Source organism: Azohydromonas australica DSM 1124 (genome assembly GCF_000430725.1).
In the GTDB taxonomy this organism is placed as follows: Bacteria; Pseudomonadota; Gammaproteobacteria; order Burkholderiales; family Burkholderiaceae_C; genus Azohydromonas; species Azohydromonas australica.
Genome location: NZ_KE387203.1, coordinates 496,840 through 546,250, shown reverse-complemented (window position 1 = coordinate 546,250; position 49,411 = coordinate 496,840). Strand labels below are relative to the sequence as shown.

General features: G+C 70.7%; 46 protein-coding genes and 1 pseudogene (1 of these 47 cut by a window edge). 30 read left to right on the top strand and 17 right to left on the bottom strand.

Annotation, left to right across the window (positions count from 1 at the left end):
* From H537_RS44625 to H537_RS0121610, 5 genes and pseudogenes are all read left to right on the top strand, one after another.
* A pseudogene (locus H537_RS44625) lies at positions 1 to 230 on the top strand (UxaA family hydrolase); the annotation flags it as partial.
* Positions 231 to 402: 172 nt separating this feature from the next.
* Complete coding sequence (locus H537_RS0121625) at positions 403 to 972, top strand: lipocalin family protein (RefSeq protein WP_028999514.1); 570 nt, start codon at positions 403 to 405, stop codon at positions 970 to 972.
* A gap of 218 nt (positions 973 to 1,190) precedes the next feature.
* Positions 1,191 to 2,102, top strand: a complete 912-nt coding sequence (gene kdgD / locus H537_RS0121620) for a 5-dehydro-4-deoxyglucarate dehydratase (RefSeq protein WP_028999513.1) — start codon at positions 1,191 to 1,193, stop codon at positions 2,100 to 2,102.
* Positions 2,103 to 2,204: 102 nt separating this feature from the next.
* Positions 2,205 to 3,644, top strand: coding sequence for an aldehyde dehydrogenase family protein (locus H537_RS0121615; protein ID WP_028999512.1), 1,440 nt, complete (start codon positions 2,205 to 2,207; stop codon positions 3,642 to 3,644).
* Between the two features lie 88 nt (positions 3,645 to 3,732).
* On the top strand, positions 3,733 to 4,833 hold the full coding sequence (locus H537_RS0121610) for an SMP-30/gluconolactonase/LRE family protein (RefSeq protein WP_028999511.1): 1,101 nt from the start codon (positions 3,733 to 3,735) through the stop codon (positions 4,831 to 4,833).
* A 336-nt stretch (positions 4,834 to 5,169) separates the two neighbouring features.
* Here the strand turns inward: H537_RS0121610 and H537_RS49570 are convergent, their stop codons facing one another.
* Positions 5,170 to 6,225, bottom strand: coding sequence for a porin (locus tag H537_RS49570; protein WP_028999510.1), 1,056 nt, complete (start codon positions 6,223 to 6,225; stop codon positions 5,170 to 5,172).
* A gap of 196 nt (positions 6,226 to 6,421) precedes the next feature.
* Positions 6,422 to 7,207 carry a FadR/GntR family transcriptional regulator gene (locus H537_RS0121600; protein ID WP_028999509.1) on the bottom strand — a complete coding sequence of 262 codons (786 nt, stop codon included), beginning with the start codon at positions 7,205 to 7,207 and terminating at the stop codon, positions 6,422 to 6,424.
* A 171-nt stretch (positions 7,208 to 7,378) separates the two neighbouring features.
* Here H537_RS0121600 and H537_RS0121595 point away from each other — a divergent pair, with 171 nt between their 5' ends.
* Genes H537_RS0121595 through H537_RS0121570 form a run of 6 tightly spaced genes read left to right on the top strand, consistent with a single transcriptional unit; the run spans position 7,379 to position 13,880 of the window.
* Complete coding sequence (locus tag H537_RS0121595) at positions 7,379 to 8,533, top strand: mandelate racemase family protein (protein WP_028999508.1); 1,155 nt, start codon at positions 7,379 to 7,381, stop codon at positions 8,531 to 8,533.
* Between the two features lie 35 nt (positions 8,534 to 8,568).
* Entirely contained in the window at positions 8,569 to 10,194 is a 1,626-nt protein-coding gene (locus H537_RS0121590; protein WP_028999507.1) for an ABC transporter substrate-binding protein, read from the top strand.
* Between the two features lie 56 nt (positions 10,195 to 10,250).
* Entirely contained in the window at positions 10,251 to 11,294 is a 1,044-nt protein-coding gene (locus H537_RS0121585) for an ABC transporter permease (RefSeq protein WP_043459581.1), read from the top strand.
* Between the two features lie 44 nt (positions 11,295 to 11,338).
* The gene (locus H537_RS0121580; protein ID WP_028999505.1) at positions 11,339 to 12,217 is read left to right on the top strand and encodes an ABC transporter permease; all 879 of its coding nucleotides are present in this window, start codon (positions 11,339 to 11,341) and stop codon (positions 12,215 to 12,217) included.
* Between the two features lie 11 nt (positions 12,218 to 12,228).
* A complete protein-coding gene (locus tag H537_RS0121575) occupies positions 12,229 to 13,080 on the top strand; it encodes an ABC transporter ATP-binding protein (RefSeq protein WP_043459407.1) in 852 nt (283 codons plus the stop codon).
* Between the two features lie 11 nt (positions 13,081 to 13,091).
* Positions 13,092 to 13,880: an ABC transporter ATP-binding protein gene (locus tag H537_RS0121570; protein ID WP_028999503.1), complete on the top strand. Its 789-nt coding sequence runs from the start codon at positions 13,092 to 13,094 to the stop codon at positions 13,878 to 13,880.
* Positions 13,881 to 13,895: 15 nt separating this feature from the next.
* Here the strand turns inward: H537_RS0121570 and H537_RS0121565 are convergent, their stop codons facing one another.
* Positions 13,896 to 14,816 (bottom strand): LysR family transcriptional regulator, encoded by a 921-nt coding sequence (locus tag H537_RS0121565; RefSeq protein WP_238446755.1) that lies wholly within the window; start codon positions 14,814 to 14,816, stop codon positions 13,896 to 13,898.
* Between the two features lie 109 nt (positions 14,817 to 14,925).
* Between H537_RS0121565 and H537_RS0121560 the strand changes: the two genes are divergently transcribed.
* The 6 genes from H537_RS0121560 to H537_RS0121535 are packed head-to-tail and all read left to right on the top strand — an operon-like array spanning position 14,926 to position 21,132.
* Complete coding sequence (locus tag H537_RS0121560) at positions 14,926 to 15,909, top strand: Bug family tripartite tricarboxylate transporter substrate binding protein (protein WP_028999501.1); 984 nt, start codon at positions 14,926 to 14,928, stop codon at positions 15,907 to 15,909.
* Between the two features lie 14 nt (positions 15,910 to 15,923).
* The gene (locus H537_RS0121555) at positions 15,924 to 16,877 is read left to right on the top strand and encodes an amidohydrolase family protein (protein WP_028999500.1); all 954 of its coding nucleotides are present in this window, start codon (positions 15,924 to 15,926) and stop codon (positions 16,875 to 16,877) included.
* Positions 16,878 to 16,902: 25 nt separating this feature from the next.
* Positions 16,903 to 17,901 (top strand): TRAP transporter substrate-binding protein, encoded by a 999-nt coding sequence (locus H537_RS0121550; RefSeq protein WP_043459404.1) that lies wholly within the window; start codon positions 16,903 to 16,905, stop codon positions 17,899 to 17,901.
* Between the two features lie 20 nt (positions 17,902 to 17,921).
* Positions 17,922 to 18,971, top strand: coding sequence for a 4-hydroxythreonine-4-phosphate dehydrogenase PdxA (locus H537_RS0121545; RefSeq protein WP_043459402.1), 1,050 nt, complete (start codon positions 17,922 to 17,924; stop codon positions 18,969 to 18,971).
* A gap of 41 nt (positions 18,972 to 19,012) precedes the next feature.
* Complete coding sequence (locus H537_RS0121540) at positions 19,013 to 20,203, top strand: L-rhamnonate dehydratase (RefSeq protein WP_028999497.1); 1,191 nt, start codon at positions 19,013 to 19,015, stop codon at positions 20,201 to 20,203.
* Between the two features lie 11 nt (positions 20,204 to 20,214).
* On the top strand, positions 20,215 to 21,132 hold the full coding sequence (locus H537_RS0121535) for a dihydrodipicolinate synthase family protein (RefSeq protein ID WP_028999496.1): 918 nt from the start codon (positions 20,215 to 20,217) through the stop codon (positions 21,130 to 21,132).
* Between the two features lie 19 nt (positions 21,133 to 21,151).
* Here H537_RS0121535 and H537_RS0121530 read toward each other — a convergent pair whose 3' ends face one another.
* Positions 21,152 to 21,979: an AraC family transcriptional regulator gene (locus H537_RS0121530; protein ID WP_238446754.1), complete on the bottom strand. Its 828-nt coding sequence runs from the start codon at positions 21,977 to 21,979 to the stop codon at positions 21,152 to 21,154.
* A 79-nt stretch (positions 21,980 to 22,058) separates the two neighbouring features.
* On the opposite strand from H537_RS0121530, the gene H537_RS0121525 reads away from it, so the two are divergent.
* The 4 genes from H537_RS0121525 to H537_RS0121510 all read left to right on the top strand — a co-directional run bounded on the left by H537_RS0121525 (position 22,059) and on the right by H537_RS0121510 (position 28,704).
* Complete coding sequence (locus H537_RS0121525) at positions 22,059 to 23,024, top strand: DMT family transporter (RefSeq protein WP_028999494.1); 966 nt, start codon at positions 22,059 to 22,061, stop codon at positions 23,022 to 23,024.
* Between the two features lie 162 nt (positions 23,025 to 23,186).
* Entirely contained in the window at positions 23,187 to 25,616 is a 2,430-nt protein-coding gene (locus H537_RS49565; RefSeq protein ID WP_051243053.1) for a putative bifunctional diguanylate cyclase/phosphodiesterase, read from the top strand.
* Positions 25,617 to 25,907: 291 nt separating this feature from the next.
* A complete protein-coding gene (locus H537_RS0121515; RefSeq protein WP_028999493.1) occupies positions 25,908 to 27,125 on the top strand; it encodes a urate hydroxylase PuuD in 1,218 nt (405 codons plus the stop codon).
* Between the two features lie 85 nt (positions 27,126 to 27,210).
* Positions 27,211 to 28,704, top strand: a complete 1,494-nt coding sequence (locus H537_RS0121510; protein WP_028999492.1) for a nucleobase:cation symporter-2 family protein — start codon at positions 27,211 to 27,213, stop codon at positions 28,702 to 28,704.
* A 169-nt stretch (positions 28,705 to 28,873) separates the two neighbouring features.
* Here H537_RS0121510 and H537_RS0121505 read toward each other — a convergent pair whose 3' ends face one another.
* Positions 28,874 to 30,652: a methyl-accepting chemotaxis protein gene (locus H537_RS0121505; RefSeq protein ID WP_028999491.1), complete on the bottom strand. Its 1,779-nt coding sequence runs from the start codon at positions 30,650 to 30,652 to the stop codon at positions 28,874 to 28,876.
* A gap of 195 nt (positions 30,653 to 30,847) precedes the next feature.
* Positions 30,848 to 31,543 (bottom strand): DUF4197 domain-containing protein, encoded by a 696-nt coding sequence (locus H537_RS0121500; protein WP_028999490.1) that lies wholly within the window; start codon positions 31,541 to 31,543, stop codon positions 30,848 to 30,850.
* Between the two features lie 325 nt (positions 31,544 to 31,868).
* Here H537_RS0121500 and H537_RS44605 point away from each other — a divergent pair, with 325 nt between their 5' ends.
* Positions 31,869 to 32,501 carry a glycoside hydrolase family 19 protein gene (locus H537_RS44605; protein WP_051243052.1) on the top strand — a complete coding sequence of 211 codons (633 nt, stop codon included), beginning with the start codon at positions 31,869 to 31,871 and terminating at the stop codon, positions 32,499 to 32,501.
* Between the two features lie 19 nt (positions 32,502 to 32,520).
* Here H537_RS44605 and H537_RS51425 read toward each other — a convergent pair whose 3' ends face one another.
* Complete coding sequence (locus tag H537_RS51425) at positions 32,521 to 33,699, bottom strand: patatin-like phospholipase family protein (protein ID WP_051243051.1); 1,179 nt, start codon at positions 33,697 to 33,699, stop codon at positions 32,521 to 32,523.
* Between the two features lie 208 nt (positions 33,700 to 33,907).
* On the opposite strand from H537_RS51425, the gene H537_RS0121485 reads away from it, so the two are divergent.
* On the top strand, positions 33,908 to 34,903 hold the full coding sequence (locus H537_RS0121485) for a diguanylate cyclase domain-containing protein (RefSeq protein ID WP_028999489.1): 996 nt from the start codon (positions 33,908 to 33,910) through the stop codon (positions 34,901 to 34,903).
* Between the two features lie 9 nt (positions 34,904 to 34,912).
* A complete protein-coding gene (locus tag H537_RS49560) occupies positions 34,913 to 37,930 on the top strand; it encodes a PAS domain-containing hybrid sensor histidine kinase/response regulator (RefSeq protein ID WP_051243049.1) in 3,018 nt (1,005 codons plus the stop codon).
* Positions 37,931 to 38,242: 312 nt separating this feature from the next.
* Here the strand turns inward: H537_RS49560 and H537_RS0121470 are convergent, their stop codons facing one another.
* The 3 genes from H537_RS0121470 to H537_RS0121460 form a co-directional block, all read right to left on the bottom strand.
* On the bottom strand, positions 38,243 to 38,599 hold the full coding sequence (locus H537_RS0121470) for a DUF3140 domain-containing protein (protein ID WP_028999488.1): 357 nt from the start codon (positions 38,597 to 38,599) through the stop codon (positions 38,243 to 38,245).
* Positions 38,600 to 38,602: 3 nt separating this feature from the next.
* Positions 38,603 to 38,809: a hypervirulence associated TUDOR domain-containing protein gene (locus H537_RS0121465; RefSeq protein WP_028999487.1), complete on the bottom strand. Its 207-nt coding sequence runs from the start codon at positions 38,807 to 38,809 to the stop codon at positions 38,603 to 38,605.
* A gap of 91 nt (positions 38,810 to 38,900) precedes the next feature.
* Positions 38,901 to 39,182 carry a YkvA family protein gene (locus tag H537_RS0121460; protein ID WP_028999486.1) on the bottom strand — a complete coding sequence of 94 codons (282 nt, stop codon included), beginning with the start codon at positions 39,180 to 39,182 and terminating at the stop codon, positions 38,901 to 38,903.
* 94 nt (positions 39,183 to 39,276) lie between these two features.
* Here H537_RS0121460 and H537_RS49555 point away from each other — a divergent pair, with 94 nt between their 5' ends.
* Both H537_RS49555 and H537_RS49550 read left to right on the top strand, forming a co-directional pair.
* Positions 39,277 to 39,876 carry a YidB family protein gene (locus tag H537_RS49555; RefSeq protein WP_502527947.1) on the top strand — a complete coding sequence of 200 codons (600 nt, stop codon included), beginning with the start codon at positions 39,277 to 39,279 and terminating at the stop codon, positions 39,874 to 39,876.
* Positions 39,877 to 39,992: 116 nt separating this feature from the next.
* Complete coding sequence (locus H537_RS49550) at positions 39,993 to 40,457, top strand: GNAT family N-acetyltransferase (protein WP_169517062.1); 465 nt, start codon at positions 39,993 to 39,995, stop codon at positions 40,455 to 40,457.
* A gap of 32 nt (positions 40,458 to 40,489) precedes the next feature.
* On the opposite strand, the gene H537_RS53275 is transcribed toward H537_RS49550, so the two are convergent.
* The 5 genes from H537_RS53275 to H537_RS0121420 form a co-directional block, all read right to left on the bottom strand.
* Positions 40,490 to 40,696 carry a hypothetical protein gene (locus H537_RS53275; RefSeq protein ID WP_028999485.1) on the bottom strand — a complete coding sequence of 69 codons (207 nt, stop codon included), beginning with the start codon at positions 40,694 to 40,696 and terminating at the stop codon, positions 40,490 to 40,492.
* A 529-nt stretch (positions 40,697 to 41,225) separates the two neighbouring features.
* Entirely contained in the window at positions 41,226 to 41,432 is a 207-nt protein-coding gene (locus tag H537_RS0121435) for a 4-oxalocrotonate tautomerase (RefSeq protein WP_028999484.1), read from the bottom strand.
* 75 nt (positions 41,433 to 41,507) lie between these two features.
* Entirely contained in the window at positions 41,508 to 42,266 is a 759-nt protein-coding gene (locus H537_RS0121430; RefSeq protein WP_043459398.1) for a class II aldolase/adducin family protein, read from the bottom strand.
* Positions 42,263 to 43,222, bottom strand: a complete 960-nt coding sequence (locus H537_RS0121425; protein ID WP_211235047.1) for a class I SAM-dependent methyltransferase — start codon at positions 43,220 to 43,222, stop codon at positions 42,263 to 42,265. Before H537_RS0121425 ends, H537_RS0121430 begins: the two co-directional genes overlap by 4 nt.
* 153 nt (positions 43,223 to 43,375) lie before the next feature.
* Positions 43,376 to 43,696 (bottom strand): hypothetical protein, encoded by a 321-nt coding sequence (locus tag H537_RS0121420; protein ID WP_028999481.1) that lies wholly within the window; start codon positions 43,694 to 43,696, stop codon positions 43,376 to 43,378.
* A 479-nt stretch (positions 43,697 to 44,175) separates the two neighbouring features.
* On the opposite strand from H537_RS0121420, the gene H537_RS0121415 reads away from it, so the two are divergent.
* On the top strand, positions 44,176 to 45,063 hold the full coding sequence (locus tag H537_RS0121415; protein ID WP_028999480.1) for a hypothetical protein: 888 nt from the start codon (positions 44,176 to 44,178) through the stop codon (positions 45,061 to 45,063).
* A gap of 305 nt (positions 45,064 to 45,368) precedes the next feature.
* Here H537_RS0121415 and H537_RS0121410 read toward each other — a convergent pair whose 3' ends face one another.
* On the bottom strand, positions 45,369 to 45,995 hold the full coding sequence (locus tag H537_RS0121410; protein ID WP_051243081.1) for a dioxygenase family protein: 627 nt from the start codon (positions 45,993 to 45,995) through the stop codon (positions 45,369 to 45,371).
* 192 nt (positions 45,996 to 46,187) lie between these two features.
* On the opposite strand from H537_RS0121410, the gene H537_RS0121405 reads away from it, so the two are divergent.
* Positions 46,188 to 47,258, top strand: coding sequence for a metallophosphoesterase (locus tag H537_RS0121405; protein ID WP_028999478.1), 1,071 nt, complete (start codon positions 46,188 to 46,190; stop codon positions 47,256 to 47,258).
* A gap of 1 nt (position 47,259) precedes the next feature.
* On the opposite strand, the gene H537_RS44580 is transcribed toward H537_RS0121405, so the two are convergent.
* Positions 47,260 to 47,865: a DUF2242 domain-containing protein gene (locus H537_RS44580; RefSeq protein WP_043459394.1), complete on the bottom strand. Its 606-nt coding sequence runs from the start codon at positions 47,863 to 47,865 to the stop codon at positions 47,260 to 47,262.
* Between the two features lie 192 nt (positions 47,866 to 48,057).
* Between H537_RS44580 and H537_RS44575 the strand changes: the two genes are divergently transcribed.
* Positions 48,058 to 49,365 (top strand): dicarboxylate/amino acid:cation symporter, encoded by a 1,308-nt coding sequence (locus tag H537_RS44575; RefSeq protein ID WP_051243044.1) that lies wholly within the window; start codon positions 48,058 to 48,060, stop codon positions 49,363 to 49,365.
* Positions 49,365 to 49,411, top strand: partial view of an amino acid ABC transporter substrate-binding protein gene (locus tag H537_RS0121390; RefSeq protein WP_051243043.1) — the 5' end (the start) only. Its footprint extends 862 nt past the window's final position; 47 of the gene's 909 nt are visible here — the first part of the coding sequence; the start codon lies at positions 49,365 to 49,367; its stop codon lies off the right edge, out of view. Before H537_RS44575 ends, H537_RS0121390 begins: the two co-directional genes overlap by 1 nt.

Sequence of the window (49,411 nt, the reverse complement as noted above, 5' to 3'; positions counted from 1 at the left end):
AGGTGCCGGTGATCAAGGTCGCCACGCGCAGCGACCTGGCGCGGCGCTGGCACGACCTGATGGACCTCAACGCCGGGCGCATCGCCGACGGCGAGGCCAGCATCGAGGACATGGGCTGGGAGCTGTTCCGCCTGATGCTGGACGTGGCCAGCGGGCGCAAGAAGACCTGGGCCGAGCAGCACCGGCTGCACAACGCGCTGGTGCTGTTCAACCCGGCGCCGGTGACCTGAGCGGCGCGACCGGGCGCTCCATCGCCACCAAGAGGGCTTCGACATGCCTGCCTGGAGTCTGTTAAGGGGTTCAGCCTGAACAGGTTCTTGTCGTTTGGGAACATGCGAGGTCTGTACGAGATCGGAGTGCGACACCGCACTTTCGTTTTCTGCTCAACCTTGGAGAGCCCCCATGCGATTCGTCCCCGCCCTGTTGCTGCCCCTGGCCCTGATGGCCGGCTGCACCGCGTTCAGTCCCTCGACCCCGGCACAGGGCCCGGTGGCCGGCGAGCTCAAGCCCATCGCGGCGCTGGACCTGGCGCGCTACGAGGGCACCTGGTACGAGATCGCCAAGTTTCCCAACCGCTTCCAGCAGAAGTGCGTCGCCGACACGCAGGCGCAGTACAGCCGCCAGGACGACGGGACCGTGCGCGTGCTCAACCGCTGCCGCGTGGCCGGCGGCGGCATGGACGAGGCCCTGGGCACGGCGCGCCAGCTCGGTGGCCCCGACTCGCCGCGGCTCAAGGTGCGCTTCGCGCCGGCGTGGCTGTCGTGGCTGCCCGCCGTCTGGGGCGACTACTGGGTGGTGGACCTCGACCCCGACTACCAGCTCTCCGCCGTGAGCGAGCCCCGGCGCGAATACCTGTGGATCCTGTCCCGCACGCCGCAACTGGAGCCCGGGCGCTACGAGGCGCTGCTGCAGCGCCTGAAGGCGCAGGGACTGGACGTGGACCGGCTGGAGCGCACGCCGCAAGGCCGCTGAGCCGGCTGCGCTCTCCGACACGTCAACGACCACGCGGCGCCATGCCGCGAGTTGTCGTACAACATGGCCGCTGACATCATGAGCCTGTGGCAGAGAGTACGTAATTTCCCTCTGCCGCGTCTCTTGAAGTCCATCAAATCTAGTTGTACGATGACATACAACACGACGCGATGAATCGCCGTGTGTCCACCACGACAACCGCATCCCACGGAGAACGCATGTCCCCCCAAGAGCTCAAGCACGCCCTGCAATCCGGCCTGCTGTCCTTCCCGCTGACCGACTTTGACAGCGAGCTGCGCTTTGACGCTCGCGGCTACGCCGAGCGCCTGGAATGGCTGATGCCCTATGGGGCGACGGTGCTGTTCGCCGCCGGCGGCACGGGCGAGTTCTTCTCGCTGGAGCCGGGCGAGTTCTACGACGTGGTGAAGGTCGCTTCCGAGACCTGCCGTGGCCGCGTGCCCATCATCGCGGGCGCCGGCGGCGGCACGTCGCTGGCCGTGAAGTACGCGCAGGAAGCCGAGCGCGCCGGCGCGCAGGGCATCCTGCTGCTGCCGCACTACCTGACCGAGGCGACGCAGGACGGCCTGGTCAAGCACGTCGAGGCCGTGTGCAAGAGCGTCAAGATCGGCGTGGTGGTCTACAACCGCGGCTCCTGCCGCTACAGCGCCGAGACGCTGCAGAAGCTGGCCGAGCGCTGCCCGAACCTGATCGGCTTCAAGGACGGCATCGGTGACATCGAGGCCTTCGTCAACGTGCGCCAGAAGCTGGGCGACCGCTTCGCGTACCTGGGCGGCCTGCCCACGGCGGAAGTCTTCGCCGGCGCCTACAAGGCCATGGGCTGCCCGGTGTACTCCTCGGCGGTGTTCAACTTCATCCCCCGCACTGCGATGGAGTTCTACAACGCGCACGCCGCGGGCGACACCGCGACCACCGGTCGCCTGATCAACGAGTTCTTCCTGCCCCTGGTGGAGCTGCGCAACCGCGGCCAGGGCTACGCCGTGAGCCTGGTCAAGGCCGGCGCCACCATCGTCGGCCACGGTGCCGGCCCGGTGCGCCCGCCGCTGTCGGAGCTCAAGCCCGCCGAGTTCGAGCACCTGCGCGAGCTGATCGGCCGCCTGGGCGCGCAGTAAGCGCGGCCATGCCGCGGTGCCCTGCGGGGCTGACGCGGCCATGACATCCGTTGGCTGGCCGGGGCGCACGCACCGGCCAGTAGTCATTTGCAAGGAAGCACCATGTTCAAGAACCTCATCGGCGGCGAGTGGGTCGAAGGCGCCAGCGTCAGCCGCAACATCAACCCCTCCGACACCCGCGACGTGGTGGGCGAGTATGCGCAGGCCGACGCCGCGCAGGCGCGCGCGGCCATTGCCGCGGCGCAGGCCGCCGCGCCCGCCTGGGGCCTGTCCACGCCGCAGCAGCGCTTCGACATCCTCGACGCCGCCGGCAGCGAGATCCTGGCGCGCAAGGCCGAGCTGGGCGACCTGCTCGCGCGCGAAGAGGGCAAGACGCTGCCCGAGGCCATCGGCGAGGTGGTGCGTGCCGGCAACATCTTCAAGTTCTTCGCGGGCGAGGCGCTGCGCGCGTCGGGCGACGTGGTCGCCTCGGTGCGGCCGGGCGTGGGCGTGGAAGTCACGCGCGAGCCCGTGGGCGTGGTGGGCCTGATCACGCCGTGGAACTTCCCCATCGCCATCCCGGCCTGGAAGCTCGCGCCGGCGCTGGCCTTCGGCAACAGCGTAGTGATGAAGCCGGCGGACCTGGTGCCGGGCTCGGCCTGGGCGCTGGCGGACATCCTGCACCGCGCGGGCCTGCCTGCGGGCGTGTTCAACCTGGTGATGGGCCGCGGCTCGGTCGTGGGCCAGGCGATGCTGGACGATCCGCGCGTCAACGCCATCAGCTTCACCGGCTCGGTGGGCACGGGCAAGCAGGTGGCGGCAGCGTGCGTGGCGCGCATGGCCAAGTTCCAGCTGGAGATGGGCGGCAAGAACCCGTTCATCGTGCTGGACGACGCCGACCTGGGCGTGGCGGTGAATTGCGCCGTCAACAGCGGCTTCTTCTCCACCGGCCAGCGCTGCACGGCGTCGAGCCGCGTCATCGTGACCGAGGGCATCCACGACAAGTTCGTGGCCGCCGTGGTGGAGAAGATGAAGTCCATCAAGGTGGACGACGCGCGCAAGGCCGGCACCGACATCGGCCCCGTGGTGGACGAGAAGCAGCTGGCGCAGGACCTGGAGTACGTGGCCATCGGCAAGGGCGAGGGCGCCACGTTGGCCGCCGGCGGCGAGGCCCTGGGCCGCAACAGCGAGGGCGCGCCGGGCTTCTACATGACGCCGGCACTGTTCACCGACACCACGCCGGAGATGCGCATCAACCAGGAAGAGATCTTCGGCCCGGTGGTGAGCGTGATCCGCGTGAAGAGCTACGACGAGGCGCTGGCCCTGGCCAATGACACGCCCTTCGGCCTGGCCTCGGGCATCGCCACCACCAGCCTGAAGCACGCCACGCACTTCAAGCGCCATGCGCAAGCCGGCATGACGATGGTGAACCTGCCCACTGCGGGCGTGGATTACCACGTGCCCTTCGGCGGCCGCAAGGGCTCCAGCTACGGCCCGCGCGAGCAGGGCCGCTACGCAGCGGAGTTCTTCACCACCGTGAAGACGTCCTACACCCAAGCCTGAGCCTGAACCCGGGCATGGGCAGCACGCGGCGCCGGCCTTCACAGCCGGCGCCGCTTTTCCATGAAGAAAGCCAAGAAGGAGACATGACATGCAAGACCGGTTCGTGACGCGGCGCCGCCTGCTCCAGACCTTTGTGGGCGGGGGACTGGCCTCGCTGGGCGGCAGCGCCTTGGCGCAGGCCTTTCCGTTCACGCCCAACCAGCGCTATCCCGATCCCGCGCTGCTGATCCTGGACCCGAGCTTCGCCAAGTACCGCATCTACAGCAGCACCGTCGAGCAGATCACCACGGGCTTTCGCTGGGCCGAGGGGCCGGCCTACTTCCCCGAAGGCGGCTACCTGCTGTTCAGCGACATCCCGAACAACCGGATCATGAAGTTCGACGAGAAGACGGGTGCCGTCACCGTCTTCCGTGCCAACGCCAACTACGCCAACGGCAATGCGCGCGACCGTCAGGGGCGCCTGGTGACCTGCGAGCACTCGGTGACGCGGCGCGTCACGCGCACGGAGAAGGACGGCAAGCTCACCGTGCTGGCCGACAGCTTCGAGGGCAAGCGGCTCAACGCGCCCAACGACATCGTCGTGAAGTCCGACGACAGCGTCTGGTTCACCGACCCGCTGTTCGGCATCAACGGCGAGTGGGAAGGCTTCAAGGCCAAGCCCGAGCAGGCCACGACCAACGTGTACCGCATCGGGCCGGACGGCAAGATTTCCGCCGTCATCACCGACCTCGTGAACCCCAACGGCCTGGCTTTCTCGCCCGACGAGAAGAAGCTCTACGTGGTGGAGTGGAAGGGCACGCCCAACCGCAGCCTCTGGAGCTACGACGTGGGCTCCGACGGCGTGAGCCTGTCCAACAAGACCAAGCTGATCGACGCTGCCGACCAGGGCGCGCTCGACGGCTTCCGGGTGGACCGCGACGGCAACCTGTGGTGCGGCTGGGGCAGCAACGGCGCACTGGCGTCCGAGCCCGTGGACGTGGGCGGGCGCAAGGTCTATGCGCTGAAGGCCCGGCCGGAGGACATGGACGGCGTGATGGTGTTCAGCCCGCAAGGCAAGCCGCTGGCCTTCATCCGGCTGCCCGAGCGCTGCGCCAACCTGTGCTTCGGCGGGCCGAAGAACAACCGGCTCTACATGACCAGCAGCCACTCCGTGTACGCGCTGTACGTGGAGGCGCACGGGGCGGTGTGAGGCCGGTCCGCGCTCGTCAGTGACGTAGCTTCGGCCTACCCGCATAGGTGCACTGCTGTCCGGGGAAGCCGAGGCATTCGCGCAGGACGAAGCTCGGGGGGCTACCCCTCTACTTCGTCATTCCCGCAAAGGCGGGAATCCAGGCGGCCCCACGTCAGAGCGAAGCCTGGGTGCTGCGAACCACGACTCCTGTCCCGGCGTTCCCCCCGATCTGCTTGCGGCGGCTTGGGGGCCGCCTGGACTCCCGCCTTCGCGGGAGTGACGAATCAGGGTACGAAACGGCCCACCTCACGATTCGCAGGCGGAGTTGTTCAAGCCGTCTGCCGGCGCTGGCAATCAGAAGTTGTGGTTCAGCCCGATGCCGTAGCGCGTCGTGTCGAGGCTGGCGCTGCCGTCGGCGCGCGTGACCTTGAGCTTGCGGAAGGCCGTGTAGACGCGGGTGCGCTTGGACAGGCTGTAGGAGGCCAGGAAGCTCATGCCCCTGGCATCGGCCACCTCGATGCCGCCGCCGTCCTTCGTGACGGCCCGGGCCAGGCCCCCGGACAGCGTGGCGGCTCCCAACGGCACGTCGACGCCGACCTGCCATTCGTTGGACTTCTGGTGGCCCGCGATGCGCTCGTCCGTCTGGCGCTGGAACGCGGCCACGACGCGGCCGCGGCCGAAGTCGTAGATGCCGCTGACCAGGTGGAAGTTGTTGTCCCCAGTGGCGTACTTCTCGTTCTGGTAGGCGTAGCCGATGCGCGTCTTGCCGGCGACGTACTTGATGTGGCCCGTTGCCATGCGAGGGGCGGCCTTCGCCGTGGTTGCGCCCTCACCCAGGCTGAAGCTCACCGAGGCGCTGACCGGGCCCGTCTGCGGCGTGGCGTACAGCACCGTGTTGTTGCCGCGGGCCAGGTAGTCGCTGCCGGCGACTTCGGCCAGCCCGTTGGCCGCGGTCGCGCCGGCGCTCCAGACCTGGCCCGTGGAGGCAAAGCCGGAGGAGTCGAAGAGTTGATTCGTCGAGCCGCGCATGGCGTCGAAGGCCGTGAGCATGCGGCCCAGGCGCAGCTCGCCGAAAGGACCGTAGAGGCTGACGAAGGCGGTGCGGTTGAAGCCCACGGCGGAGGCCGAGACGTTGGTCACGGTGCCACTGTCGATGCTGATGCCCTGTTCGAGCACGAAGTTCGCCCGCAGCCCGCCGCCCAGGTCCTCGCTGCCGCGCAGGCCCCAGCGGCTGGCCTGCGCGCCGCCGCTCTCGACCACGCCGATGCTGCCGACGGACGGGCCGCCGGCCTTGTGGCGCGTCTGCCCAACCCAGGCGTCGGCGATGCCGTAGATGCTCACGCTGGACTGCGCCGCGGCGGCGCAAGTGATCGTGCTCAGAACTGTCGCGGCAACCAGGGAAGGCTTCATGTTCGGTCTCGTGGGGGTGTTGATCCAGTACGTCGTCAGTCGTCAGACGTGTGGACGCAATGTAAAAGCAACACCCAACTCGTCAGACGAGTGAAAACCCTAGAAATCGTTGATGGACCGGAAGCGGCTCAGCAGCGGCCTTGGTGGCCGCGGGCCGGCGTGTGCCGGCCGTTTGCCGTCGGGCGGGCTGCCGCCCTCAGGCCTGGGGCAGGGTGGCGTGCAGCCGCTCGCGGCTGTTGCTCAGGTGCATGAACATCGCCGCGCGCGCGGCGGCGGCGTCGCCGCGGCGGATGGCGGCATAGATGGTTTCGTGCTCGCGCTGCGTGGTCTCCTTGTGGTGCTCCAGCGAGGGCGAGGCGTCGCCGAAGCGCAGCGGCGCGGCGTCGGCAGGGCCGGATTCCGGGGCCACACTGGCCCGCTCGGGCCGGGCCTCGCCGCGCCGGATGGTGGCGCTGCCCAGGTTGCGCAGCACTTCCTCGAAGTACTCGTTGCCCGTGGCGGCGGCGATCTGGGCGTGAAAGCGGAAGTCGTCCTCGACCGTGCTTTCGCCGGAACGCCGGTGCGCGTCGAAGGCGTCCAGCGCCTGCCGCATGGCCGCGAGGTGCTCCTCGGTGCGGCGTTGCGCGGCCAGGCTGGCGGCGTCGGACTCGATGCTGATGCGCAGCTCCAGCAGGGCCAGCTTGCGGCGCACTTCCAGCCCGCTGCCGTCGACGTGGAGCAGCGGCTCGGCCACGGGCTTGTCCAGCACGAAGGTGCCCACGCCCTGGCGCGTCTCGACCAGGCCGCTGGCCTGCAGCCGCGACACCGCCTCGCGCACCACGCTGCGGCTGACGCCGAACTCGCGCATCAGCTCCGGCTCGGACGGCACGCGGTCGCCCGGCTTGAGCTCCCCGCCGCGGATGCGGGCGGTCACGCCGTCCACGATGCGCTGGGGATGGGTCTTGGCGCGCGCGGGCTGTGCGGGAGAGGGCTGGGCATTCATGAAGGTCGGCGGCAGGAGGTCAGGGTCGATTCACTATAGCGCGCAGCCTTGTTCACGCCTGACGACTGATGTTCAAGCGGACGCGCTAATCCGGTGAAACCCTAGTCTACTCGTCTGATGAGTGGGGCTACGATGTCAACACATCAGACGACTGACGAGGTTGAAAGCAGCATGAAGATCGAGAGCGTTCGCGGCACCGAGTTCACCTACCCCAGCCGGCGCAGCGTCGACAGCGCCGGGCATTCGCATCCCGGGCCGGAGGTGCAGGCCCGCATGGCCATGATCACCATCACCACCGACAACGGGCACGAGGGCCATACCTTCGCGCCGCCGCAGGTGATCCGCCCCTACGTGCTGGAGTCCTATGCCCGCAAGGTGCTCCTGGGCGAGGACCCGTTCCAGCGCGAGAAGATCTGGATGTCGCTGGAGCACTGGCAGCGCGGCAGCGCCGGCCAGTTCACCGACCGGGCGCTGGCCGCCATCGAGCAGGCCCTGTGGGACCTGGCCGGCCGGGCGCTGAAGACGCCGGTGTACAAGCTGCTCGGTGGCTACCGCGACAAGGTGCCGGCCTACGGCAGCACCATGTGCGGCGACGAATTGGCCGGCGGCCTGTCCACCCCCGAGGAGTACGCGGCTTTCGCCGAGAGGCTGGTGGCGCGGGGCTACAAGGCGATCAAGCTGCACACGTGGATGCCGCCGGTGCGCTTCGCGCCCGATCCGGGCATGGACATCAAGGCCTGCGCCGCGGTGCGCGAGGCCGTCGGCCCCGACATCGAGCTCATGCTCGACGGCTACCACAACTACAGCCGTACCGACGCGGTGCGCATCGGCCGCGCGCTGGAGAAGCTCAACTTCGCCTGGTTCGAGGAAATGATGAACGAGCAGAGCATGGACTCGTACGCGTGGCTCGCCGGCCAGCTCGACATCCCCATCGTCGGGCCGGAGAGCCTGTCGGGCAAGCACCACAGCCGCGCCGACTGGGTCAAGGCCGGCGCGTGCGACGTGCTGCGCGCGGGCGTGCCCGGCGTGGGCGGCATCACGCCCACGCTCAAGGTGGCGCACCTGGCCGAGTCCTTCGGCATGAACTGCGAGATCCACGGCAACGGCGCGGCCAACCTGGCCGTGTGCGCCGCCATCAAGAACTGCCGCTGGTACGAGCGCGGCCTGCTGCACCCCTTCCTGGACTACGACGAGGTGCCGGCCTACCTCAACAGCCTCTCGGACCCGATGGACCGCGAGGGGTACGTGCACCTGTCGCAGCAGCCCGGCCTGGGCGACGACATCGACTTCGAGTACATCGCGGCCCACGCCGTGGCGACGTACTGACCGCGGACGGTCCGCAGCCTCGCACCTGCCCATCCATGAAGCCTTGCCTCACCCTGCGCGCGTGCACGCTCGCCGTCTCGCTGCTGCTGGCCGGGACCGCGGCCGTCCAGGCCCGGACGCCCGATGACCAGCTGGTCGTGGGCGTCAGCATGAACAACCTGCTGACCCTGGACCCGGCCGCTGCCACCGGCAACGACGTGGTGGAAATCGCCTGCAACGTCTACGACTACCTGGTCGAGCTGGATCCCAAGGACACCTCCAAGGTGCTGCCCGGGCTGGCCGAGAGCTGGTCCATCGCCCCGGACGGCCGCAGCCTCAGCTTCAAGCTGCGCCGGGGCGCCAAGTTCCACTCCGGCCACCCCGTGACGGCCGAGGACGCCGCCTGGTCGCTGCAGCGCGTGCTCAGGCTCAACCTCGCGCTGGCCTCGCCGTGGAAGAGCTACGGCTTCTCGGCAAAGAACGTGGAGCAGGCCATCCGCGCCGTCGACGAGCACACGCTGGTGATCGACCTGCCCGCGCCCACCGACCCCAGGCTCGTGCTGTACACGCTCGGCACCTCGGTCAGCGCCGTCGTGCTCGACCGCAGGACGGTGCTGGAGCACGAGAAGAACGGCGACCTGGGCGCGGCCTGGCTCACCACCCACGCCGCCGGCTCCGGCCCCTTCAGGCTGGACCAGTGGCGCGCCAAGGAGCTGCTGCTGATGAGCCGCTTCGACGGCTACTGGCGCGAGCCGGCCAAGCTGCGCCGGGTCGTGCTGCGCCACATGACCGAGTCGCAGTCGCTGCGCCTGATGCTCGGCCGCGGCGACCTGGACATCGGCACGGGCCTGTCGGTGCCGGACATCGAGGCGCTGAAGAAGGGGCCCGAGACCGAGGTGGAAGCCGTCAAGCGCGGCACGCTGTACTACGTGGCCGTGAGCGCCAAGGACCCGAAGTTCGCCGACCCGCGCGTGCGCCAGGCGGTGCTGCGCCACCTCATCGACTTCGACGGCATCAACCGCACCGTGATGCCGCACTACGGCGTCTACCACCAGCGCCCCGTGCCGCTGGGGCTGCCGGCCACGCTGCCCGAGCCCGGCTACAGGCTCGATGTCGCGGCGGCGAAGAGGCTGCTGGCCGAGGCGGGCCACCCCAACGGCTTCAAGACCACCATCCGCGTCGTCGCCGAGTCGCCGTTCACCAACATCGCCACCAGCGTGCAGGCCACGCTGGCCCAGGCCGGCATCGAGGCCAGCATCCTGCCGGGCACGGGCAACCAAGTGTACGGCGCCATGCGCGAGCGCAACTTCGAGATCATCGTCGGCCGGGGCGGCGGCGGCGCGGAGCCGCATCCCCATTCCAGCCTGCGCGCGCTGGCCTACAACCCGGACAACAGCGACAAGGCCAAGCTCACGAACTTCCAGGGCTGGCGCACCTCCTTCGCCGACCCGGCGCTCAACCAGCTCATCGAGAGCGCGCTGCTGCAGCGCGACGAAGCGAAGCAGACGCAGACCTACCAGGAGGCGCAGCGCGCCTTCGAGGCCGCCGTGCCCGCCATCCAGCCGATCTCGCAGATGGTCGACACCGTGGTGCTGCGCAAGGAAGTGCGCAACTACCTCAGCCACCCCTCGGCCACCACGCGGCTGCGCGAGGTCTACAAGCAGCGCCTGCCGCTGCCTTGAGCCGGCCCGCGCCGGCCCCGATCCAACACCCCGTGACGGAGAACACCGTGTCCGCCATCGCTTCCACATCACCGCCAGGGCCGCAGCTGCGGCGCCTGCGCACGCTGTCCCAGCGGCTCGCCAGCGTGCTGCTGACGCTGCTGGGCCTGCTGCTGTTAACCTTCATCATCGGCCGGGTCATGCCGCTGGACCCGGTGCTGTCCATCGTCGGCCCCGACGCCGACCGCTCCACCTACGAGCAGGTCTATCGCCAGCTCGGACTGGACCGCCCGCTGGTGGTCCAGTTCGGCTACTACCTGCGCGACCTGCTGCACGGCGACCTGGGCAACGCGCTGCTCACCGGCCAGCCGGTGGTGGACGACCTGGCGCGGGTGCTGCCCGCCACCATCGAGCTCGCCACGCTGGCCATCGTCGTGGGCTCGCTGCTGGGCGTGCCGCTGGGCGTGTTCGCCGCCACCCGGCGCGGCCGCCTGGGCGACCACGCGGTGCGCCTGGTGAGCCTGCTGGGCCATTCCACGCCGATCTTCTGGTTCGGGATGATGGGCCTGCTGGTGTTCTACGCCTGGCTGGGCTGGGCCGGCGGCACCGGGCGCGTGGGCCTGGCCTATGACGGCCTGACCGAGCCCATCACCGGGCTGCTGCTGGTCGACACCTTCATCACCGGCGACTGGGAGGTGTTCCGCAGCGCGCTGCACCACATCGTGCTGCCGGCCAGCATCCTGGGCCTGCACTCGATGGCCTACATCAGCCGCATGACGCGCAGCTTCATGCTGGCGCAACTGTCGCAGGAGTACGTGCTGACCGCGCGCGTCAAGGGGCTGCCGGAGCGCACGGTGATCTGGCGCCATGCCTTCCGCAACATCCTCGTGCAGCTGCTCACCATCATCGCGCTGGCCTACGGCGGGCTGCTCGAAGGGGCGGTGCTCATCGAGACCGTCTTCGGCTGGCCCGGCTTCGGCCAGTACCTCACCAGCAGCCTGCTCCTGGGCGACATGAACGCCGTCATGGGCTCGGTGCTGGTGGTGGGCATCGTCTTCATCACGCTCAACCTGGTGTCCGACCTGCTGTACCAGGTGTTCGATCCAAGGACCCGCAAATGAGCCAGCTTGCCACTCCGCTTCCTCCGGCCCAGGCCACCCGCTCCATGTCCCGCAGCGACATGCCGCACTCCAGCCTGCAGGCCCTGCTGCGCGACCTGTCTCACGGCCTGCGGCGGTTGATGCGCAATCCGCTGACGGTGTCCGGCGTCGTCGTGATCGCCGTGCTGCTGGCCGTGGCGCTGTTCGCGCCCTGGATCGCCACCCACGACCCGCTGGCGCAGGACCTCGCCGGCGCGCTGCAGCCGCCCGGCGCCGCGCACTGGTTCGGCACCGACGAGTTCGGCCGCGACATCTTCAGCCGCCTGGTGCACGGCGCGCGCATCACGCTCTACATCGTGGCGCTGGTCACGGTCGTGGTCGGCCCCATCGGCCTGGCGGTGGGCGTGACCTCGGGCTACTTCGGCGGCTGGGTCGACACCGCCTTCATGCGCGTCACCGACATCTTCATCTCGTTCCCGAGCCTGGTGCTGGCGCTGGCCTTCGTCGCCGCGCTGGGCCCGGGGCTGGACCACGCCGTGCTGGCCATCGCGCTGACGGCCTGGCCGCCCATCGCCCGCCTGGCCCGGGCCGAGACGCTGTCGCTGCGCAAGGCCGACTTCATCGTCGTGGCGCAGCTGCAGGGCGCCTCGGCGCTGCGCATCCTGGTGCGCCACATCGTGCCGCTGTGCCTGCCCTCGGTGGTGGTGCGGCTGACCATGAACATGGCCGGCATCATCCTCACCGCCGCCGGCCTGGGCTTCCTGGGGCTGGGCGCGCAGGCGCCGCTGCCCGAGTGGGGCGCCATGATCTCCGAGGGCCGCCGCTACATGCTGGACAACTGGTGGATGGTGGCCGTGCCCGGCGGCGCCATCCTGCTGGTGAGCCTGGCGTTCAACCTGTTGGGCGACGGCCTGTACGACGTGCTCGACCCGCGCAGCGAATGAGGAGCCCTGACATGAACCCTTCCGTGGAATCACCCAAGCTGCAGGTCGAGGACCTCAACATCCGCTTCGCTGCGGGCGCAACCAGCGTGCATGCCGTGCGCGGCGTCTCGTTCTCGCTCTCCCGCGAGAAGCTGGGCGTCGTGGGCGAGTCGGGCTCGGGCAAGTCGACCGTGGGCCGCACGCTGCTGAAGCTGCACCCGCGCAGCGCCCGCGTCGAGGCGCGCAAGCTGAGCTTCGACGGCATCGACCTGCTCTCGGCCTCCGAGGCCACCATGCGCGGCATTCGCGGGCGCCGCATGTCGATGGTCATGCAGGACCCGAAGTACTCGCTGAACCCGGTGATGCGCGTGGGCGAGCAGGTGGCCGAGGCCTTCCGCGCCCACCACAAAGGCTCGCGCGCCGAGGCCCGCGAGCGCGTGCTGGCCATGCTGGAGGCGGTGCGCATCCGCGAGCCGCAGCGGGTCTATGAGCTCTATCCGCACGAAGTGTCCGGCGGCATGGGGCAGCGCATCATGATCGCGATGATGCTGATCCAGAAGCCGGAGATCGTCATCGCCGACGAGCCCACGTCGGCCCTGGACATCTCGGTGCGGCTGCAGGTGCTGTCCGTCCTCGACGACCTGATCAGCGAGCGCGGCCTGGGCCTGATCTTCATCAGCCACGACCTGAACCTGGTGCGCCACTTCTGCGACCGGGTGCTGGTGATGTATGCCGGCCGCGTCGTGGAGTCGATCGCCGCGGCCGACCTGCAGCATGCGCAGCATCCGTACACGCGCGGCCTGCTCGATGCCTTGCCCAGCATCGACAGCCGCCGCCGCACGCTGCCGGTGTTGCAACGCGACCCGGCCTGGCTCACCGCCTGAAGAGGAACCCCATGGCCATCATTGAAGTCCGTTCCCTGTCCTTGAGCTTCGGCCACGGCGCATCGGCCAGCAAGGTGCTGGACGAGGTGAGCTTCGAGGTTCGCGAAGGCGAGTCCTTCGGACTGGTCGGCGAGTCCGGCTCGGGCAAGACCACCGTGCTGCGCTGCCTGGCCGGCCAGTACACGCACTGGCAGGGCGAGCTGCGCATCGCGGGCCAGGCGCTCGGGCGCAAGCTCGAACGCGCCCGCTGCAAGCAGGTGCAGATGGTGTTCCAGGACCCCTACGGCTCGCTGCATCCCCGGCACACCGTCTACACGGCGCTGGCGGAGCCGCTGCGCATCCACGGCATCAAGGAGGAGCGGCAGCGCGTCGTCGCCATCCTCGAAAAGGTGGGGCTGAACGCCGATTTCCGCTTCCGCTACCCCCATCAGCTCTCGGGCGGGCAGCGCCAGCGCGTCGCCATCGCGCGGGCGCTCATTCTCGAACCCAGCGTGCTGCTGCTCGACGAGCCGACCTCCGCGCTGGACGTCTCGGTGCAGGCGGAGATCCTGAACCTGCTGGACACGCTGCGCCGGCGCGACGGCCTGAGCTACCTGCTGGTGGCGCACGACCTGGGCGTGGTGGCACACCTGTGCGAGCGCATGGCAGTCATGCAGCACGGGCGACTGCTGGAAACGCTCAGCGTGGACGAGCTCTGCGCCGACCAGGCCCGGCATCCCTACACCCGGATGCTGATGCAGGCCAGCCGCTCCTGCGGCAACCAGCCTGAGGCGCAAGGCCTGGCCGTGGCTGCCTGCTGAGCGCGGCGGCGGCCGTCAGGCCGCCAGCGCCACGTTCAGCAGCTCCAGGAAGCGCCGCGCCGCGGCGCTCATCGGCCGCTGCTTCGGCACGATCGCCCGGTAGGGCTCCAGCGCCTGGTGCAGCTGCAGGGGCAGCACCCGCAGCACGCCTTCCTGCTCGTGCCGCGCGGCCAGCGTGGCGGGCAGCACCGCCACCATCAGTGCCTCGTTGATGAGGAACACGGTAGTGTGCATGGACGCCGTCTCCACCAGGTTGCGCGGCGTGTCCAGGCCGTGCAGCCGGAACTCCTGCTCCAGCAGCTCGCGCATCGGCGAGGGCCGCGGCTGCAGCACCCAGGGGTCGCGCATCAGCGCCTGCAGCGTCAGCGCCTTCTCGCGCGCACGGGAGTTGCGCGGCCCGACGACCAGGCTCAGCGGCTCGGCCGCCAGCACCGTGGAGTCGTAGTCGCTGTGGGCGTGGCCTTCGGCGATGCGGCCGATGACCAGGTCCAGCTCGCCCTGGTCCAGCAGGTCGAGCAGGTGGTCGCTGGTCTCCGTCACGATGCGCACCTTCAGCAGCGGCTGCTCGCGCTTGAGCGCGGCCACCGCCTGCACCAGCAGCGTGGGTGAGGAGGCCGGGATGCAGCCCACCGCCAGCAGTCCGCCGCCCGCGCGCAGCCCTTCCAGCGTGCGCGCCATCGTCTCCAGCGAGCCGTGCAGCCCCTCGAAGTGCGCCATGACCGCCTCGCCCGCCGGCGTGGGGCGCAGGCCGCGGCCTGCGCGTTCGAACAGCGGCAGCTCCAGCGCCGCCTCCAGCTCCTGGAGCATTTGCGTCGCCGCCGGCTGCGTCATGCCCAGCTCCGCCGCCGCCGCGCGCAGCGTGCCCAGGCGCCGCAGGGCCAGCAGCAGCGCCACCTGCCGAAAACGCAGCCGCTGCAGCAGGTGTCGGGCGGACATGGGCGCCATGAATAAGCTGTACCTATCAGTGCTTCAGAAAAAACAAGTTTACGCGTATAGGTCAGCTCCCTAGCATCGCCTCACTTCCTACAACGACCCGGAGACGAACATGAAGCGATGCACCCGGAGGGTGGCCCTGGCGCAGGCGGGACTGGCGGGCGCGATCCTGGGCCTGTGCGCCGTGCCGGCGATGGCGCAGGAATGGCCCACGAAGCCGGTGCGCATGCTGGTGGGCTCGGCGCCCGGCGGCGGCACCGATGCGGCGGCTCGCGCGGTGGCCGACAAGCTGGGCCCGGCCCTCAAGACCACCGTGGTGGTGGAGAACAAGCCCGGCGCCTCCAACACGCTGGCGCCCGCCGAGGCCGTGCGCGCCAACGACGGCCACAGCCTGGTGATGGGCGTGTCCACGGCGCACGCGATCGCGCCCTACCTGATCAAGCTGCCCTACAACAACGACCGCGACCTGGTGCCCGTCGCCTACGTCGGCGCCGTGCCCAACGTGCTGGTGGTCAACAAGGACCTGGGCCTCAACACCGTGAGCGACCTGGTGGCGCTGGTGCGCAAGCAGCCGGGCAAGGTGAACTTCGCCAGCAGCGGCGCCGGCAGCACGCAGCACATCGCCGGCGAGCTGTTCCGCGAGGCGGCGCAGGCCGACATCACCCACGTGCCCTACCGTGGCAGCGCCCCGGCGCTGGTGGACCTCATGGGCGGCTCGGTGCAGATGAGCTTCGACACCATGGCCTCGGTGCTGCCGCACATCAAGTCCGGCAAGGTCAAGGCGCTGGCCGTGGCCTCGGCCAAGCGCAGCCCGCAGCTGCCCGACGTGCCCACCACCGCCGAGGCCGGGCTCAAGAACGTGGAGATGAGCGCCTGGTACGGCGTGTACATGCCCGCCGGCACGCCCAAGGCGGTGCAGGACAAGGTGCACGACGAGGTCACGAAGATCATCCAGATGCCCGACGTGAAGGCGCGGCTGGAGGCCATCGGCATGGAAGTGCAGCCCATGAGCCAGGCGCAGTTCCAGGCCTTCCACAACGAAGAGAACAAGCGCTACGCGGCGCTGATCAAGCGCCGCGACATCCGCCTGGACTGAAGCCGCCGCACGCCATGGACCAACTGCAAGCCAGCCGCACGGCGTACCTGGCCAGCGGTGACGAGGCCCTGCTGCCGATCGTCGATGCGCACCACCACTTCTGGGACATCGCGCACAACCCGCACCCGTGGCTGCAGCAGCGCCCGCGCATCGCGTTCCGCTACGGCGACTACGAGTCCATCTGCCGCGACTTCCTGCCCGAGGACTATGCGCGTGCCGCGGGACCGCACCGCGTGGTGGGGCACGTGGTCATGGAAGGGGAGTGGGACCGCGCCGACCCGGTGGGCGAGGCTCGCTGGATGAGCGCCCTGGCCGCGCGCTGCGGCCAGCCCCAGGCGATGGCCGCGCAGATCTGGCTGGACCGCGACGACGTGGGCGAGGTGCTGGCGCAGTACGCCGGCCTGCCGCTGGTGCGCAGCGTGCGCCACAAGCCGCGCTGCACCCCGCGTGCCGAATACCGCGCCGGCTGGGCCGAGCCGGGCTCCATGCGCTGCCCGCGCTGGCGCGACGGCTACGCGCGGCTGTCCGGGGCCGGCCTGATGTTCGAGCTGCAGGCGCCGTGGTGGCACATGGAGGAGGCGATGGAGCTGGCGCGGGACTTCCCAGCCACCACCCTCATCGTCAACCACGCCGGGCTGCCGGCCGAGCGCGACGACGCGTCGCTGGCCGCCTGGCGGCGCGCGATGGAGCGGCTGGCCGAAGCGCCGAACGTGATGGTGAAGATCTCCGGCCTGGGCGTGCCGGGCCGGGCCTGGACGGCCGAGCTGCAGCGGCCCGTGGTCGAGGCGCTGCTGGCGGCCTTCGGCACGCAACGCTGCATATTCGCGAGCAACTTTCCCGTGGACGGGCTGCTGGCCAGCCTGGACCAGATCTTCCAGGTCTTCAAGACGCTGACCCGCCAGCTGCCGCCGCGGCAGCGATTGGCGCTCTTCTGCGACAACGCCTGCCGCATCTACGGGCTGCATTGAGCCTGCAACGACAAGAGGAGACGACATGAGCCGCATCCGCATGACCCTGCTGGCGCTCGCGCTCGCGCTGGCCGCCGCCGGCCCGCTGGCCGCGCAGGAGATCAAGGCCCGCCTGGGCACCAGCCTGCCCGAGGCGCATCCGCAGACGCTGGGCGCACGCAAGTTCGCCGAGCTGGCGGAGAAGAAGAGCCAGGGCCGCATCCGCATCGCCGTCTATGCCGCCGGGGGCCTGGGCAGCGACGTGCAGATGCAGTCGGCGCTGCGCGGCGGCACGCAGGAGTTCACCGTGCCCTCGACCGCCACCCTGGCCTCCGTGGTCAAGGAGTTCGGCGTGCTGGGCCTGCCCTTCGCCTTCGCCAACGAGGCGCAGGCCGATGCCGTGCTCGACGGCCCCTTCGGCAAGGGCCTGCTGGCGCGCCTGCCTGAAAAGGGCTTGGTCGGGCTGGCGTTCTGGGAGAACGGCTTCCGCCACGTCACCAACAGCAAGCGGCCGGTGGCGAAGATCGAGGACCTGGGCGGCCTGAAGGTCCGCACCATGCAGAACCCGGTTTACATCGACCTCTTCAACGGGCTGGGCGCCAACGCCGTGCCGATGGCGGTGACGGAGCTGTTCCCGGCGCTGGAGAGCAAGGCGGTGGACGCGCAGGAGAACCCCTTCACCGTCATCCACGCGCAGAAGTTCTACGACGTGCAGAAGTACGTCTCCACCACCGGCCACGCCTACGACGCGCTGGTGCTGATCGCCTCCAGGAAGTTCTGGGACAAGTTGTCCCCGGCCGACCGCGAGCTGCTGGAAGCTGCCGCGGCCGAGGCCACCGCCTACGAGCGCCAGACCAGCCGCGAGCTCAACGGCCGGCTGCGCGGCGAGCTGGTCAAGCTGGGCATGCAGGTCAACGACGTGAGCGAGGCCGAGCGCCAGCGCATGCGCGAGAAGCTGCAGCCGGTGATCGCCAAGCACTCGGCGGCCGTCGGCGAGGACGTGACCCGGGAGCTCATGGCCGCGATCGCCAAGGCCTCCCGCTGACAACGAGAAAAGGACACCTGATGAACAACGACTCGACCCGGCCCGTCGTCGCCCTGACGCTGGGCGATCCGGCCGGCATCGGCCCCGAGCTGATCGCGCGCCTGCTGGCCCGCAGTGACGTGCGCGAGCAGGCCAACATCGTGCTGGTCGGCGACCCCTGGCTGTGGGCCGAGGGGCAGCGCGTGGCGGGCGTCGAGGTCGCCACCACCCCGGTCGACTCGCTGGCGCAGGTGCGCGGGCGGGCGAAGGCGGAGCGGCCGGCCTTCCTGGCCATGCACACCGTGGCGCCGGAGCAGGTGCACGTCGGCCAGGCCGAGGCCGCCGGTGGCGCCTCGGTGCTGAAGGTGCTCGATGCCTGCATGGACGGCACGCGGGCCGGCTACGTGGACGCCATCTGCTTCGCCCCGCTCAACAAGCACGCCATGAAGCTCGGCGGCCTCAGGCACGAGGACGAGCTGCACCACTTCGCCGAATACCTGGGCGTGCAGGGCTACTTCTGCGAGTTCAACACGCTCGAAGGCCTGTGGACCTCGCGCGTGTCCTCGCACGTCCCGCTCAAGGATGCGGCCTCGTACCTCAGCGTGGAGCGCATCCAGGCCGCCGCCACGCTGATCTACCGCTCGCTGCAGGCCAACGGCGTGGAGCGGCCCCGCGTGGCGGTGGCCGGCTTCAACCCGCACAACGGCGACGGCGGCACCTGCGGGCGCGAGGAGATCGAGGTCATCGCGCCGGCGGTGGCCGCGCTCAACGCCGCCGGACTGCCGGTGGTGGGTCCGTTCCCGGCTGACACCATCTTCCTGCGCGCCCGCGACGGCGAGCTCGACGCCATCGTCACCATGTACCACGACCAGGGCCAGATCGCGCTGAAGCTGCTGGGCTTCTCCAAGGGCGTGACGGTGCAGGGCGGGCTGCCCATTCCGATCACCACGCCGGCGCACGGCACCGCCTACGACATCGCCGGCCAGGGCCGCGCCGACGTCAACGCCACGGCCAACGCCTTCGCCATCGCCTGCCGCATGGGCCGCGCGCTGCACGCGAGCCGCGGCACCCACACCTCCGCCGCGGCCTGAGCCGCTGCCTCCTTCACAAGAACGAACCCGAGACCGAACCCATGAAGATCACCAAGATCCGCGCCCGCGTCTTCGAATGGCAGGGCCCCACCGTGCCGCCGCAGGGCAACTTCTGCTCCAACGCCATGGACCTGGTGTGGGACAACAAGGCCCACGCCGGCGCCGACGACACCATGGACACCTTCCGCTTCCACGGCTGGACCGTGGTGGAGGTGGAGACCGACACCGGCCTGGTGGGCCTGGGCAACGTGGCGCTGGCGCCGCGCATCGCCAAGGCCATCATCGACCAGTACCTCGCGCTGCACGCGCTGGGCCAGGACCCGTGGGACTACGAGTACATCAACCAGCGCATGTACCGCGCCACGCACGCCTGGGGCCGCAAGGGCGTGGCCATGGCGGCGATCTCGGCCATCGACATCGCCATCTGGGACATCCTGGGCAAGTCGGTGGGCAAGCCGGTGTTCAAGCTGCTGGGCGGGCGCACCAAGGAGAAGATCCCCTGCTACTACTCCAAGCTCTACCGCACCGACCTGGGCGAGATGCAGCGCGAGGCCGAGACCTACCTGAAGCAGGGCTTCAAGGCCTTCAAGATGCGCTTCGGCTACGGCCCGCAGCATGGGGCAACGGGCGTGGTGGAGAACCTCAAGAGCGTGGAAGCGGTGCGCGAGGTGATCGGCTACGACAACGACCTGATGCTCGAGTGCTACATGGGCTGGAACGTGGAGTACGCCAAGCGCATCCTGCCCAAGCTGGAGAAGTACCAGCCGCGCTGGCTGGAGGAGCCGGTGATTGCCGACGACATCGACGGCTACGCCGAGCTGAACCGCCTCACCAGCATTCCCATCTCCGGCGGCGAGCACGAGTTCAGCCTCTACGGCTTCAAGCAGCTGCTGGAGAAGAAGGCGGTGAGCGTGGTGCAGTACGACACCAACCGCGTGGGCGGCATCACCATGGCGCACAAGATCAACGCGCTGTGCGAGGCCTACTCGGTGCCCGTGATCCCGCACGCGGGCCAGATGCACAACTACCACCTCACCATGAGCAGCCTCAACTGCCCCATGAGCGAGTACTTCCCGATGTTCGACGTGGAGGTGGGCAACGAGCTGTTCTATTACATCTTCGCCGGCGAGCCGGTGGCCGAGAACGGTTTCCTGCAGCTGCGCGACGACGTGCCGGGCCTGGGGCTGACGCTGCGCACGGACTACCTGGACCAGTTCCGCATCGTCGAGTGAGGATCAACGCCATGAACCGACGCTATGAGGGCGTGTTCCCGGTGGTGCCCACCGTCTTCAACGCCGACGGCACGCTGGACCTGCCCGGGCAGCTGCGCTGCGTGGACTTCATGATCGATGCCGGCTCCAACGGCCTGTGCATCCTGGCCAACTTCTCCGAGCAGTTCGCGCTCGCGGACGAGGAGCGCGAGCTGCTGACGCGGGCCATCCTGGAGCAGGTGGCCGGCCGCGTGCCGGTGATCGTGACCACCACGCACTTCAGCAGCGCCGTGTGCGCCGCGCGCAGCCGCCGCGCGCAGGACATGGGCGCCGCGATGGTGATGGTGATGCCGCCCTACCACGGCGCCACGCTGCGCGTGGGCGAGGCGCAGGTGGTGGAGTTCTTCCGCACGGTGTGCGGGGCGATCGACATCCCGCTGATGGTCCAGGACGCCCCCGTGGCCGGCACGCCGCTGCCCGCGGCGCTGCTGGCGCGCATGGCGCGCGAGATCCCGAACCTGCGCTACTTCAAGCTGGAGATGCCGCAGGCGGCCAACAAGCTGCGTGAGCTGATCGCGCTGGGCGGCGACGCCATCGAGGGACCGTGGGACGGGGAGGAGGGCATCACGCTGTGGGCCGACCTCGAAGCCGGCTGCACCGGCGCGATGACCGGCGGCGGCTTCCCCGACGGCATGCGCGCCATCGTGGACGCCTACCGGCAAGGCCGCCGCGACGAGGCCTTCGACCTCTACCAGCGCTGGCTGCCGCTGATCAACTGGGAGAACCGGCAGGCGGGCTTCCTGGCCGCCAAGGCGCTGATGGAGGCCGGCGGCGTGATCCAGTGCAGCGCACCGCGCCACCCGTGGCCGGACCTGCAGCCGGCCATCCGCCAGGGGCTGATCGACATCGCGCGGCGGCTCGATCCGCTGGTGCTGCGCTGGGCGCGTTGATTCCCGGCCGCGCACGGCCTCAGCCGCCCGCCGCCCGGCGCCGGAACTCGTCCGGCGTCATGCCCATGAGGCGCTTGAACATGGTGATGAAGGCCGAGGCGCCGGCGTAGCCCAGCTCCAGCGCCACGGCCTCCACCTTGCGCCCGGCCTGCAGCCGCGGCAGCGCCTTGACCACGCGCAGCCGCTGGCGCCACTCGCTGAAGGACATGCCCAGCTCGCGCCGGCAGCGCCGCAGCAGCGTGCGCTCGGTGGTGTGGAACGCCAGCGCCAGCTCGGCCAGCGAGCGGGCGTCGCCCGGGTTCGCGTCCAGCGCCCGCAGCACCGGCGCCAGCACCGGGTCCTCGCTGCCGGGCAGGTAGCTGCCTGCGCGCGGCGCCAGTGCGAGCTGGTCCACCAGCACCTGCAGCAGCCGCGCCTCCTCCGCCGTCGGCGGCGCCGCGTGCGCGTGCCGCCGCAGGTGCTCCAGCAGCGCGCGTACCAGCGGGCTCACCGTCAGCGCGCAGGCCTCGCGCGGCAGCGCCGCGCACAGCGCCTCGGACACGTACAGCGAGCAGTGGCTGGCCGCGTGCCGGTTCAGGCCCACGTGCTCCACCTGCGCCGGCAGCCACACGCCGTACTGCGGCGGCGCCATCAGGTGGCGGTCGGACAGCATCAGCTCCATCACGCCGCTGTAGGCGTACACGAACTCGCCCCAGGCGTGGCGGTGGCGCGGGTACTCGGTGTCCGAAGGGAGGTCGTCGGCGCGGAACCAGATCGGCGCCGGCAGGGTGTCGGCAAAGGGCGGTGCGCGCAGCTGGCGGGGACGGGTGGCCATGGGGGCGGGCAGGGCGTGGCGGATGGGCGGCATGGATTGTCCGATACGCGAAATCCCTCGCGAAAGCGTCACCGGACAATGCGCCGCTCCACCGCTGTTTCCTCTTCGAGCCATGTCCCACCGCAAGCCCCTCGACGCCCAGGCCACCGGCCTGATGCTGCTGCTGTGCATGGTCTGGGCGCTGCAGCAGATCGCGGTGAAGGCGACTGCGCCGGACATGGCGCCGATCTTCCAGATCGGGCTGCGCTCGACCCTGTCGGCGCTGCTGGTGGCGGCGCTGATGGCCCTGCGCGGCGAGCGGCTGCAGTGGCGCGGCGGCGCGTGGCGGCCGGGCGTGCTGGTGGGGCTGCTGTTCGGGCTGGAGTTCCTGGTGGTGGGCGAAGGGCTGCGCCACACCAGCGCCTCGCACATGGTGGTGTTCCTCTACACCGCGCCGGTGTTCGCGGCGCTGGGGCTGCACTGGAAGCTGCGCGCGGAGCGGCTGCAGGCGCTGCAGTGGGCCGGCATCGCGCTGGCCTTCGGCGGCATCGCCTGGGCCTTCCTCGGCCGATCGGCGGGCCCGGCCGGCGGCGACAACCCGCTGCTGGGCGACGCGCTGGGGCTGCTGGGGGGCGCCGCCTGGGGCGCGACCACGGTGGCGATCCGCTGCTCGCGCCTGGCCTCGGCGCCGGCCACCGAGACGCTGCTGTACCAACTCGCCGGCGCCAGCGTGCTGCTGCTGGCGGCGGCCGTCGCCAGCGGACAGACCCGCTTCACGCCCACGCCGCTGCTGGCGGGCAGCCTGGCTTTCCAGGCGCTGGTGGTGTCCTTCGCGAGCTTCCTGGCGTGGTGCTGGCTGCTGCGGCGCTACCTCGCCTCGCGGCTGGGCGTGTTCTCCTTCCTCACGCCACTGTTCGGCGTGGGCTTCGGCGTGTGGCTGCTGGGCGAGCCGCTGGAGCCGGCCTTCCTGCAGGGCGCCGCGCTGGCGCTGGCGGGCATCGTGCTGGTGAGCGGCCACGGCTGGCTGGCGCAGGCCGCCTCGAAATGGAAGCGCCGCGCTGAAGCGCAGGGTGCGGCGGCGGTTTCGCGCGCCGATTGAAGGGTTCGCGGCGCTTCAATTCGTGCTGTTCTGCGCACGAAGCCCAACTCTGTCTCGCTGCCGTGGTGGGCCGGCCGGGCGGATCGGCGACGCTTGCGGCTGAAGTAAAAAAACCGGACGGGCGCGGCAACGAAAGCCGTGCCCGTCCGACTCAAGAGCCGCATGAGCGCGTCGGACGCCAACATCGAATTTCCGCTGGTTGACGACAAGCCGTCGTATCGCAGGTGGCGCCGAGCCGTGGCCTCCGCGCTGGTGCTGGCTTGTGGGCTGGCAACCACCGCGCTGCTGTGGCACGTGGCGCAGCGGGACGACACGCGGCGCCTGCAGTCGCGCCTGGACTTCCGCGTGCAGCGCATCTGCGCGGCCATTCAGGCGCGCATGGCCGGGTACGAGCAGGTGCTGCGCAGCAGCGCCGGCTGGGTGGCGGCCTCCGGCGGCGTCACGCGCGGCCAGTGGCGCGAGTACGTGCGCCACCTGGAGCTGGAGCAGAGCTTTCCGGGCTTCCAGGGTGTGGGCTGGGCCCGCTACGTGCCGGCGCCGCATCGCGAGGCCTTCGAGCAGGCTTTGCGCGCGGAAGGGCTGGCGGACTACGCGGTGCGGCCCGAGGGCGAGCGCCCCGGCTACGGGCCGGTGACGTACCTGGAGCCCAACAACGTGCGCAACCTGCGCGCCCACGGCTTCGACATGCTGTCCGAGCCGGTGCGCCGCGCGGCCATGGAACTCGCGCGCGACAGCGGCCAGGCGGCAGTCACGGGCAAGCTCAAGCTCGCCAGCGAGGCGCAGCAGTCCGGCGTCAACGGCTTCCTGCTGTTCGTGCCGGTGTACAGCCGCCATGTCGGCGAACTGCACGACGCCGAGCAGCGCCGTGCCGCCTTGCTGGGCTGGGTCAACAGCCCCTTTCGCATCGGCGACCTGCTGCAAGGCGCGCTGGGCGTCAACCGCGGGGACCTCAACCTGAGGCTGTACGACGGCCCCTCGACCCGGCCCGAAGCGCTGATGCACGACGACGGCCTGCTGGAGGAGGGCCAGGCGCTGGCCGGCCTGGCGCCAGTGACGCGCACGCTGCAGATCCCGGGCCATGCCTGGACGGTGGAGTTCACGCCGCTGCGCGGCCTGCTTGACGGCGCGCCGCGCTGGCCGCTGCCCTTCATCGGCCTGGCCGGCGCGGGCATCAGCGTGCTGCTGGCCGCGCTGACCTGGCTGCTGATGGCGCGCATGGCACAGGCCAGCCGCGAGCAGGCGCGGCTGCGGCTGGTGGCGCTCACGGACCAGCTCACGGGGCTGCCCAACCGCACGTTGCTGCAGCAGCGCCTGGGCGAGGTGGTGGAGCAGTGCGCGCGCACCGGCATGCAGGGCGCAGTGCTGTTCGTGGACCTGGACAACTTCAAGTTCGTCAACGACAGCGACGGCCACCATGCCGGCGACGCCGTGCTGCGCGTGCAGGCCCGGCGCCTGGCCGGCACCGTGCGCGCGGGCGACGTGGTGTCGCGGCTGGGGGGCGACGAGTTCTGCATCGTGCTGCGCGGCGCCGGCGAGAGCATGGAAGCGGAGGCGGTGCGCGTGGCCGAGCGCGTGATCGACGTGGTGTCCGAGCCGGTCGAGATCGAGGGCCGCATCGCGCAGATGGGCGCCAGCGTGGGCATCGCCATGATCCCGCGTGACGGTGCCGACACCGCGTCGCTGCTGCGGCACGCCGACACCGCGATGTACCGCGCCAAGTTCAGCGGCAAGCAGCGCTGGTGCTTTTTCGGCGAGGAGCTGGACCTCGCGGCCACGCGGCGCACCGCCGCCGAACGCCTGGTGCGCGAGGCGCTGCGGCAGGGCCGCCTGCAGCTGCACTACCAGCCCGTGGTGAGCCTGTGCGACGGGCGCGCGGTGGCGGCGGAGGCGCTGCTGCGGTTGCCGCAGGAGGGCGCGGCGCCGGTGTCCACCGGCGAGCTGGTGGCCGTGGCCGAGCAGTGCGGGCTGATCGGCGCGCTGGGCGCCTGGGTGCTCGATGCCGCCTGCGCGCAGCTGGGCGCGTGGCAGGCTGAGGGCGCCCGCGGGCTGCGCCTGGCGGTCAACGTCTCGGCGCGCCAGCTGCACGACCGGGACTTCGTCGCGCAGCTGCGGCGGGCACTGTGCACGCACCGGGTGGATCCGGCCGGACTGGAGCTGGAGCTGACCGAGACGGCGCTGCTGTCCGACCACGCGCAGGTGCTGGGCACCATGCTGGAGCTGCGCGGGATGGGGGTGGCGCTGGTGCTGGACGACTTCGGCACCGGCTACTCCTCGCTCTCGCACGTGCGGGACTTCCCGATCTCGAAGATCAAGATCGACCGCCGCTTCGTGTTCGCGCCGGACGGCGGGCTGGCCGACGCGGGCATCACGCGGGCCATCGTCGCGCTGGGCCAGGGCATGGGCGCGGCGGTGGTGGCGGAGGGCATCGAGACCGAGGCGCAACGCCACGCGCTGCGCGAGCAGGGCTGCCTGCTCGGACAGGGCTGGCTGTTCGGCGCGGCGCTGCCGGCGCAGGAGTTCCGGCGCCGCTTCGGCACGGTGTGGGAGGCCCTGGCGACCGCCGCACCGGGCGCGGAGATCCACCCGGCCTGAGCTTGGTGGTGCACCACGGCCTGCGCCTGAATGGTGCATTTCAGCGCTGCCCCCCTGGCCCGGGACTTGCATTCCAGTCGGACATCGTGCCGTGAGCTTGCGGGAAACTACCCTACGCACAGCGCACAACACTGTATACAGTTTGATCCACGTCGCCGCGGAGCCCGGGCGGGTGTGCTTCCCCTGGAAGCGCCTGCATCAGGTTGCGACGTTCGCTCCTCACAGAGCCCGCTGTGGTGAGGGGAAGAAGCCGGTGGTCCATCCCGCCGGCGCTTCCTGCGTACATCACCGATGGACCTTTCCTACCTCATCGACTGGGCGAACCTGCTGCTGCGCTGGGCCCACGTCATCACGGCGGTCGCCTGGATCGGCGCCTCGTTCTACTTCGTCATGCTTGACAACAGTCTCAGCGTGCCCACGCACGAGGACCTGAAGAAGAAGGGCGTGGACGGCGAGATGTGGGCCGTGCACGGCGGCGGCTTCTACCACTCCAACAAGTACATGGTGGCGCCCAAGTGGCTGCCGCTGCCCGAGAACCTGCACTGGTCGTACTGGGAGAGCTACTCGACCTGGCTCACGGGCTTCGGGCTGTTCACGGTGCTGTACCTGTTCAACGCCGGCACCTTCCTGGTGGACAAGAGCGTGCACGACTGGTCGCCGGGCGCGGCCATCGGCGCGGCGCTGGGTTTCCTCGCGGCGTTCTGGCTGCTCTACGACGCCATCTGCCGCACGCTGGGGCGCCGCAGGAACGGCGACCTGGTCGTCGGCGTGCTGGTCTTCGCCCTGGTGGTGTTTGCCGCGTGGCTGGCCTGCCAGCTGTTCGCGGGCCGCGCGGCCTTCCTGCTGGTGGGCGCGATGATGGCCACGGCCATGAGCGCCAACGTGTTCTTCTGGATCATCCCGGGCCAGCGCAAGGTGGTGGCGCAGCTGCGCGCCGGCCAGGCCGTGGACCCGGTCCACGGCCAGCGCGGCAAGCAGCGCAGCGTGCACAACACGTACTTCACGCTGCCGGTGCTCATTGCCATGCTCTCCAACCACTACGGCTGGCTGTACCAGGCCCAGCACAACTGGCTGGTGCTGGTGCTGCTGATGCTCGCCGGCGCGCTCATCCGCCACAGCTTCGTCTCGCGCCACAAGGCGCACGTGCTGGGCAAGCGCACGCCGTGGGAGCACGCGGTGGTGGGCACGCTGGCGCTGGGTGGCCTGGCCTTCTGGCTGGCCCCGCCGCCGCGCAGTGACGCGCAGCTCGCCGCGGCCCGGCAGCCGGTGGCCTTCGCGCAGGTGCAAAGCGTCATCGAGCAGCGCTGCGTCATGTGCCACAACGCCCAGCTGCAGAACAAGAACGTGGCGCTGCACACGCCGGAGCTCATCCGCGTCAACGCCCAGGCCGTGTACCAGCAGGCCGTGGTGCAGAAGCTCATGCCGCTGAACAACGCCACGCAGATCACCGACGCCGAGCGCGACCTGCTGCGCCGCTGGTTCGAGAGCGGCGCGTCAGCGCAGCAGTAAGCCTTTTCCGTTTCCCATCCCCGCTTCGCGGGCGCCGCTCCTGCCGGCGCTGCCGCCGGGCGGAGCTTTTCCCGAAGGAAGACCCATGGCCCACACCGAGACCCATCCGGTCGATGAACGACTCCCCACCGGCCGCCTGGCCGCGCTGGGCCTGCAGCACGTGCTGGTGATGTACGCCGGCGCCGTGGCGGTGCCGCTGATCGTGGGCCGCGCGCTCAAGCTCAGCCCCGAGCAGGTGGCGATGCTGATCTCGGCGGACCTGTTCTGCTGCGGCTTGGTGACGTTGATCCAGGCGCTGGGCTTCGGCCGCCACATCGGCATCCGGCTGCCGGTGATGATGGGCGTGACCTTCGCCGCCGTCGGCCCGATGGTGGCCATGGCCAATGCGCAGCCGGGCGTGGAGGGAGCGCGCGCGATCTTCGGCGCCATCATCGGCGCGGGGCTGGTCTCGATCGCCATCGCGCCGCTGGTGAGCCGGCTGCTGCGCTTTTTCCCGCCGGTGGTGACGGGCAGCATCATTGCCGTCATCGGCATCAGCCTCATGCGCGTGGGCATCGGCTGGGCCCTGGGCGGCCCCGCGCCCATGGCGCAGCAGGTGGACGTGCCCAAGCTGGTGGCGATGGTGGACGCCGCCAAGGCCGCGGCGGCCTCTGCGCCCGCGGCGGGCGCCTCGGCACCGGCGCTCAAGCTCGGCCCGATCCCGATGCTGGACAACCCCGCCTACGGCGCGCTGGACAACCTGGCCGTCGCCGGCTTCGTGCTGCTGGTGATCCTGTGCATCAGCCGCTGGGGCCGTGGCTTCGTGGCCAACATCTCGGTGCTGCTGGGCATCGTCGTGGGCTGCGTGGTGGCGGTGGCCATGGGCAAGATGGACTTCGCCAAGGTGGCCAAGGCGCACTGGTTCGACGTGGTCACGCCCTTCTCCTTCGGGCTGCCCACCTTCGACCCGGTCATGGTGCTGACCATGACGCTGGTGATGGTCGTGGTGATGATCGAGTCCACCGGCATGTTCCTGGCGCTGTCGGACATCACGGGCAAGAAGATCGGCCAGGCCGAGCTCGCCGCGGGGCTGCGCACCGACGGCCTGGGCACCGTCATCGGCGGCATCTTCAACACCTTCCCCTACACCAGCTTCTCGCAGAACGTGGGCCTGGTGGGCGTCACCGGCGTCAAGAGCCGCTGGGTGTGCGTGGCCGCCGGCGTGATCATGGTGGTGCTGGGCATGCTGCCCAAGATGGCGGCGCTGGTGGAGTCGGTGCCGGCCTTCGTGCTCGGCGGCGCGGGGCTGGTGATGTTCGGCATGGTGGCGGCCACGGGCATCCGCATCCTGTCCACCGTCAACTACGCGGCCAGCCGCCACAACCTCTACATCGTCGCCATCTCCATCGGCGCGGGGATGATCCCGCTGGTGGCGCCGCGCTGGATGCAGCAGATGGCGCACGGCCTGCACCCGCTGCTGGACAGCGGCATCCTGCTGGCGTCGATCGCCGCCGTGGCGCTGAACCTCTTCTTCAACGGCGCGCGCAGCGGCGCCGCCGATGCGGTGGCCGCGGCCAAGGCGCAGGACGCGCATGCCTGATGCCAACTCGCCTCCGCGAATGAAGTAGATCCCGTTCGCCCTGAGCCTGTCGAAGGGCAGGCGCTTGGGTGCCGCCGCAAGGCTTCGACGAGTTCAGCCCGAACGGGCCTTCATTTCAGCGCCAAACAAAACGGGCCCCGCGGGGCCCGTTGGTGTTGATGGCGCCTCGTCAGAACGAGGTCCACTCGTCGGTGTCGGACGTGCCCGAGCGCGCGGCATGCGATTCGGCGGGCAGCGGCGCCGGCGTCGCGGCGGGGGCGGGCGCCGCCGCCTTGCGGGCGAAGCTCGGCCGCGTCACGTGGCGCGCAGGCTCGGGGGCGCGGTGCGCGGCGCTGTCCCAGGCCGGCGCGGGGGCCGCCACCGGCAGGCTGGCCACGGCGGGCGCGGCCGGCGCGCTGCCGCCGTTCTGCAGCCGGAACACCGCCACCGCCTGCACCAGCTGCTGGGCCTGGGCGCGCAGGCTCTCGGCGGCCGCGGCGCTTTCCTCCACCAGCGCGGCGTTCTGCTGCGTGGCGTGGTCCATCTGCGTCACGGCCTCGCCCACCTGCGCCACGCCCTTGCTCTGCTCGGCGCTGGCGGCGCTGATCTCGGCCATCAGGTCCGAGACGCGCTTCACCGCCGTCACCACCTCCTGCATGGTGTGGCCGGCCTGGTCGGCCAGCTTGGAGCCGTGGTCCACGCGGTTGACGCTGTCGGTGATGAGCTGCTTGATCTCGCGCGCCGCCGTGGCGCTGCGCTGCGCCAGGTTGCGCACCTCGCCGGCCACCACCGCGAAGCCCCGGCCGTGCTCGCCGGCGCGCGCGGCTTCCACCGCGGCGTTGAGCGCCAGGATGTTGGTCTGGAAGGCGATGCTGTCGATCACGCCGATGATGTCGGCGATCTTGTGCGAGCTGGTCTCGATGCCGCGCATGGTGTCCACCACCTGCGCCACCACCTCGCCGCCCTTGACGGCCACCGACGACGCGCCCACGGCCAGCTGGTTGGCCTGGCTGGCGTTGTCGGCGTTGTGCTTGACGGTGCTGCCCAGCTCCTCCATGGCCGCGGCAGTCTGCTCCAGCGAGGAGGCTTGCTGCTCGGTGCGCTGGCTCAGGTCCTGGTTGCCCTGCGCGATCTGGGCGCTGGCAGTGGCCACGCCCTCGGCGTTCTGGCGCACGCCGGAGACGATCTGCGTGAGCTTGCTCTTCATGGTGCCCAGCGCGGTGAGCAGCTGCGCGGTTTCGTCGCGGCCCTCGACCTGCACCACGGTGTTGAGGTCGCCCTCAGCCACCTGCAGCGCCACGTCGCAGGCGCGGCGCAGCGGCACGGTGATGGAGCGCGTGATCAGCCAGCCCAGCGCGCTGGCCAGCGCCATCGTCGCCGCCGTGAAGCCGATCAGCAGGTTGCGCGCGTGCCGGTAGCTGCCCTCGGCCTGCTCGTACATCTGCCAGCTGCCGGCGTCCTGCAGCCGCACGGTCTCCTGCACCAGCTGCTGCCAGGCCAGCGTCAGCGGCTGGGACTTCTCCACCATCAGCGCCGTGGCCTGCTCGCGCTGGCCGGCCATGGCCAGCTCGAAGAGCTGGTTGTTGACGGGCCGCGTGGCGTCCCGGGCCTCGTCCAGGCGCTTGAGCAGCGCCTTGAGCTCGTCGGTGTGGTGCATCTCCTCCAGCGCCTTGCGGGAGATGTCGTAGATCTGGCGGATGCTGGCGAGCTCGTCCTTGAGCTTCTGCCGCTCGCCCTCGTTGCTGGTGAGCACCAGCGTGGGCAGCACGCGGTTGGCGTTCTGGATCGCGTCGTTCATCGTGTGGCTGTACGCGCTGGCGACGTTGTTCTCCTTCACCACCCGCTCCAGGTTCCGCTGGATTTCCGCGAGCTTGAACAGCGCCAGGCCTGACGACGCGAAGGTCACCAGCATGATCAACCAGAACGCCGTCCCCAGGCGCACACCAATCTTGAAATCGGCCAGTCTCATCGTTTGTTTTCCTCTCCCGCCTTGCCGAGCGGACTGCTGCAACACACCCGGGGCCACTGTGCAGGAAGCCATCTCGGCTTGATCTGTGCCAAGTCAAGCTTGCAGGTGTGACCGTGCACGACCCGCGCACCGCGCGGCCGCGTGCGCCGGCGCCCGCACGCGTGGCCGAGGCGGCTGTCCGTGGTGCCGGTGGCGTCAGAAGCGGCCGAAGACCTTCTGCAGGATGGCGCTGCCGGTGCCCACGGGGTCGCGGCGGATGCGGCGCTCCTCCTCGCCGATCATGAAGAACAGCCCGTCCACGGCCTTGGCCGTGACGTGGCGTTCGAGGTTGGCGTCCTCGGCGCGCACCAGCCCCAGCGTGCCGGCCCGGCCCGCGAGCTCGTTGTAGCTCTGCGCCAGCGCGACCTTCTCCGTGGCGCGGGTCACGATCGGCAGGAAGCGCTGGGTCAGCGGCTGGCGCGTGCGGCCGGCGAAGAAGTCGGTCACGGCGGTGTCGCCGCCGCGCACGACGTCCAGCGCGTCCTGCACCGACATCGAGCGCACCGCGTCCACCAGCAGCGCTTTCGCCTCGGGCACCGCCGCCTCGGCGGCGCGGTTCATGGCGGTCACGAGTTCGTCCACCCGGCGCTGCTGGCCCATGAGCCTGAGCACGCTCGCGACCTGCTCCAGCGCCGGCGGCAGGGGAATGCGCACCTGCGGGTTGCCCAGGAAACCGTCCGGCCGCCCAAGCAGCTCCACCGCGCTGGCGGCGCCGCGCTCCAGCGCGGTGCGGATGCCGGACGTCGCCTCCGTCGAAGTGGGCACGGCCCAGGCCGGCCGGGAGAGGGCCGGACCCAGCAGCAGGAAGGCGGGAAGGACAGGAAGGGCGCGTGCCAGTGCACGACGTTTCATGAGTGGCTCCAGTGGTGACGAATCGATGCGGTATGCCGGGTTGAACACTGGTCGGCAGCCGCCCGCAAGGCCTGTCGGCCCGGCGCAACGTGCATTGAGGCCCGGTGAAATCCCGGGCCTGCCACGTTTCGGTGAGAACACAAAGTGCAACAAACTGGGTCTGCGGGAGGCGACCCGGTTGCTGGCCCTGGCATGTTGCAGCGCGCAAACTGGTTTCCATGCTGCAGCGCGCAAATTTTGTTTTGCGCTTCTCGTGGGGCGCCAGGCCGAATCGGTGGCGATGCGGCACGGCGTCCGTCACCGTCGACGGAACACGGGACACACCATGCTGATCCTCGCCACCCTGGCCGCCGCCGGCATTGCGCCGCGCGTGGCTGACGCCTACCACCACTCGTTGGGCCAGGCCTGCGAGCGCTTCGACATCCGCACGCCGGAGCGCATCGCGGCCTTCGTCTCCCAGTGCGCCTTCGAGAGCCGCGGCTTCGTCACGCTGGAAGAGGGCATGCTCTACCGCACCCCGGAGCGCATCTGCGCCATGTGGCCCGGCCGCGTGCGCGACCTGGACGATGCCGAGCGGCTGGTGGGCGCGCCGCAGGCGCTGGCCAACACGGTGCTGTGCGGCCACCACGGCAACGGCGACGCCGCCAGCGGCGACGGCTGGCGCTACCGGGGCCGCGGGCTGATCCGCCTGGTGGGCCGCGCCACCTACCGCAGCGCCGGCGCGGCGCTGCAGCGGCCTTACGAGGAGCAGCCCGACTTGGTCGCGCGCCCGGGGGACGCCTGCCTCGCGGCCGCCTGGTTCTGGCACCACCGCGGCTTCAACGAGATGGCCGACCGGCTGCAGTTCGACGCCATCACCCGCTTCATCCACGAGCACGTCTCGCCCATGGGGGGCCTCTACGAGCGCCGGACGCTCTACCGCGGCGCGCTGGCCGCGCTGGAGGACATGCGCTGCTGAGCGCGTCGGCGGCGGCGCCTCAGGGTGCCGGCGTTTCCGACGCCTGCAGCGCTTCCTGGGCGGCCTCGGGCCGCGGCTGCTCCAGGGGCCGGCGGCAGTCGAAGAAGGCGAAGCCCGGGTCCCGCGCCGTCGGCCGGCCGGCTTCGACGGCCGCGACCGCGGCGCGCATGTCCTGCTGGCCGGCGGCCCAGCGCTCCTGCACCGACGACGCCGAGAACTCCAGCGTCTTGGCCGCTACCTCGTGCTCGGGTGGCCGGTAGGCCAGCAGCGCGACCGCGGTCTCGCCGCCGCCGGCCGCATCAGCCGCCGCGTTCTTCGTCCGCCGGGTCTGTCGCGCCAGCAGGTGGCGCAGCCGGTATTCGCGGCGGTAGGCGTCGATGGTGCGCAGCGACTGCGACGCGAAGGCGATGTCCTGCGCGCGCTCCAGCGCCGTGTCCATCGAGAACGGGCGCCCGCCGCGGGCGTCGAAGAGGTCCACCGCGAAGCACACGTGGTCGCCGTCCGGCGGCTCGCCCAGCAGCGGGTCCAGCGGCAGGTTGCACAGCATGCCGGGGTCGCCCAGCAGACGGCCGTCGATCTCCACCGGCGGGAAGCCGGGGATGAAGGCGGTGCTGGCCAGCACGTGGCGCGGCTCGATCGTCTGCCGGCGGCTGTCGAAGTACACCGGCTCGCCGCTTTCCAGGTCCACGCAGCCGATGACCAGCGGCAGCGCCGCGCTGTTGAGGTAGTCGAAGTCCACCACGCGCTCCAGCGTGCCCAGCAGCGGTCGGCCGTCGAACAGGCCGACGTCCGAGGGCGTGCCGGGCAGCAGGGACAGGAAGCCGCTGGAGCGCGGCGTGAACAGGCCCGGGCGGCCCAACATCACCGTCTGCATCGCGTGCAGCTTGTTGTACACGTCGCGGGCGCGGCCACCGGCGGGCACCAGGCCCGGGGCGCTCCACACCGAGGCCTGGCGCCAGAACTCGCGCAGCCGTTGCGCGCGCTGCGCCGGCGGGTTGCCCGCCACGATGGCCGCGTTGACTGCGCCGATGGATGCACCGCTGACAAGGTCCGGGCTGTAGCCCGCCTCGTGCAGCGCCGCGCAGGCGCCGGCGGCGTAGGCGCCCAGCGCGTTGCCGCCCGACAGGGCCAGACTGATGAAGCTCGAAGCCGGCGAGAGAGCGGGCAGGGCCGCTGCATCGTCATGGGAAAGGTTCATTGCTGCACTGCAGCAACCAGCGTGCCCTGTGCGCCCGCGCCATAGGCGGAAGTGGTGCGAGCCGCTGGTTTCCGTGCACCATTGCTCGGATTCGGGCACGTGGCGAAAGGCTCGTGCCAGGTTTCTCCACGATACGGGCGGGATGATCGGCGCGTTACAGCCGTCCCGTCTTGCCTGCCGACGCCGGGCAACCATGCCAGATTCACGCTTGACCGTTCCGACGCCTCCTGCGCAATGCCTGCTGATCGTCGATGACGATCCCAGCGCCATCCTGTTGCTCAGCCGCATCCTCGAAGGCGAGGCCCGCATCGTGTTCGCCACCAGCGGCGAGGCGGCATTGCGGCAGATCCGTGACCACGCGCCCGACCTGGTGCTGCTCGATGCCAGCATGCCCGGCCTGGACGGCCTGGAAACCTGCAGGCGCATCAAGGCCGATGCGGGCAGCGCCGAGGTGCCGGTGATCTTCGTCACCGCGAACGCCGACCTGCAGCTGGAGACGCGGGCGCTGGAGCTGGGCGCGGTGGACTTCATCCACAAGCCCGTGCACCCGCCCGTGGTGCGCGCCCGCGTGCGTGCGCACCTGGCGCTCAAGCAGAAGACCGACGCGCTGCGCCGCCTGGCCGTGGTGGACCCGCTCACGGGCATCGCCAACCGGCGTGCCTTCGACGACGCGCTGGACCAGGAATGGCGCCGCGCCCTGCGCCACGGGCATGCGCTGTCGCTGCTGCTGGTCGATGTGGACTTCTTCAAGCGCTACAACGACCTGCACGGCCATCCCGGCGGCGACGCCTGCCTGCGCCGGGTGGCCGGCGTCGTCACGGCGGCCACCCGGCGTGCGGGCGAGCTGGCCGCGCGCTACGGCGGCGAGGAGTTCGCCGTGCTGCTGCCGCACGCCTCGCTGGCGCAGGCGCGCGCCTTCGCGCAGGGCCTGTGCGCCGCCATGGAGGGTGCGGCGCTGCCGCACGGCGACTCGCCCGTGGGGCCGCACGTGACGGTGAGCATCGGCGTGGCCGGGCTGGTGCAGGGCTGCCGGGACGGCGGCGCGGGCGACCGGTCCTGCCACGCGTGCGAGCTCTCCGGCCCTTGCCGCGCCGGCCCGGGCCAGCTGGTGGACTTGGCCGACCAGGCGCTCTACCAGGCCAAGCGCGAGGGGCGGGCCCGGGTGGCCTGCCTGCAGGGCACGGTGCCCGGCGCCTCGCCGTAGGACGCCTGCATGGGCATCCCTTCCGAACCGGTGCAGTCGGATGCCGTGGGCGCGGCCCGCGTGAGGCCCGCGGCACCGTCGCGCGTGCTGTGCGTGCTTGCGCCGATGCTGGCCGCCCTGGTGGCGCTGCTGGCCCTGGGCCTGGTGGCGAGCAGCCACCTGGCGGCGCCGGCCGGGGCTGGTGACGTGGCCCGCGTGCCGCGCACGCTGGCCGTGGCCGGCGCTTTGTCGGCGTTGGTGCTGCTGTCCATGCTGGCGGTGCTGTGGCGCGAGGTGGACCGGCGGCTGCGCTCGGAGCGCGCGCTGCAGGCGCAGCAGAACCGGCTGGAGGAGCTGGTCGAGCAGCGCACCGCGGCACTGGCGCACAGCGAGGCACTGCAGCGCCTGCTGATGGAGAGCGCCCCGGTGGCGCTGGCGATGTTCGACACCCGGATGCGCTACCTGGCGGTGAGCCGGCGCTGGTCCGAGGAATTGCCGGACCTGTTTCCGGAAGGTAAGGGCCTGGTCGGCCGCAGCCACTACGAGGTGCTGCCGGACATGCCCGAGCACTGGAAGGCGGCGCACCGCAGCGCGCTGGCCGGCGAGGTGGTGCGCATGGACGCCGAGATGCTGCCGCGCCCGGACGGCACGCCGCGCTGGCTGCGCTGGGCGGTGCATCCCTGGCGCGACGGCACCGGCGCCGTGGGCGGCGTCGCCATCTTTGCCGAGGACATCACCCGGCGCCGGGCCACGGAGCTCGCGCTGGCCGAGCGCGAGGGGCTGCTGGCGCTGGCGGTGGCGAGCGCCAACGTGGGCACCTGGAGCTGGCACGCGGACACCGGCGAGATGGTGCTGTCCGAGCGCTGCCGCGCGCTCTTCGGCTTCGGCGCCCGGGAGCCTGTGCGGCTGCCGGACCTGCTCGCGCGCATGCATCCCGAGGACCGGGCGGCGCGCCAGGCCGCCATCGATGCCGCCCTCAACCGCGGCCAGCCCTTCCGCCTGGAGTACCGGGTGCTGTGGCCCGACGGCAGCGTGCGCTGGCTCGCCAGCGCCGGCAGCGCGCACGGCGCGGGCCCGGCGCGGCAGCTCATCGGGGTGATCTTCGACGCCACCGAGCACCGGCAGCAGGAGCAGGCGCTGCGCGACAGCCAGCAGCGCCTGGAGCGCTGGAACAGCGACCTGGCGCGCGAGGTGGCGCTGCGCACCGCCGAGCTGCAGCAGCGCCAGCGCGAGCTGGAGGCGGCCAAGGAGGCGGCCGAGCAGGCGAGCCAGGCCAAGAGCGCCTTCCTCTCCACCATGAGCCACGAGATCCGCACGCCCATGAACGCCATCCTGGGCACGGCGCAGCTGCTGGAGCGGCAGGCGCTGGACGCGGACCAGCGCCGCCTGGTGCGCAACCTGCGCCAGGCCGGGCGCGGGCTGCTGGCGCTGATCGACGACGTGCTGGACCTCTCCCGCATCGAGTCCGGCCACGCCGAGCCGGCGCAGGCGCCCTTCGTGCTGCGCGAGGTGCTGGAGCCACTGCTGGAGGTGCTGGGCCCCACCGCCGCGGCCAAGGGGCTGCGGCTGGAGCTCGCGCCGCTGCCCGAAGGGGTGGACACGCTCGTGGGCGACGCGCGCTACCTCGGCCAGGTGCTGATGAACCTGCTGGGCAATGCCCTGAAGTTCACCGCCGCCGGCGGCGTCACGCTGGCCGTGGCGCTGCGCTCGCGCGACGCGCACGCGCTGCGGCTGCGCTTCTCGGTGCGGGACAGCGGCATCGGCATCGAGCCGGCGCAGCTGCAGCACATCTTCGATGCCTTCGTGCAGGCCGACGCCTCCATCCACCGCCGCTATGGCGGCACCGGTCTGGGGCTGGCGATCTGCCGCCGGCTGGTGGGGCTCATGGGCGGCGAGATCGGCGCGCACAGCGTGCCGGGCACGGGCAGCGAGTTCTGGTTCGAGCTGCCCCTGGGCATCGCGGCGCCGCTGGCGGGCGCGCGGGTGGTGCCGGCGTCCGAAGCCGCCGGCCCGCGGCTGGCGGGGCTGCGCCTGCTGGTGGCGGACGACAGCCCGACCAGCCTGGAGATCGCGCAGCGGCTGCTCGCGCACGAGGGGGCCGTCGTGGCCGCGGCCGACGGCGGCGAGGCCGCGCTGGCGCTGCTGCGCGCGCAGCCCGGGCGCTTCGACCTGGTACTGCTGGACCTGCAGATGCCGGGCCTGGACGGCGTGCAGGTTGCGGCGCGGCTGCAGGCCGACCCGGCCCTGGCGCCGCCGCCGCCCGTGGTGGCGCTGAGCGCGGGCGTGCTGCCCAGCCAGCGCGAGCGCGCGCGCGCCGCGGGCATTCGGGAGTTCGTGATGAAGCCGCTGGAGCTGGACACGCTGGTGGCGGTGATCCTGCGCTGCACGGGCGGTGTGTCGGGGCATGGGAGCGCGCCGGCGCCCGTGCCGCCCGCGGTGGCCGCGGGCACGGACTTCCCGCCGGTGCCCGGCATCGAGCTGTCCCGGGCGGCGCGGCTGCTGCAGGGCGACCGCGACCTGTTCCTGCGCCTGCTGCAGGCGCTGCGCGCCGAGGGCGACGAGGTGTTCGGCGCGGTGCGCGAGGCGCTGACGCGCGGGGACGCGCCGGCGGCTGCCGCGCGGCTGCACCGCCTGCGCGGCATGGCCGGGCACGTCGCGGCCGGCACGGTGGAGCGGCTGGCGGCGGCGCTGGAGGAGTCGCTGTCGCAGGGTCCGCCGGCGCCGGAAGACGCGCGGCTGGCGCAGCTGGAGCAGGCGCTGCGCACCGTGCTGGAGGGCTTGCCGGCGCAGCCGCGGGCGGCGCCGCTGCCCGGGGACTGTGCCAGCCCGCGGGCCGAGGCGCCGCCGCCCGATGCCCGCGCCATGGAACGCCTGCTGGCCGGGCTGGACGACAGCGACCTCAGCGCGCTGCGCCGCTTCGAGGAGCTGCGCGCCGCGCTGGCCGCGTACCACGGCGCTGGTGCGGTGCAGGAGCTTGGGCAGCTGATGGAGCGCCTGGAGTTCGCCGCCGCGGCGGCGCGGCTGCGGGGGTGGCGGGAGGCGGGGTGACGCCGCGCCTGCTGCTGCGTCGGTCACGCCGTTGCGCAGTGCCGTGCGGAAGACATCGAGACGGTTCGCCTGGCCGGCTGCGACACAGGCCGCCAGTCCACCCCGTCGTCATCCCGGCGGAAGCCGGGATCCACGCGCACCACGGTCGTGGCGTTGAGGGGTGCCGTCAGCCTCGCGCACGCGCAGCGACAGCTCGCCGTTGACCCGCGTGCGCTCCACCAGATCAGCAGCGTGGCACCACCGGCGACCAGCACCACCAGCAAGCCCAGCGCGAAGACGGCCAGCGCGCTGGCGAGCCTGTCGTCCAGGCAATCAGCCGTCGCGCAGCGGGTCGTGTCCCCAGTTCATGAGCGACCAGCGCCAGCGCGTGTTCCGCACGTCGCCCTCGGGCCGCTGCGCCAGGTGGCGGTGCACGTAGCCCACCACCTTGCGCATGTGGTCCAGGTCGGCGTCGTCCAGCGCGTCCCGCTTCTTGTGCAGCAGCTCCACGATGCGCCGGCCCGACTGATGCCCGACGGACTCGCGCTCGCCGTCGTGCGTGAAGCCCACCTGCCGGGACTCCTCGGTGTCCAGCCACCGCTCCAGTGCGGCGGGCGTCATGTTGACCGCGGTGCGGAAGTCCTGGAGCACCTGGGCGCGCTCGTCCTGCGGTGACTCGTGGCGGGCCATGGCTCAGCCCTTCTTCAGCGCGTCGGCCTTGTGGATCGCCTTGCGCCCGGTCTTGGCGCTGCGCACCTCGAACTGCGGCTCGTCCGCGGACGCCTTGGCCGTGTGGCCCCCGGCCTGGGCCTCGCCCGTGACCTTGCGCGTCACGGTCCCGTGCGTCCGGCCCTGAGAGGTGTTCCAGCTCACCTCGTCGCCCTTCTTCAGCTCCGTCATCTCGCCGCTCCTTGGCCCGGGCCCCGGCCCCGCGGCCGGCCGGCGCAATGGGCCGCCATGGGCCTTGGAGGCAACGGCTGTGCCGGACGGGCTACGGGCGGCCGCCGAAACGCTGGTTGGCCGCACGCACGATGTCGGGCGGCAGGCGGTCGAGCAGGAAGCGGATGGCCAGCGGCACCAGCACCAGGTCGTCCACCACGCCGAGCAGCGGGATGGTGTCGGGCAGCAGGTCCACCGGGGACAGCAGGTACAGCGCGATCAGCGCCGTCCCGAATTTCAACCAGCCCGGCGACTGGGGATGGCGCAAGGCGAACCACAGGCGCCGCGCGTCGCCACGCACGACGGTCCACAACACGGTCAATCGCTTCCACATTTGCATGACTCCATTCGGCCCGGACAGCGGCCCTGTGGTCCCAGATGGCGGCGCGCGCCCGGCCAGGCAAGGCCGCGGGGACAAGCGGTAACAGTTGCGGCCCGGCGCGCACCGTGTACGCCGTTTGCCGACGTCCGGGCGTCGCATTCACTTAGCGAGCAAGGGGCAAGCCATGGGACTGCTCGACCAGTTGCTGGGCGGCTCGGCCGGCGGCGAGGCCGGGGCCGGAACTGGCGTCACGAGCGCCGGCGCCGTGGTGCCCGACCGGGTGCTGACGGCGCTGCTGCCGGTGCTGCTGGGCCTGCTCGCCGACCGGCGCGGGCCGGGCGCGGCGGCGGTCGTGCCGCCCGGAGCCGTCGACGGCTCGCCCACCGAGCGGACCTTCTCCGGTGTGGGCGGCCTGGCGGGGCTGCTGGCACGCTTCTCCCGCCACGGGCACGGCGCGCTGGCCAGCTCCTGGGTCCGGCAGGGGGCCAACGAGCCGATGGCGCCGGAGATCGTCCCGGAGGTGTTCAGCGCGCAGGAGCTGCGTGCCTTGGCCGAACGCGCCGGGCTGGGCGAGGAGGAGGTGCGGCGCGGCCTGACGGTGCTGCTGCCGGCGGTGGTGGACCACTTCACGCCCACCGGCGAGGTGCCCGCGCGCGACCGGCTGCTGGCCAGCCTGATGGACTACGAGAAGCGGCTGCCGCATTGAGCGACGGCGTGCCGCCCCAAGTCCCTGCGGCGCGGTGGGTGACTGCCGTCCCGTGGCGCCGGTCCCCGCGTGGCGGCGCGATGCTGGGGCGTTGCACCGCGCTGGAGGAGCCGAAAGTGTTCGTCGTGCCCGCGATCCGCCTGGCCCAGCCGCAGGACGCGGCGGGAATCGCGCTCATGTCGCGCGACCAGATCGAGACCGACCTGGGCTGGAGCTGGCGCCGCGACCGCGTGCTGCAGGCGATGGCCAATCCCGCGGTCAACGTGGCCGTGCTGCAGATCGACCAGCGGCTGGTGAGCTTCGGGATCATGGAATACGGCGAGCACCACGCGCACCTGGCGCTGCTGGCGGTGGCGCCCACGCACCGGCGCCGCGGCGTGGGCGCGCGCCTGGTGGACTGGCTGCAGAAGCCGGCGCAGCTGGCGGGGCTGGAGAAGATCCGCCTGGAACTGCGGGCCGACAACCCTGGGGCGCTGGCCTTCTACCGCCGCCTGGGTTTCGAGGCCACCGGCCGGGCGGCCGGCTACTACGGCGGCGTGGTGGACGCCATCCGCATGGAGAAGAACCTGCGCACCGGCTGAGCCGCGCGCCGCGGCTTCAGCGCCTCAGCGCCTCAGCGCCGGTTCGAGCGCGCGCACAGGTGCACGATCAGCGCGAAGGCGTTCATCGCGATGCCCAGCACGCCCAGCATCACCAGGAAATTGCGGTAGGGCAGATTCGAATTCGAAATCAGCAGTATCCCGATGATGCTCAAACCCAGGCCAATGATGGTCATGGCGACCGGGTGTTTCTCGTGCAGTTTTCGGCTGGAAAGCAGCATGGCGCGCCCCTTGGAAATTGCGGCCGGCAGCCCGCCGGGGCAGCTGGGACCGGCAGCCCGCAGGCTGCCTTGCCGCCCTGCGGGCCGAGGCCTGACAGGTGCGATCCACGATGCCAGCGGAAATTCAACCTGTCCAAGCCCGGAAAATGGGGGGCCAGGCGGGGCGCGGCAATACGGTTGCAGCTGCCAGCAGGGTTTTTCACCGCAGCGGCATGCCAAATGGGAGGTTCGAACAAATATCAGGAGATTTGAGCGCTATACCGTGCCTACACGGAGCGGGCCCACACTTCATGGCCTACCGCAAATAACCGCCATGCCGTACCAGACCAGCTGAAAGCTTCCGAAAAGTTGACATAACTACTATTGAAGTGGATTAGGTGCGTGGGCCAACGCAGAGACGGTGTACTTGCGCCGGCCAATCGCGCTGGTGCGCGTACCGGCTGCTGCAGTGCGCAAGCCCGGACGCGCTGACCAGTGCAGCCCCGGGCCGGACGCCGGTGCTACCGGCGCCGATGCGGTTGGCTTGGGCTCAGGCCGCCGGCTTGTTGGGCGTGCGGTCGCTCCAGAGCACGCCGCCGCTGGCCCAGTTCTGGCGGGCGACGTCGAAGAACAACACGTCGACGCTGTCTGGGCTGCTGCCCAGCACGCGCGCGCAGGCGGCGGTGATTTCCTGGGCCAGGGCGGCCTTCTGTTCCGGGGTGCGGCCTTCGAAGAGTTCGATGCGGATGGTCGGCATGGTTCTGTATCCCTCGGGGGTCGGTGGTTTGAATCGAAAGTGGTAGGGAGCGCCCGGCTTGCAGGCGCGCATGGCTCAGTCGCGGAAGCCCGGCGACAGCCGCTCGGCGCGGCGCAGCAGCGCGGGCCATTCGGCGTCGCCGTCCCATTCGCTGCCGTCGCCCACCCATTGGCGGTAGGTGCGCTCGGCCAGTGCCGGGCTGGCGACCAGGACCTGTCCGCCCGACGCCGCCATGGCCCGGAGCTGGGCCTGCGCGGCGCGTTCGAGCAGGTGCATCAGCAGGTAGGCCTCGGCCACGCTGCGCCCCACGGTGAGCGTGCCGTGATTGTCCAGGATCAGCCCGTCGAGACTGCCCAGCGCCGCGACCATGCGCTGCTGCTCCTCGGCGCCCAGCGCCAAGCCCTCGTAGCCGTGGCGGCCCAGCCGGCCGTACAGGCGCATGGCCCACTGCGAGGTCGGCTGCAGCCCACCGGGCAGCATGGCCAGCGCCACGCCCCAGGGCGCGTGCAGGTGGACCACGCATTCCACGTCCGGCCGCGCCGCGTGCACCGCGCCGTGGATGGCGAAGCCGCTGGGATTGACGCGCCGGCCGCTGCCGTCCACCACACGCCCGTGCACGTCCACCTTCACCAGGCTGGAGGCCGTGACCTCCTCGAAGGACAGCCCGAACTCGTTGAGCAGGTACACGCCGGGTTCGCCCGGCACCGCGGCCGAGAGATGGGTGTAGATGGTGTCGTCCCAGCCCGCCAGCGCAGCCAGGCGGTAGGCGGCGGCCAGGTCGATGCGCACCTCGCGCTCGGTGCGCGGGCGCCGGGAAGGGGTCACGGCGGTCATGGCTTGATGAACTTGAGCACGAACTCGTCCTTGGGTTGCAGCGGGATGGGCGTGTTGCGGTCGCGCGGGTCGTTGGGGTTGCGCAGGAAGTCGCCCGTCGCGGCGAGCCTGAAGCCCGCGGCTTCGACCTCGCTGCGCAGAAAGGCTTCCTCGATGCGGTGAAGGGTACCGGACTCGGAGATGCCGGTGCCCGGCCGCCCGGCGTGGTCCGCGATGACGAAGATGCCGCCGGGCTTGAGCGCGCGGTAGATGGCGGCGTTCATGCGCGCGCGGTCCACGCCCAGGAAGCCCAGGTCGTGGTAGTTGAACATCAGCGTGACCAGGTCCAGCCGGCCTTCGGCCAGCTCGGCCGGCACGGGATCCTCGAAGTTGCGCACCACCGGCTCGATGGGCGCGGAAGCCACGCCCGCTTCCTGCAACCGGCGCGCGCGCTCGGCCAGCGCCACGGGCGACGGCGGACGCGGCGCGGTCGCGGCGGGTGGCGTGCCCTCGCCGCCGAGGGCCGGTGCAGGGGGCGCGGCCGGGGCGGTGCCGCCTTCGGGCGCCGGCGGGGGCTGCCGGGACGGATTGCGCGGCGCGCTGTGGCCGTAGACGCGGCCGGTAGGGCCGATGGCCCGGGCCAGCAGCTCGGTCGTGTAGCCGCCCGCGGCGCTGAGGTCCAGCGCCACCATGCCCGGGCGCGGGCCGATGAAGGCCAGCATCTCCGCGGGCTTGCGGCGCAGGTCGTTGCTGCGGTCGGCGGCGCTGCGATCGGGCGTGGCCAGGATGGCGGCGATGCGCTCGGCCGACAGCGGCGCATCCGGCGCCGTGGCCGCCGCCGTCGCCGCGGCGGGACCGGCCGGGTGGCTGGGCCCTTGCGCGCAACCGGCCAGCAGGGCCGCCAGGCCGCACAGCAGCGCCACGGGCTGCCTCAGGGATGTGAAAGCCCACGCGGGCCGGGATCTTGTCGTTTGCATCAGGGTCTCCTTCCGCGGCCCGTCAGAGGCGACAGGTCGACCAGATGCCCATGTTGCCGCTGGCCCAGGCCTCGGGCGCGCCGCCTGAGCCGGCAGCAGGACAGTGAATGAGACACGCCGGCCCAGGCAACGGGCCGGCGCGGCGGCAGCAGCTTACTTGTCGGACAGCGCCTTGATGGCCTGCTTGTCGCTTTCGTGGATCTGCTTGGCCTCGGCCTTCTGCGCCTTGCGCACGGCCTTCGCCTCCTTCTTGCAGGCGCGCTCGGCGCCGCCTTCTTCCGTGATCTCGCAGTCGGCCTTGTTCAGCTCGTGGTTGGCATCGGCGAGGTCCTTGCGGGCCTCGTACTCGGCCTTGGACTGCGTGTTCATGTCCTTGGCTTCTTGCTTGTTGATGGCCGGCTGTTCCTGCGCCAGGGCAGGCAGGCCCGGGCCGGCAAGGGTGGCGGCAATCAGGGCGGCAAAGAGGGTTTTCATGGGAAGTGATCGCAAACGTTGCACACCCGCCGGCTTTGGCAAGCCTTGTGCCGCGCATGGGCAGCAGCGCGCGGACCGGGTTACGGGCGTGGGTTTTACGAAATGACGAATATCAAGAGCGCCAGCCCAGCCGCGCAATCGAGGTTTCTATTAGTAACCGTAGCGCCCAGTGAATTTCCTGATCGTGGAAACCATGATCTCGTCAGGAAATGGCGATGCAATTTTTGCGAACGAGTGGCTGGGCGCCACGCGGATCGGTATTCAGCCCCCTCGCCTGGACTGCACCTATTCGACCCCTGCTGTGGACAATCCGGCGGCAGCTCGCTTCAGCGGATTTGAAATTGGTATCAACATAGTTTTAAGGTTGACACAAGCGGCATTTCGGAAGCCAATCGTGCCCGCCCGGAGGGTCCGGCACTGCCGGGGTCAATTCAATCGAAGCGACAGGGATGCGGCGCAATTGCAAGCGAGGAGACGTCATGTCCGTTTTCAATTTCGAATTTCCATTCACAGCGGCCTCGTTCACGCGCGGGGCTGCCGCGGCAGCGGCCTTCGCGGCGGTGGGTCTGGCCGGTGCGCTGGCGACCACGCCGGTCGGGGCAGCACCGGGCGAGCAGTCGGCGGGCAGCACCAGCGCCTCGCCCGAGAGCACCAGCGTGTTCTACGTTTATCCTGGCCGGCCGCGGGTCTGGTTGTCCAATCACGGCAACCTGCTGCGCTTCGAGGGGCCAACCGGTTATGACCACATCGGCGTGGGCAACCTCAGTGAAGGTTATGTGCTTTGCTATACCGGTTTTGGCGTCCAGCGCCGGGCCTGGGACACGGGCGAATCCGAATCCGGTTTCGGCCCTTCCACGGCCAGTTGCTCCGGTAACCGCTGCACCATCACCCGCAATACCTCTGACGGCTGGCTGCGCCTGCGCCAGGTGATCACGAAGGTCGACGTGGAAAGGTCCCTCACCGTCGAAATGACGCTGAGCCGAATCGGCGGCCCTTCCCTCTCCGGCGTGGTTTTGCGCCGCCAGGTGGATTTGGACGTCGATGCGGGTGGCAGTTTCGGCACGGGGGACACCACCAACTGGTTCGGCGCCACGGAGCGTGAATCGGTCTGGGCCTGGAATGCAGCGAACGACACCGGCCGTGAAGGCCACGCGGTGATGCTGCGCCAGATCCAGCGCACTCCCGCCGCCGTGCCTTATTTCGCCAAGGTGACCGAGCTCATCCTGGACAACAGCTGCAGCCCGTTCAATTTGGCGGCCGACGGCCCGGTCCGCGGCGACTACGGCGCCACGATCCAATACAACGTGGGCAACATGGGCCAGCAAGGCCAGACCTTCATGGGCCGGGTCCAGTACCAGCGCAACTGATCAAGCCTGAGGCGGGCGGAGGGAGACGGCGGCCCCGGCGGTGGAGATCCACTGCCGGGGCCGTCGCGCTTTTTCTGCCCTGGATCCGATGCACAGGATCGATATGGTCTTTAAAACAACATACGAGATTCAACCTACAAGTTTAACACTACGGGTTGCGTTTCCCGCCACGTTGCCGAGCCCGGCCCGTGTGAGGGAAATCAAGGGCAAGGCAGACGGATCAGGAAGAACTGCGGCATGGGCCATCACAGCCCGTCCAGGATAGGGTTCGTTGTGCTGGACGAATCGTGTATGTGTCGCAGTGCTCAGATGGTGACCACCAGGGGGAATTCGCAGCGTTCTCCGTCCGGGCCGGCTTCGAAAGGCCGGGTGACGGCGGCACGGTCCGCGGCCGAGAGCCGGCGCCAGATCGCGTCACGCGCATTGCCCGGATCGCCTTCGACGTAGAGCTGCGTGGTCAGCACTTCGCGCCCGCCCACGCGCACCTTGAAGTGGATGTGCGGCGTGCGCCCGGTGTACGGCACGGGCCGGATGGTGCGGAAGCGGTAGCGCCCGTCCGCGCCAGTGAGCACGCGCCCGAAGCCCTGGAAGGCCGGATCGGCGCGCCCGCCATCGCCCGGGTGGTGGTAGTGGCCCTGGCCGTCGCACTGCCAGATCTCCACCACCGCCCCCGCCAGCGCGCCGCCCGCCATGTCGGTCACGATGCCCTGCACCCAGCAAGGCTGGCCCTCGGCGTAGCGCAGCGGTCCGTGCGCCAGCAGGTCGAAGTCGGTGTCCTCGTCCAGGCGCACCGGATAGAACGGTCCCTCGGTCTGCGCCGGCGTGGGCCGCAGGGCCGGCGCAGACCGTCCTTCGGGCAGCAGCGGCCACAGGGCCAGGCCCGTGGCGACGCGGGAAAGCCACCGGCGGCGCGAAATGGCAGGGCTTTTCATGGGCAGCTCCTTCATCGGGAGTCAGGAAGGCGTCACGACACGCCGCCACAGTCTGCTCCCGACTGACAGCCGCCAAGGCATGCCCACGCGCGCCCTGCTGCACCGTGCCGCGCTGGCGCGGGCCGTGCCCGTTGCAGCGGCAACCGACAATGTCAGCTTCGAGCATCACCGTTTTTCGGAGGGAGTTCTTTCATGCACGGCGCGCTGCCCGACACCCCGCTGGACATCGTGGGCGACGTCCACGGGGAGCACGAGGCGCTGCAGGCCCTGCTGGCCGCACTGGGCTATGACGAGGAAGGCCGCCACCCGCAAGGGCGCCGCCTCGTGTTCGTGGGCGACCTGTGCGATCGCGGCCCGGACAGTCCCGGCGTGATCGCGCGCGTGCGTGCCCTGGTGGAGCAGGGCCGGGCCCAGGCGCTGCTGGGCAACCACGAGCTCAACCTGCTGCGCGGGCAGCGCAAGCAGGGCAGCGACTGGTTCTGGAACGAGGGCGCGCACCGCGACGCCCGCTTCACGCCCTTCGCCGCGCTGCAAAGCGAGGCCGAGCGCGCCGAGGTGCTGGCCTTCTTCGGGACGCTGCCGCTGACGCTGGAGCGTGCCGACTTGCGCGTGGTGCATGCCGCGTGGCATGCACCCTCGCTGGCACGGCTGGCCGAGCCGCGCCCGCCCGCGCCGCTGGCCGAGCTGTTCGAGCGACTGGACGACGAGGCCGACGTGGCGCTGATCACGCAGGGCTGGCGCGCCCGCGCGCGCGCCGAGAAGGCGCCCTGGCGCCACCACCTGGGCGACGCGGCGGCACCGGTGCCGATGCTGGAGGCCGTGGCGCACTGCGACGAGGCGCGCCAGGCACTCAACCCGCTGCGGGTGCTGATGCTGGGACTGGAGCGCCGCTCGCAGGCGCCCTTCTTCCACAACGGCCAGTGGCGCTTCACCGAGCGCGTGCCTTGGTGGGACGGCTACGGCGAGGACACGCCGGTGGTGGTGGGCCATTTCTGGCGCCACATTCCGCCGCTGCAGCGCGCGCATCTGGGCCGCGGCGGGCCGGACCTGTTCGCCGGCGTGTCGCACCTGGCCTGGCTCGGCCCGCGCGGCAACGTCTTCTGCGTGGACTACTCGGTGGGCGGGCGCTGGATGGAGCGCCGCGGCGAGGTCACGCCCGGCAGCACCCGGCTGGCGGCACTGCGCTGGCCCGAACGCAGCCTGGTGCTCGACGACGGGCAAATCGTCCACACCACGGGTTTCCGGGCCACGGCACGGGTTTGACTCAAAACTCGGAAAACGGCATCAACCCCGAGCCCGGCTGGTCGCTGGGCAATTTGCTCGGGATATGCAGATAACGGTCCAGAATTTCAAAGAAACGGTCGTAGAAACGCGGCGCGGTGACGGTTTCGCTGGCCACCTTCACCATGGAATCGGTGCCGGTGGAAAAAGGCAGCGACAGCGATCCCAGCGCGCCCACGCCCACGCTGGCGGAATTGCTGCTTTTCTTGAGCTCGAAGTGCTCCTGCACCGCGCTGACGAACACCGTGGCGCGCCGCTCGTCGTCCGGCCGGGCGGCGGCGGTGCAGACCACGCGGATCTCCATCTCCACGTGCTGGCCGCCAACCATCTGGAAATTCTTGCGGCCACGCATTTCCGTGTTTTGCACCGTGCTCACCAGATATCCCTGGCTCAACAGCGCCTGCCGTGCCGCCTCGCAGGCCTCGGGCGGTTCCAGGTCCACCGAGCGCGAGAAACGGTCCGTCGCATCAAAACTCTCCACCGGGTGCCCCGGGGTGGGCGCGTGCAAGGAACCGCAGCCCCAAAGCTGCAGCAGCAATATGGCGGAAACAAAGGAGCGGATCACCGGAAATTTGCAGGACAAGCTCATGCGGGGATTATCCCGGAGCTTCGGTAACCCGCCCCGCCGGCCCCGCGCGGCGGCGGCCACCACCGGCGCCCGGCCCTCGTGCCCCGATGCCGCGTCTCGGGCCCGGCCTTTGCCGTCCCCCGCGAAGCCCCGGGCCCGCACCCGGGCCGCCCGCGTCCTGGAGCGCCGGTGACCGCCACCACAGGAGATCGCATGAAGCTCAAGCTGACCACCTGGATCCTCATCGGCATGGGCGCCGGCATCGCGGTGGGCTATTTCTGCCACGCGCGCTACCCGGACGCGCAGGAGGCCAAGGCCGTCGCTGGCTACTTCTCGATCATCACGGACCTGTTCCTGCGGCTGATCAAGATGATCGTGGCGCCGCTGGTGCTGTCCACGCTGGTGGTGGGCGTGGCCAAGATGGGCGACCTCGGCGCCGTGGGGCGCATCGGCGCCAAGACGCTGGGCTGGTTCTTCGGGGCCTCCTTCATCTCGCTGGCGCTGGGCGCGCTGCTGGCCAACTGGTGGCAGCCCGGCGTGGGCCTGAACCTGCCGCTGCCCGATGCCTCGGCCTCCTCGGGCCTCAAGACCAGCTCGCTGTCGCTCAAGGAGTTCGTCACGCACCTGGTGCCGCGCAGCCTCTTCGAGGCGCTGGCGACCAACGAGATCCTGCAGATCGTGGTCTTCGCCGGCTTCTTCAGCATCGCCATCGCCTCCATCGGCAAGCCCGCCGAGGGCGTGGTGCAGCTGCTGGACCAGGTCGCGCACATCATGCTCAAGGTCACCGGCTACGTGATGAAGCTCGCGCCGCTGGCCGTGTTCGCCGCCATGGCCAGCATCATCACGACGCAGGGCCTGGGCGTGCTGGTGACCTATGGCACGTTCATGGGCGAGTTCTACCTGGGGCTGCTGCTGCTGTGGACGGTGCTCGGGACCGCGGGGCTGCTGGTGATCGGCCCGCGCGTGGTCAACCTGCTCAAGCTGCTGCGCGCGCCGATGCTGCTGGCCTTCAGCACCGCCAGCAGCGAGGCGGCCTACCCGAAGACGCTGGAGCAGCTGGAGCGCTTCGGCGTGCCCAACAAGATCGGCAGCTTCGTGCTGCCCATGGGCTACTCCTTCAACCTCGACGGCTCGATGATGTATTGCACCTTCGCGTCGCTGTTCATCGCGCAGGCCTACGGCATCGAGCTGTCGCTGGGGCAGCAGCTCACGATGCTGATGATCCTGATGCTCACCAGCAAGGGCATGGCCGGCGTGCCGCGCGCCTCGCTGGTGGTCATCGCCGCCACGCTGTCGCAGTTCAACGTGCCCGAGGCCGGGCTGCTGCTGATCATGGGCGTGGACCAGTTCCTGGACATGGGCCGCAGCGTGACCAACGTGGTCGGCAACGGCATCGCCACCTCGGTGGTGGCCAAGTGGGAGGGCGAGCTGGGCGCCGAGCGCTCCGAGGAGGTGCCGGCCGAGGCGCTGCTCGACGGCGAGGCGCGGCCCGCGGACGGCAGCGCGCGGCAGGTGGCGTGATGGGCGCCCGCCTCCGTGGCGCGCTGGCGGCGCTGGCGGTCTCGGG

Bases quoted from the DNA above. Each gene is read 5' to 3' on its own strand.
- H537_RS0121405 (WP_028999478.1), top strand. From the start codon at position 46,188: ATGCACGGCGCGCTGCCCGACACCCCGCTGGACATCGTGGGCGACGTC.
- H537_RS44605 (WP_051243052.1), top strand. From the start codon at position 31,869: ATGCTGATCCTCGCCACCCTGGCCGCCGCCGGCATTGCGCCGCGCGTG.
- H537_RS0121515 (WP_028999493.1), top strand. From the start codon at position 25,908: ATGGACCTTTCCTACCTCATCGACTGGGCGAACCTGCTGCTGCGCTGG.
- H537_RS0121470 (WP_028999488.1), bottom strand. From the start codon at position 38,599: ATGGCCCGCCACGAGTCACCGCAGGACGAGCGCGCCCAGGTGCTCCAG.
- H537_RS0121500 (WP_028999490.1), bottom strand. From the start codon at position 31,543: ATGAAACGTCGTGCACTGGCACGCGCCCTTCCTGTCCTTCCCGCCTTC.
- H537_RS0121615 (WP_028999512.1), top strand. From the start codon at position 2,205: ATGTTCAAGAACCTCATCGGCGGCGAGTGGGTCGAAGGCGCCAGCGTC.
- H537_RS0121535 (WP_028999496.1), top strand. From the start codon at position 20,215: ATGAACCGACGCTATGAGGGCGTGTTCCCGGTGGTGCCCACCGTCTTC.
- H537_RS0121510 (WP_028999492.1), top strand. From the start codon at position 27,211: ATGGCCCACACCGAGACCCATCCGGTCGATGAACGACTCCCCACCGGC.
- H537_RS44580 (WP_043459394.1), bottom strand. From the start codon at position 47,865: ATGAGCTTGTCCTGCAAATTTCCGGTGATCCGCTCCTTTGTTTCCGCC.
- H537_RS0121570 (WP_028999503.1), top strand. From the start codon at position 13,092: ATGGCCATCATTGAAGTCCGTTCCCTGTCCTTGAGCTTCGGCCACGGC.
- H537_RS0121580 (WP_028999505.1), top strand. From the start codon at position 11,339: ATGTCCCGCAGCGACATGCCGCACTCCAGCCTGCAGGCCCTGCTGCGC.
- H537_RS51425 (WP_051243051.1), bottom strand. From the start codon at position 33,699: ATGAACCTTTCCCATGACGATGCAGCGGCCCTGCCCGCTCTCTCGCCG.
- H537_RS0121410 (WP_051243081.1), bottom strand. From the start codon at position 45,995: ATGAAAAGCCCTGCCATTTCGCGCCGCCGGTGGCTTTCCCGCGTCGCC.
- H537_RS0121625 (WP_028999514.1), top strand. From the start codon at position 403: ATGCGATTCGTCCCCGCCCTGTTGCTGCCCCTGGCCCTGATGGCCGGC.
- H537_RS44575 (WP_051243044.1), top strand. From the start codon at position 48,058: ATGAAGCTCAAGCTGACCACCTGGATCCTCATCGGCATGGGCGCCGGC.
- H537_RS0121540 (WP_028999497.1), top strand. From the start codon at position 19,013: ATGAAGATCACCAAGATCCGCGCCCGCGTCTTCGAATGGCAGGGCCCC.
- H537_RS53275 (WP_028999485.1), bottom strand. From the start codon at position 40,696: ATGCTGCTTTCCAGCCGAAAACTGCACGAGAAACACCCGGTCGCCATG.
- H537_RS0121460 (WP_028999486.1), bottom strand. From the start codon at position 39,182: ATGTGGAAGCGATTGACCGTGTTGTGGACCGTCGTGCGTGGCGACGCG.
- H537_RS0121565 (WP_238446755.1), bottom strand. From the start codon at position 14,816: ATGTCCGCCCGACACCTGCTGCAGCGGCTGCGTTTTCGGCAGGTGGCG.
- H537_RS49560 (WP_051243049.1), top strand. From the start codon at position 34,913: ATGGGCATCCCTTCCGAACCGGTGCAGTCGGATGCCGTGGGCGCGGCC.
- H537_RS0121505 (WP_028999491.1), bottom strand. From the start codon at position 30,652: ATGAGACTGGCCGATTTCAAGATTGGTGTGCGCCTGGGGACGGCGTTC.
- H537_RS49570 (WP_028999510.1), bottom strand. From the start codon at position 6,225: ATGAAGCCTTCCCTGGTTGCCGCGACAGTTCTGAGCACGATCACTTGC.
- H537_RS49565 (WP_051243053.1), top strand. From the start codon at position 23,187: ATGAGCGCGTCGGACGCCAACATCGAATTTCCGCTGGTTGACGACAAG.
- H537_RS0121550 (WP_043459404.1), top strand. From the start codon at position 16,903: ATGAGCCGCATCCGCATGACCCTGCTGGCGCTCGCGCTCGCGCTGGCC.
- H537_RS0121590 (WP_028999507.1), top strand. From the start codon at position 8,569: ATGAAGCCTTGCCTCACCCTGCGCGCGTGCACGCTCGCCGTCTCGCTG.
- H537_RS0121435 (WP_028999484.1), bottom strand. From the start codon at position 41,432: ATGCCGACCATCCGCATCGAACTCTTCGAAGGCCGCACCCCGGAACAG.
- H537_RS0121525 (WP_028999494.1), top strand. From the start codon at position 22,059: ATGTCCCACCGCAAGCCCCTCGACGCCCAGGCCACCGGCCTGATGCTG.
- H537_RS0121555 (WP_028999500.1), top strand. From the start codon at position 15,924: ATGGACCAACTGCAAGCCAGCCGCACGGCGTACCTGGCCAGCGGTGAC.
- H537_RS0121575 (WP_043459407.1), top strand. From the start codon at position 12,229: ATGAACCCTTCCGTGGAATCACCCAAGCTGCAGGTCGAGGACCTCAAC.
- H537_RS0121560 (WP_028999501.1), top strand. From the start codon at position 14,926: ATGAAGCGATGCACCCGGAGGGTGGCCCTGGCGCAGGCGGGACTGGCG.
- H537_RS0121600 (WP_028999509.1), bottom strand. From the start codon at position 7,207: ATGAATGCCCAGCCCTCTCCCGCACAGCCCGCGCGCGCCAAGACCCAT.
- H537_RS0121420 (WP_028999481.1), bottom strand. From the start codon at position 43,696: ATGAAAACCCTCTTTGCCGCCCTGATTGCCGCCACCCTTGCCGGCCCG.
- H537_RS0121530 (WP_238446754.1), bottom strand. From the start codon at position 21,979: ATGCCGCCCATCCGCCACGCCCTGCCCGCCCCCATGGCCACCCGTCCC.
- kdgD (WP_028999513.1), top strand. From the start codon at position 1,191: ATGTCCCCCCAAGAGCTCAAGCACGCCCTGCAATCCGGCCTGCTGTCC.
- H537_RS0121430 (WP_043459398.1), bottom strand. From the start codon at position 42,266: ATGACCGCCGTGACCCCTTCCCGGCGCCCGCGCACCGAGCGCGAGGTG.
- H537_RS0121610 (WP_028999511.1), top strand. From the start codon at position 3,733: ATGCAAGACCGGTTCGTGACGCGGCGCCGCCTGCTCCAGACCTTTGTG.
- H537_RS0121425 (WP_211235047.1), bottom strand. From the start codon at position 43,222: ATGCAAACGACAAGATCCCGGCCCGCGTGGGCTTTCACATCCCTGAGG.
- H537_RS0121595 (WP_028999508.1), top strand. From the start codon at position 7,379: ATGAAGATCGAGAGCGTTCGCGGCACCGAGTTCACCTACCCCAGCCGG.
- H537_RS0121415 (WP_028999480.1), top strand. From the start codon at position 44,176: ATGTCCGTTTTCAATTTCGAATTTCCATTCACAGCGGCCTCGTTCACG.
- H537_RS0121465 (WP_028999487.1), bottom strand. From the start codon at position 38,809: ATGACGGAGCTGAAGAAGGGCGACGAGGTGAGCTGGAACACCTCTCAG.
- H537_RS0121545 (WP_043459402.1), top strand. From the start codon at position 17,922: ATGAACAACGACTCGACCCGGCCCGTCGTCGCCCTGACGCTGGGCGAT.